The sequence below is a fragment of the Desulfacinum hydrothermale DSM 13146 genome (assembly GCF_900176285.1).
Lineage (GTDB): Bacteria > Desulfobacterota > Syntrophobacteria > Syntrophobacterales > DSM-9756 > Desulfacinum > Desulfacinum hydrothermale.
In genome coordinates this window covers 1-56640 of record NZ_FWXF01000011.1, presented here as the reverse complement: position 1 = coordinate 56640, position 56640 = coordinate 1, and the positions used below count along the sequence as shown (strand labels likewise).

Genomic DNA, 56640 nt, shown 5'->3' with positions numbered 1-56640 from the left:
GGGCCAACGCCTCCTGCCTCCATGGAAAGCCGAAGACGACCGTTACATCGATTCCCCCCTCGTCCATGGCCTCCACCAGGGTCTCCGCACTGACCAGCCGTGCCTTGGGAGACTGGTAAAGAGTCTGGAAGGCCGGCTCTCCCTGGAAGAACCTCTCCCTTTCTTGGATCATCTCCGGCGGAAAGATGTGGGCATGCACGTCCATCTTCATGTAATCTGCCTCCCGGCACAAATCCTGTTACGAAACATTCCCGCGGCGGCCCGGCTTCCCCAGCCTTCGCACTGTGCAACCGCGTCCATGATGACCCGCCCCCCCGGGATTGTCAACGCGGCCCGGATCACCGCGGCGCCGGGAAGATGGCCAATGGGAAGACCGGAAGCTGGTGCACCGGACTTTCACCAGGTAAGGAGGATGGCATGACGGAAAGAGACAGCACGGCGCCCGCCGTTTCCCTGAGCCGAGAGGAAATAGAGTTCATCGTCAAGGTGGGGCGAATGACGGTGCTGGAGGCGGGGTCTTTGATCCGGAAACGAGCGGAGGGCTCAGGGCCCGAAACGGTCAAGAACAAGGCCGCCTTCGACTTCGTCACCGATGTGGACCGGCTTTGCGAAGAACTCATCGTCGGGCGACTCCAAAGCGCCTTTCCCCACCATGACGTCCTTTCCGAAGAGATGGACAAGACCTCGGCCCCAACCCCTGTCCAGTGGCTCGTGGATCCCTTGGACGGCACCACCAATTTCATTCATGGCTTTCCCATGATCGCCGTCTCCATGGCGCTTGTCGTGGAAGGAGTTCCCGTGTGCGGCTGGGTACTGGACCCGCTCCGGCGGGAACTCTTCGAGGCGGTCCGGGGTGAGGGATCCACCCTCAACGGCCGCCCGATCGGCGTTCGTCAGCCCGGATCCCTGGCGGAAGCCCTGGTGGGCACCGGTTTTCCTTTCCGCCGCAAAGAGCTGCTGGACCCCTACCTCCAGGTTTTCCAAAAGGTCTTCAGGGAGGTGAGCGGTGTCCGGCGGGCCGGTTCCGCCGCCCTGGACCTGGCCTATACGGCGGCCGGTCGCCTGGACGGATTTTGGGAGATGGGACTGAAGCCCTGGGATGTGGCCGCCGGGACCCTTCTCGTGGAGGAAGCCGGAGGACGGGTGTCCGACTTTTGGGGAGGATCGACCCATGTGGAAACAGGCCACATTGTGGCCGGGTCCCCGCCCATCCACACCTTTCTTCTGGAAGCGGTCCGATCCGGACTGGCGCCCCTGTTGCGCGACCAATAGCCTTGAGCCATGCCAACGCCCCTCAAGGGGGGGCCTGCGCCCGACAACGCCAGCTCGGCATGCCACCTCTCCTTGGTCCCAGGAGCTTGTCTGACAATGGCCTCTCGCCCTTTTGGGGCTTTCTGAGCCGTTGCAATGGCAACGGCCCCGTGGTGCTTTTTGAATTCTCAGACCGCCTTGGTGGGGCGGGTTTGGAACCCACTCCTACGGCTGAAACGCCGGGCCGGCACCACGGCCCCGGACGGTAGCCCCAAGCTTCCGTCCGTACAACAAGGGACCAACCTGGGCGTTTCCGGGCCATTTGCTGGAGACGGGCCCGCCGATGGCATTCCTGCTTTTGCCGGAAAATCAAAAGAGCCTCCCGGAATCGGGAGGCTCTTGGCAAAGGCGAGGGCTTCGCAGCCGGCTAATGGGCAGCCGGCGGCTGAACGTTCATGGCCATGAGTTTCTTGGTGGTGTCATAGACCACTTCCATCTTCTTGGCGGTGATCACCTTGCTCACCACCCCCAGGCCGAACACGGGGTGGAGGATCAGGTCCCCCTCCTTGTAGGTGTCTTCCATGCGGTATTCGGGCACGCCGTCCGCACTGGCCTCCAATAAGAGCTGGCGCCAGTCGTCTTCCGTCTTGGGTTTGGTGATCCCTTTATAGAGAACGGAAGGGATGAGATCCTCCTCGTCATCGAGGATCAGATCCTCCTCTCCGTCCTCGAAATTCAGGTCCTCCCCGCCGTCCAGATCCACGCTGTCGTCCTCGAAATCGTCCATCAATCCGTCTTTGTCTACGTCCTTGACCATCGAATCCACTCCGTACGCATTCTAAAATTGCTTTATTTCTCAGTGTCTGGAGACTATTAAAACCCGGTTAAGGAAAGGTCAAGGCTTTTCGCCGTTCCCTTTTCGCCGCGTCTTTTCGCGGTTGGAGGCCTGCCATGCTCTCCGTCTTCGTCAACAACATCGTCCCGGTCTTTTCCCTCATCCTCTTGGGTTATCTGCTCACCCGGCGCGCCTTCATCGGGCCGTCTTTCATCCAACCGGCCAACCGCCTGGTATTCTATGTGGCCGTGCCGGCCATGCTGTTCCACAAGGTGGCCCGTTCGTCCTTTTCCCAGAACTTCGATCCCCAAGCCGTGCTAAGCATCCTGGGAGCCCTGGCGATCCATTTCGCCGTCTCCCTGGCGGCGGCCCACCCTTTGGCCCTGACCTCTCCGTCGCGAAAAACCTTCCTGCACAGCTCCTTCCACGGCAATCTCGGCTACATGGCCTACGCCATCGCCTACTACGCGCTGGGCGAAAGGGCCTTTGCCCAGACGGCGCTGCTCAGCAGTTTTCTCATTGTAGCCCAGAACCTGCTGGCTATCGGCGTATATGCCTTCCAGCCCTTGAAACAGGCCGGGTCCACAGGGGCTCCCCCGCTCCAACGGAAAAACCTGGTGCGCCAAATGGCGACCAATCCCATCATCCTATCGGTCCTGGCGGGCGTTGTCTGTTCTTTTCTTCGCATCCCTCTTCACGGGGCCCTTTCCCGATCCTTGGAGATCCTTTCCGGCATGGCTCTTCCCATGGCCCTGCTGCTCATCGGAGCCTCCCTTTCTTTCAGAACGGCCCGGAAATGGATGGGAGCGGTCCTGGGCATCGGCCTTCTCAAGCTCTTGGCTCTGCCTCTTGTGGGCCTGGTGCTGATGGGCTGGATGGACGTTTCCGCCGAATTCCGTCTTCCCGCCCTGATCCTTCTCGCCGCCCCTCCCGCCACCGTCACCTACATCATGTCCTGTGAGGGAGGTGGTGACCCGGAATTGGCTGCCACGGCCATTTCCGTGCTCACGCTCCTTTCGGGATTGACCTACGCTTGCTTCTTGACCATGGGCTGGTGAAGGCAGAAGGCGGTTTGCGTCCTCATTCCGCTTCTTCACCGGAGGACAGGCTGTACTTGGCGAGACGATAACGGAAGGAACGAAAGCTCAAGCCCAGAAGCTGCGCCGCCTTTTGCTTCACCCCCCCGCTTCTTTCCAGGGCCTGGACGAGGAGCTCCTTTTCCACATCGGCCAGGTACGCGTCCAGGTCCAGGCCCTCGGGCGGCAGAACGGGCCCGTGCGGTTCCGCCCGGTCTTGCTGCGCCCTTTTGTGGGCGGCCAACGTGAGGCTTTCCGGCAAGATGATGCTGGACGATTCCAGGGCCACCCCGCGCTCGATGATGTTTTCCAGCTCCCTCACGTTTCCCGGAAAGTCATAACGCTTCAGGATATCCATGGCATACGAGGAGACCTTCCGGATGTCCTTTCCGAATTCCCGGCAGAACTTGGCCAGAAAGTAATCGGCAAGCAGGGGAATGTCTTCCCGTCGTTCCCGCAGGGGCGGCAAGCGAATCTGGATGACGTTCATCCGGTAGTAGAGATCCTCCCGGAACCGACCGTCAATGACCATCTGTTCCAGGTCCCTGTTGGTGGCGGCAATGATGCGCACATCCACCGGGATGTCCGTGGTATCCCCAACCATGCGAATGGTCTTTTCCTGAACCACGCGCAGGAGCTTCACCTGCAGGGTGGGAGACAGTTCTCCGATCTCGTCCAAAAAGAGCGTACCCCCTTCGGCGGCCTCCACCAGGCCCTTACGGTCCGCTCCCGCCCCGGTGAAGGCCCCCCGGCGGTAGCCGAACAGCTCGCTCTCGATGAGCGATTCCGGCACGCCGGCACAGTTGACCGGGATGAAGGGCTTTTTCGCCCGGTCGCTCTGTCCGTGGATGGCTTTGGCCACCAGCTCCTTTCCCGTGCCGCTTTCGCCCGTGATGAGGACGTTGCTGTTGGTGGCCGAAACCTTTTGGATCAGCTCGTAGACCCTTTTCATGGCGGGGCTTTCGCCGATGAGACATCCGAAGTAGAGCGGCCCCTGGCGGGGGCGTGGCGGAGCGTCCTGACCGCGGCTCATCAAGGCGCTTCGGATGACATGGCGCATCTCGTCGATCTTGAAGGGCTTGGGCAGGTAGTCGTAGGCGCCCTCTTTCATGGCGGCCACGGCCGTTTCCGTGCTGGCATAGGCAGAGATGATGATGACCACGGTGGCGGGAGACAGGCTCTTGGTCTGTTTGAGGACCTCCAGGCCGTCCACGGGCTTCATGCGGATGTCGGTGATAACCAGATCGAAGGACCGCTCCTTGAGCAACTCCACGGCCTCCACGCCGTTTCCGGCGCAGTGGACCTCGTAGCCGTCCTTTTGGAGCATGATCTCCAAAAACTCGCGCATGCTCCGCTCATCATCCACCACCAGGATCCGAGATCCCGTCAAATCCGTCATGTTCTCCTCGTCAGAAGGGATAGCGCACCACACCGTCCACGATGGTCAAGATCGCCCGCCCTTTGACAGGCCACCCGTGAAAGGGACAATTGCGAGCCTTGGAATGGAACGTCCCCGCGTCGATCACATACTCCTGTTCCGGATCGATCAGGGTCAGGTGCGCCGGCGTCCCGGCCCGAAGGCTTCCCATGGGGATCCCCAGAATCCTGGCCGGGTTGCAGGTGACCTTGGCAAGGATCTCCAACGGCCCACCGATGCCGTCCCGGATCAGTTGCAGCACCAACGGCAGGGCGGACTCCAGGCCGATCATCCCGTTGGCCGCGTATTCGAATTCCGTATCCTTTTCCAAGGAACTGTGGGGGGCATGGTCCGTGGCCACCACATCGATGGTGCCATCGGCCAGCCCTTGGCGCACCGCCTCCAGGTCCCGTTGGGAACGCAACGGCGGATTCACCTTGAAGACGGGGTCGAACCCCTCCAGGGAGGCATCGGTCAGGGTGAAGTAGTGAGGCGCCGTCTCGCAGGTGACCCGAACGCCCCGGCTCTTGGCGTCCCGAATCAGACGCACCGAGGCCTCGGTGCTCACATGAGCGATGTGCAGGGTCCCACCCGTCAGTTCCGCCAACAAAAGATCCCGAGCCACCATGACCGCTTCCGAGGCCGCTGGAATCCCACGAAGTCCCAGCCGGGTGGAGACGGCTCCCTCGTTCATGAGGCCCCCTTGGGCCAAATGGAGGTCTTCCGCATGGCTGATCACCACCAGATCGAAGGCCTGGGCGTACTCCAGTGCCCGGCGCATCAACAGGGAATCCATCACCGGCCGACCGTCGTCGCTCACGGCCACGGCTCCCGCTTGGCGAAGTTCTCCGAATTCCGCCAGCTCCTTGCCCTCCAGGCCCTTGCTGATAGCTCCCACGGGATAGACCCGGCAATACCCCTCTTGGCGCGCCCGGCGCCGAATAAAGTCCGTGACGGCCGCCGTATCGTTCACCGGGCGGGTGTTGGGCATGCAAGCCACCGCGCCGTAACCGCCGGCCACCGCCGCCGCAGTCCCGGTCTCGATCGTCTCCTTATATTCCTCTCCCGGCTCACGAAGGTGCACGTGCATGTCCACCCAAGCCGGCACCACCCATTTGCCGCCGGCATCCATCACTTCCAGATCCGGACACTCCTCGGGCGACGGTGCCCGGGATCCCACCGTCTCCAGGATGCCATGGCGAATCACCACATCACCCACCGTATCGAGACCACGCTCCGGATCCAAAATGCGCGCGTTTTGCAAGATCAAGTCTGCCTGTTTCACGTGTTCGCCCTCGCGTTGATCTTTTCTTAGCTCCGACCGGCCCCCGTCCGGCCCATGGGCCCTCCTTCCCACCGGGGCCACGTCCAAGCGCTGACAAAGCTCTCCTTGCTCGCTCTGAGACGGGCCGCCGGAAGCCCACACTCCCCCTATCGCCCGTGTTCAGCCCCGCACGGGGGGCACCTCCCTGTGGACCAGAAGATAGAGCAGCGCCATGCGCACCGCCACGCCGTTGGCCACCTGATCCAGGATCACCGAATGGGGCCCGTCCGCCACGTCGGGGCTGATTTCCACGCCGCGGTTCATGGGGCCGGGATGCATGATGAGCACATCGTCTCTGGCCTTTTCCAACTTCTTTCGGTCCAACCCGTAAAAGACGGCATATTCGCGCAAAGAGGGCAACAGCCCCTGGCCCTGGCGTTCCTTTTGCAACCGCAGCACCATGATCACATCCGCCGCGCCCAGGACCGTGTCCAGCTGGTGGGAGACCCTTACCGGCAGGGACGCCGCCTCCGCGGGCAGAAGGGTGGGCGGAGCGCACAGCGTGACATGAGCCCCCATCTTGGTGAGGCCCCAGATGTTGGAGCGGGCCACGCGGCTATGGGCGATATCGCCCACGATCAACACGTTGAGCCCTTCCAATCTGCCCCTTTTCTGACGTATGGTGAGCATGTCCAGCAGGGCCTGGGACGGGTGTTCGTGCATGCCGTCCCCGGCATTGATGACCGAGGCAGAGGTGCGAGCGGCGATCCGGTGCGGGGTTCCCGATGCCGAATGGCGGATCACGAAGACGTCCGGCCCCATGGCCTCCAGATTCTTGATGGTGTCGAGAAAGGTCTCCCCTTTGACCATGGAACTGGTGGAGGTGGCGATGCTGTAAGTGTCCGCGCTCAACCGCTTGGCCGCCACATCGAAGGACGTTCGGGTGCGCGTGCTGGGCTCGTAAAAGAGATGCACCACCGTCTTGCCCCGCAGGGTCGGCACCTTTTTGATCTCGCGCAGGTTGATCTCCCGAAGGGATTCGGCCGTATCGAGGATCGTCTGGATCTCCTCCGAGCTCAAATCCCGGATTCCCAGCAAGTCTTTTCTTACGAATGCCATAATGCTCCTCGAAATCGGTGGGCACACAAAGGGCTCGACTTCATCCTTGTCTATTTAGCACGATTCAGGGGCGACAGGGAGTCCAAATCCAATTCATCTTGACACCCCCCGTCAATGACTATAAACGGAGGGACACTTTGAAGATCTTGGAGGCAAGAAATGCAGAGAGTTCCCATTACGCGGGAAGGTTACGAGCGATTGCGCCAGGAGTTACAGCGACTCCAAAAAGAGGAACGCCCGAAGGTCATCCGAGCCATCGAGGAGGCACGGGGACACGGTGATCTGAGCGAAAACGCCGAATATGAAGCGGCCAAAGAGAAGCAAGCCCTCATCGAGGGGCGGATCGCCGACCTTCAGACCAAATTGTCGCAATGTGAAGTGGTGGAACCGGGTCGCAACGGCGGCAAGGCCATGTTCGGGCTCACCGTGGTGGTGGAAGACCTGGACACGGGCGAAGAGGTGGCCTACAAGCTCGTGGGTCCCTACGAAGCGGACATTCAAGCGGGGACCCTTTCTGTGACCTCGCCCCTGGGCAAAGCGCTCATCGGCAAGGAAGAAGGCGATGAGGTGAAGGTTCAGACCCCCAAGGGTGTTCGGAATCTTGAGGTGATCGAGGTTCGTCCCTGAGGGGCGGCCTGGGAGATATTTTGCCGCACGATCCAAGTGGAGAGGGCTTGACAATTTGGAAGGCAACCGCTACAAGACCGTGTTCCCTGTGCGAAGATTCGGGGACGAAAAACGGGCACTGACACGAAGAGGGTGAGCAGCTTAAGGAGGTAGGGGTTTTGGCTAACCACAAATCGGCACTCAAACGCGCAAAGCAAAACGAGGTTCGGCGGATGCGGAATCGTTCCCGCAAGACCCGCATGAAGACGGCCATCAAGGCCCTGGAAGAAGCGCTGAAGACTCAAAGCCTGGAACTGGCCGAACAGCGGTTTCGGGAAGCCAGCTCCATCATCGCCAAGACGGCATCCAAAGGCACGATCCATAGAAACACGGCTGCCAGGAAGATTTCCCGCCTGGCTCGCAGGGTCAACGCTCTCAAGGCGGCTCAAAGCGCTTAGGCTTTCGCGAACCGCGTGGGATGCGAACCCACTGAATATGGAACGGGCGGCGCCCGATGGGCGCGTCCGTTTTTCTTTTTCCGGCCGATCCCTGGGTGGGACCCATGGCGCCGGCGGCTGAGCCAGGAGTCGGTCCGACCATGGCTCTTCGGTCTTTTGGGGGATTTCCAACTCGTTGAAATTCCACGGCGCCTTGCGATCTTTCGGAGCTGGCAGACAGCCTGACAAGGGCGGGTTCGGAACCCGATCCCACAAGACTGTCTGAGAATTCCAAAAGCACCACGAAGCCGGTGAAATTTCAACTGGCCAGAAGCCACAAAAGACCGAGAGGCTATTGTCAGACAGCTTCTTGGCGCCCATCACTCCCCCGTTAAGGACGGGAAACTTTTAGGCCCCCAGAAATCCCGCCCACCGGGCGGAGCCACGTTCCAACCCACAAATCCCTCCCCCTCGATGGAGGTTAGGAGGGGGTGTTCCAATCTGCCCATCTCCATCCCCCCTGCTCAAAAAGGGCAAAAGATGGCCCCTTCCTACCATCCGACCCCCTCCCCTAACCCCTCCCACCAGGAAAGGGGAACTTTTAGGCACCCATCATGCCCCCAGGAGTCTGTCCGAAAATGCCGATTTTAGAACTTTTGGCTATGCTAAGTGTTCGAAATGGCGTTGGCCCAAATGGATGATTTGGCGTTCTCAGGCAGTCTCTTAAGTGCAGAACCGGTAAATGAGGCTTTCCAGAGCCTTTTCCGGGTCCAGGGCGGTGGTCTTCAGCCGCAGGTCCACATGAAGAAGGGCGCTGTGCAAGGCTCCGAGGGCCTGGTGAGAAAACCGCTGGGCCTGGCGAGCGTGCTTTTCCACCACGAAGGGGGGAAGGCGCAAGGTTTTTGCCAGCTGCGCCACGGTCTGCCCGCGTTCCAAGCCGTCTTTGACCTGCCAGGCCAGACGGACCTGCCGTGCCAGCAGGGCCAGGATGCTCAAGGGGGCGTCGCCCGCCTGCAGCAGGCCGCGCAGGCACAGAAAGGCTTCGGCCGGACGTTTTTCACCCACGTAGTCCATCAGCTTGAAGATGTTGTCACTGTGCCGGTGGGCAACGGCCGCATCCACATCCCCGTCCAAGATTTCCGGACGATCCCCCACATAGAGGCTCAGCTTTTCCAGCTCCCTTTCCAGGGCCTGGAGATCTGTCCCCACTTTGGCCGCCAGAAGACCGGCGGTGGTCAAAGAGATCCGTTTGCCCTGGGACGCCGCCCGGTCCCGCACCCAGGAAGGGATTTGTCTTTCGTTCAGCCCCTTGAAATCCACCACCGCGCCGTGTGCTTGCACCAGCCGCTCCAATTCCTTCCACGCCTTCTTGGGAGCCACGCTGAGGACCAGGCAGGACCGGGGGTTTGGCTTGCGCAGGTACCCGTGGAGGATCTCACGCTGGTCTTTGGTCCACGCCTCCACATCGCGCACAAGCACCACCCGCAAGGGGGTAAAGACCGACAAGGTGCGGAGGCGTTCCGCCACATCCGCTGCCGACACATCCTTGGCCGAAAAGCGCTCGCCCTTGATCCGCCCGGTCTTGACCGAACGGCCCAAGGCCTCCACAAGCGCTTGCCACGCCTGATCCATCAGAAACGGTTCGGCGCCCTTGAAGAGATAGACCGGCCGGGTGGGTGGCTGTTGGAGGCTTTCGATGAAGGCTCGGCTGTCCATTGGAAGGTTCAGAAGCGGCTCAAGAATCGGTCGTGAATCCGCACGGCCAGGTCCCTGGCTGCGGTCTTCAGCGCTTCCTGCCGGTTTTGGAAGCTCACCATCGGATCCGAATCCTGAAGATAGTCTTGGAAGTAGGTGAGCGAACGGGCCTGCCACAGCACGGTTTGGGTTCGTTCGTCCACGCAGCGCACATCCACTGTGACGGCAAGGCGGGTGAGGGTCGTGTCCTGGGATTGGCGGTGCGCCACCGATGAGGTGGACAGCCGGGTGATGCGCCCCAGAAAGACGGCGTCGGCCTGCCGGCGGGGAACCAGCTTGATCCGGCTCCTGAGAAGGAATTCCCGACGAAGCGCCCCCGTGAAAATGGGCTCCAGGCCCGGCTCGGCCGTCAGATTTTCGAAAACGGGTATGGCCACCGAGGTGATCCCCGGCTCCGGGCCCCTTCCTTCTCCGGCAAAATGGTAGCCGCATCCACCGCACAGGAGGAGAAGAACACTCACGAAGAGGACTCGACCAAACGTTGTCACGGCTTTCCTCCCCAACCGCCCGTCCAGCGGCCGGTCGATCCCCCGGCACGAGCCGGCTTTACCAACCTCCGGACCGCGGCCGCTCCCACCGGCGTCTGACCCCCCTTCCAGATGCCTCGGAGGCTGTCTTCCATCTCAAGCCGCAGGGACCCGGGCTTCCCGTTTCTTGGCAGATGGCGCCAAAGGCCACGGGACCCCGAGGAAAGGACGAACGCCCTCATTGCAGCGCAAGCCGACTAGACCACGATGTTCACGAGCTTTTTGGGTACCACGATGACCTTCCGGACCGTTTTCCCCTCGATGAAGCTCTGCACCTTGGGATCGGCCAGCGCCGCCTTTTCCAGGTCTTCGTTGGTGACGTCGGCGGGAACCGTCAGACGCCCGCGGAGTTTTCCATTCACCTGCACGACGATCAGGATCTCCTCGGCCTTGAGGGACTCCTCCCGCCAGGTGGGCCAGGGAACCTTGGCGATACTGGGCCGGCGGCCCAGGCGCTCCCAGAGCTCTTCGGCGATGTGCGGCGCCATGGGAGACAGCAGCACCACCACGGTTTCCACGGCTTCACGCATCACCGGCCAATAGGCGGGATCCTGGGACGCCTTGTCCTGGACGGCATAGATCTGGTTGACCAATTCCATGATGGCCGCAATGGCCGTATTGAAGTGGAAGCGCTGCTCGATGTCTTCCGTCACCTTCTTGATGGTCTGGTGGGTCTTGCGGTGCAGGGCCTGCAAGGTCGACCCCACTTCCGCCCGGCCATCGTAGGGCGCTGCGGCCTGGAGGCCTTCCAGGTTGTCGTGGACCAGGCGCCAGACGCGCCCCAGGAACCGGGACGCTCCTTCCACACCCTGATCGCTCCACTCCAGTTCCTTTTCGGGAGGGGCGGCAAACAGGCAAAACAGACGGACGGTGTCGGCTCCGTAGGCCCGGATCATGTCGTCCGGATCGACCACGTTGCCCTTGGATTTGCTCATCTTGGCGCCGTCTTTGATCACCATGCCCTGGGTCAGCAGGTTGGTGAAAGGTTCGTCCACCTGCAGGTAGCCCATGTCTCGAAGCACCTTGGTAAAGAAGCGCGAGTAGAGCAGGTGCAACACGGCGTGTTCGATCCCGCCGATATATTGGTCCACGGGCATCCAATAGCCCACCCTCTGGGGATCCAGAGGCCCCTGGTCGTAGTCCGAACAGGCGAAGCGGGCAAAATACCAGGACGATTCCACAAAGGTGTCCATGGTATCCGTCTCCCGGCGGGCCGCCTTCCCGCACTGGGGACACGTGGTGCGGACGAACTCCTCACTCAGGGGCAGCGGAGATGCACCGCTTTCGGGCATGTCCAGGTCCAGAGGCAGCACGACCGGAAGATCCTCTTCGGGCACGGGCACCGTGCCGCACTCATCGCAGTAGATGATCGGGATGGGCGCCCCCCAATAGCGCTGGCGGGAAATGCCCCAGTCGCGCAACCGATACTGCACCGTGAGTTCCCCCTGACCTCTGGCTTCCAGGGCCTGGGTGATGGCCTCCCGCGCCTGAGCCGAGGTCATGCCGGTAAAATCCCCGGAATCCACCAGGATGCCGTCCTCTTCAAAGGCCTGGTCCAGGGCGGCCGGCTCCGGCACCGGAGCGTCTTCGCTTGCTTTGATCACCACCTTGATGGGAAGGTCATATTTTCTGGCGAACTCGAAGTCCCTCTGATCGTGGGCGGGAACGGCCATCACGGCCCCCGTGCCGTACTCCATGACGACGAAGTTGGCCACAAAGATGGGCATCTTGGCCCCCGTCATGGGATTGATGCAGTGGGCTCCGGTGAAGACCCCTTCCTTTTCCAACAGGTCCGCGGCCCTTTCTCCGCGCTTGGCTTGCTTGGAGCGCTCCACAAAGGCCCGCACCGTCTCTTCCTGTTCCGTACCCCGGCACAACTCGTCCACCAGGGGGTGTTCCGGCGCCAGGCTCATGAAGGTGGCTCCAAAAAGGGTGTCCGCCCGGGTGGTGAAGACCTGGATACTCCCCTTTCCCGATTCCAGCGGGAAGTGGATGGTGCTCCCGAAGCTTTTGCCGATCCAGTTCCGTTGCATGGTCAGGACCCGTTCGGGCCAGCCAGGCAGCTTGTCCAGATACTCGAGCAGTTCCTCCACGTAGTCGGTGATCTTGAAGAACCACTGCTCCATTTCCTTTTGAACGACGGGCTGGTCGCAGCGCCAGCAGGCTCCGTCTTCCACCTGCTCGTTGGCCAGCACCGTCTGACAGGTTCCGCACCAGTTCACGTAGGACTTCTTCTTGTAGGCCAGTCCCTTCTTGAACATCTTGACGAAAAAGAGCTGCTCCCATCGGTAGTAGGACGGGTCGCAGGTGGCCAATTCCCGAGTCCAATCGTAGGAGAGGCCGAGCTTTTTGAGCTGACGGCGCATGTAGTCGATATTTTCATAGGTCCACTTGGCCGGGTGGGTCTTGGCCTTGATGGCGGCGTTTTCCGCGGGCATTCCGAAGGCGTCCCAGCCCATGGGATGGAGCACGTTGTAACCGCGCATGGAGAGGAACCGGGCCACCACGTCTCCGATGGAGTAGTTGCGAACGTGGCCCATGTGGATCCGGCCCGACGGATAAGGGAACATCTCCAGCAGGTAGAATTTCTTCTTATCGGGATCTTCCTGCACGGAAAAGAGCTGTTCGCGCTCCCAGTAGCCCTGCCACTTTTCTTCCACTGCCTTCGGGTTGTATCGCATCTCCATGATCTGTTTCCCCTATCATCCAATCCATCGGCGGGCAGCCGCCCCAGTTGTCTTTTCCGGATTCCAAAAGGTGGCTGACTTGTAGCACATGACCTGGGCTTTCGCAACACGACCCGGAAGGCCGCACCCGACAAATTTTCTTAAAGAAATGGCATGAAAGATCCGAAGTTAGTCAGTGGAAGGGCTAATGGCTCCAGGACCCCATCGTCACAACCTTGGCCGCTCCAACGGCCGATTCCTTGAAGGAAAGCGCACATGGACGACAAGGCACAAACCAAACGAACGGAAGGCACGGGCGTGGAATCCATTCTGTCCGAACTGGAGGAATTGGAAGAGATCCTCACGTTGAAAGGCGTCACGCCGGAAGAAGGTCTCGTCAGGGAAACCTTCAGGGTTCCTGTGGGAGAGGACATCGAGGTGCGTGCCGTTATCGGTGATTCACCCTTTTCCGTCGCCAACATCAGCGAACACGGCCTGGGCCTCTTCAGCGCGCAAGACGGCCCCTTCAGTCCGGGAGACCGACTCACCGATCTCCAGATCCACTACGGCCAGCAACGGATCCGAGCGGCTGCCGTGGTGCGGCACGTGACCCCGCTGGAGGAAGGGGGCGTGCTGTGCGGGCTGGCCCTGGAGTTTGAATCGGAAGAAGACCGACTGTTCGTCGAGACCTTTGTGCGGGAAGCCCGGGAGCGCTTTTTTGCCAAGCGCTAAACCCGCTGACGGCAGGCCCCGCGGGCCATTTGGATCGGGGCGTGCTCCGGATCGAACGAAGAGGAAAACGGCCATGGGCTTGGAATTGCTCCCTTTGGAACAGATAGGCTACCATCAGAGCGGAGGGAACCTGGTGTCGGAACCCAAAGACCACAAGCCGGATATCATGACCGAGCTCCTGCAGGGAAACGCCCCCCAGGTCACGACCCGGGAAAACGACCTCATCGAACGGCTTGCCTTCTATTTGAAGCGCCTGGAACAGCGTGCCGCCTCTCCCGATCCGGCCAAGAAGGCCCCCAAGGCTCGCCCCCCGCGGGCTCCACGCCCCAAGAAGAAGGCCACCTACTATCTGACCAAGGTGCTGCTGCGCAGACTGGACGAGGCCCAGCAGACCTTGAAAGAGCTCTCGGGAGAATCGGGCCGCCCCATCGTATCCAAATCGCTGATCGTGGAATTGGCTCTCAAGACAGCCATCCAGGATCTGGAGCGTTCAGGCCGCGCCAGCCGACTCGTTAAACTCATCGGCTCCCTCCAGGCACAGCACGCCCGGGCCCAGGAAAAGGCCGGCAGAAAGAAACACGGCGAGGGTCAAAAATGATTATCGTTTGCCCAAGTTGTAAGAGACAGCACAAGATCGACGAAGCGCGCCTGTCCGACAAGGTCAAGGCCGCCAAGTGCATCTACTGTGGCCACAAGTTTCCCCTTCCCCGCCCGCAGGACGCCCAGACACAGGATCCCAAGGGAGGAGACAGGGGCGGCCCAAAGATGCGGCGCATCGCGGTTTCCCTCAGCAAGGGGGGCGTCGGCAAGACCACCACGGCCGTCAACCTGGCCGCGGGTCTGGCCCTGGCGGGCCACAAGGTCCTGCTGGTGGATACGGACACTCAGGGCCAGGCCGCCTACATGCTCGGCGTGAAGCCCAAAGCAGGCCTGACCGAGCTCATGACCGGGGAAGTCGTTCCCGAGGACTGCATGCTGGAAGCACGGGAAAGGCTGTGGCTTCTGGCCGGAGGGAAATCACTGGCGGGCGTCAAGCGGCTCATTGCGAGGAAGGACTTCCGCAGCGAAATGATGCTCAGCGAGGCCCTCTCGCCCTACGACGACCGGTTCGACTACGTCATCATCGACACCTCCCCCGGCTGGGACGTCCTCACCATCAACGTGCTCTTCTACGCCAACGAGGTCCTGATTCCCGTGAGCCTGGAGGCCATGGCCATCCAGGGGCTGCTGGAATTCTGCCGCAGCTTGGCCTCGGTGCAGGCCTATCACAAGGAATTGAGCCTCAAGTACGTGGTCCCCACCTTCATGGACAAACGGGTCAAGCAGTCCGAAGAGATCTATTCCCAGTTGGAAGCCCATTTCAACAGCAAGCTCTGCCCGCCCGTGCGCTACAACGTGCGGCTCAGCGAAGCCCCCGGTCACGGGCAGACCATCTACGAATACGCCCCGGGGTCGCCCGGAGCCAAGGATTATCGGGAACTGGTCCGAAAGGTGAGCGGAAACGAAAAGCTGTGGCAATGATCCAACGCCACCGCCGAGTCCCCAGCGCTTCTCCTGAGCAAAACCCACCCGTCGCGGTGGGTTTTGCTTTTTTCCAGGGGCCTGGCCGCATGCAGATGCCGCCGGACCCGGGCCGGCGAGGGGGCGTCGGTTGAAAAGGAGGGGGCAAGTGTTTATATGGAAATGGGCGTGCTGGCGAGTCACGAGCGGACGCCCTTTCATGCATTGCTTTGGACTCAGACGGGGATTCAGGTGAATCATGAGCGACAAGCTCCAAAAACTTCCCGATCAGGAAGAGCTGGAAAAAGAGCTGAGTGAGTACCTGTCCAAGAAGTACGGTCGGCCGGTCAAAGTCATCTCTCCCATGATGATGCCCTCTGCCAAAGAAGCCAAGCCCAAGCCATCGCGGCCGCGGGGGGCGGAAAAGATCCAGTTCGATATGAAGCCCGAAGAGCTGCAGGCCTACCTGGACCAATACGTGGTCAAGCAGGATCAGGCCAAGGCCATTCTGGCCACCAAGATCTGCACCCACTACAACCGAATCAAGTGGCAGATGGAACACCGGCGCCGCACGCCGGACAGCGCCGTGGGCCGCATCAAAAACAACATCATCCTCATCGGCCCCACCGGCGTGGGCAAGACCTATCTGATCAAGCTCATCGCCCAAAAACTGGGGGTGCCCTTCGTCAAGGGCGATGCCACCAAGTTCAGCGAGACCGGATACGTGGGCGGCGATGTGGAGGATCTGGTGCGCGATCTGGTCCGGGCGGCGGACGACGACCTGGAGCTGGCCCAGTACGGCATCATTTACCTGGACGAGATCGACAAGATCGCCTCTTCGTCCGCCCTCATCGGGCCCGACGTTTCCCGAACCGGGGTGCAGCGAGCCCTCTTGAAGCCCATGGAAGAGACGGAGGTGGATCTGCGGGTTCCCCACGACCCCATCTCCCAGCTGCAGGCCATCGAACAGTACCGCAAGTCGGGCAAGCGGGAAAAGCAGACGATCAACACCCGCAACATCCTGTTCATTGTGAGCGGCGCCTTCAACGGGCTGGCCGAGAAGGTCAAAAAGCGCCTCCACCAGCAGGGCCTGGGTTTCCGCGCCTCGGTCCAAAGCCGCTCGGACGATTTCAAATATCTGCAGCACGTCAAGGCGGAAGATCTCATCGAGTACGGCTTTGAGAGCGAATTCGTGGGGCGCCTTCCCGTGATCGCCGTCCTGGAGCCTCTGGAGGTGGAAGACCTCTACCAGATCCTGAAGAATCCCAACAACCCCGTCATTCAAGGCAAGAAAGAGGACTTCCGCTGCTACGGCATCGATCTCAAATTCGAAGATGAGGCCCTGCGGGTTCTGGCGGAAAAGGCCTACCAGGAAAAGACCGGGGCCCGGGGCCTGGTGAGCGTCATCGAGCGAGCCTTGCTGGGATTCGAAAAGAAGTTGCCTTCCACTTCCATCCGCTACCTGGTGGTGAGCAAGGAGATGGTCCTCAACCCGGACCAGGAGCTGGAAAAGATCCTCAAAGACCCGGACAGGACCGAACGCCGCCGGATCTACGAAAAGATTTTACGGGAAGAAAAGGAAGCCGTCCGGGAGCAGGTGTTCAAGAAGAAGAAACATTATGTCCAAAATTATCCTTTCGTTTTCACCCAAAGCCGTTTAGATCTTCTGGTCGAGCAGCACCTGAGGACGGGCGAACCGCTGGAGGACCTTTTCGACGAGATGATCACCTTCTACAACCAGGTGAAGGTCTTCGAAGACGAGTTTCATGATCGCCACGGCTATCGTATCCATTTCGATGACCGGGCCATCACGGCCATCGTCGCCCGCGCCTTGGAAGAAAACAAATCGGCCGGCGCCGTGTGCCGGGAAATATCGCGGGATTATGATTACGGGTTCAAGCTGGTGGCGGAGCGCAGCGGCCAGACCCAGTTCATCCTTCCCCGGGAGGCGGTGGACGAGCCCGGAACGTACCTGGACAATCTGATCCGAGACACGTATCGCAAGTATCCCTTGCAAGAAGAGCAAGACTAGAAAGGACACCCGTTCATGATCGGCATCTCCAAACTCTATTGCGCCACGGTGGAACCTTCCGACGCCCTCCGTTACGGTCGTAAGAGCGGCGATCTGCCGTCCCATCTCCTGCAGTTTTCCGAAGACAAGAAGCCCGTGGTGGTCTGGAACATGACCCGGCGGTGCAATCTCAAGTGCGTCCATTGCTACGCCCAGGCCAAGAATCGCGATTTTCCGGACGAACTCACCACGGCGGAAGGAAAGGCGCTCCTGGACGATCTGGCCTCCTTCGGTTGCCCGGTGGTGCTCTTTTCCGGGGGAGAACCCTTGATGCGGCCCGATCTGGTGGAATTGGCCGACTATGCCGTACAAAAGGGCATGCGGGCGGTGATTTCCACCAACGGAACCCTCATCACCCCCCAGGTGGCCGATGAACTCAAGCGGGTGGGCCTGTCCTATGTGGGCATCAGCCTGGACGGCATGGAGGAAGTCAATGACCGGTTCCGGGGCGTGAAGGGAGCTTTCCAGAAGGCCCTGGAGGGCATCGCCGCGTGCCAACAGGCGGGCATCAAGGTGGGATTGCGCTTCACCATGAACCGGAGAAACGCCTCAGAGATTCCCGCCATCTTCGACCTACTGGAAGAACGGGACATCCCCAGGGTGTGCTTTTATCACCTGGTCTATGCCGGCCGCGGCTCAGCCCTCATGGACGAAGACCTTTCCCACGAGGAGACCCGCCGGGCCGTGGACCTGATCATCGACCGTACCGCAGACCTGCACCGGCGCGGCAAGCCCAAGGAAGTGCTCACCGTGGACAACCACGCCGACGGCCCTTACGTCTACCTTCGTCTGCTGCGGGAAGGCTCGCCCCGGGCCCAGGACGTGCTGAAGCTGCTTGAAATGAACGAGGGCAACAGCTCCGGCCGTGGCATCGGGTGTGTGAGCTGGGATGGCCGGGTTCATGCCGACCAGTTCTGGCGCCACTACAGCTTCGGCAACGTGCGGGAACGGCCCTTCAGTGAGATCTGGTCGGATCTTTCCAATCCCCTCATGGCCAAACTGAAGGACAAAAAGCCCCACGTGAAGGGACGTTGTTCCCGGTGCCGCTGGCTCCCGATCTGCGCCGGAAACTTTCGTGTGCGGGCGGAAGCCGCCACGGGGGACCTGTGGGCACCGGACCCGGCCTGCTATCTGACCGATTCGGAAATCGGCATTGCCTGAAAGGGGCATGGACACCAGCTGTGATGGGCGGGTTCGAAGTTCGCCCTTTGCCGTGATCCGGGCCACGGTTACGGATCACGGCCAGCGACTGTCCCCCAAACCGCTACGATCCTAGCCAGGGAGGAGCAACCCCATGTGGTTTCCAGACTACCGGCCGCGCCGGCTTCGGCGAACGGAAAATCTGCGGCGCATGATCCGGGAAACGCGCCTGTCTCCGGACATGTTCATCTATCCCCTCTTCGTCCGGAAAGGAAAAGGAATCCGAAATCCCATCCCTTCCATGCCGGGCGTCTTCCATCTGTCGCCGGACACGGCCGTCCAGGAAGCGGAGGAACTGCAGCGCCTCCAGATTCCCGCCGTCATCCTGTTCGGCCTTCCCGAGGTCAAGGACGAGAAGGGATCGGAAGCCCACGCCCCAGACGCGGCGGTGCAAAGTACCATCCGGGCCCTCAAGGACCGCTTTCCCCAGCTGGTGGTCATCACCGACGTGTGCCTGTGCGAATACACCAGCCACGGCCACTGCGGCATCCTGGACGGCCAGGAGGTCCACAACGACGCCACCCTGGAGGTGCTGGCCCGGATTGCTCTCTCCCACGCCGAAGCGGGGGCCGACGTGGTGGCCCCGTCGGACATGATGGACGGGCGCGTGGGGGCCATCCGCCAGGCACTGGACGAAAACGGCTTCGACCGGGTGGCCATCATGGCCTATTCGGCCAAGTATTGTTCCTCCTTCTATGGCCCCTTCCGGGACGCGGCCGACTCGGCTCCCCAATTTGGAGACCGCCGCGCCTATCAGATGGATCCGGCCAATGCCCTGGAGGCCCTCCGGGAAGTGAATCTGGACATCGAAGAAGGGGCGGACATGGTGATGGTCAAGCCCGCCTTGGCCTACCTGGACATCATCCGCCGGGTGAAGGAAGAATATGATTATCCGGTGGCCGCCTACAATGTGAGCGGGGAATATTCCATGATCAAAGCGGCGGCGATCCACGGCTGGTTGGACGAAGAGCGGGTCATGATGGAAACCCTCACGGCCATCCACCGCGCCGGCGCTGATTGTATCATCACCTACTTCGCCAAGGATGCCGCCCGCATCCTGGGCGCCGCCTGAGGAAGTCCCATGGATCGCCAAGAACACCGGCCCCCGGCCCATCCCAACGGTTCGGCAAAGAACAGCTCCCCAGGCTCCGAAGGGGCGTCCTCCCTTCGACTGGTGGCCTGGGAGGTGACCCGCACGTGCAATCTTTCGTGCATCCATTGCCGGGCCGCCGCGTTGGACAAGCCTTACGACAATGAGCTGAGCTCCCAGGAATGCCGGCGCGTGTTGGACGAGATCGCCTCCTTCGCCAAGCCCATCATCATCCTGACGGGCGGAGAACCCCTGATGCGGCCGGACATCTTCGAGCTGGCCGCCTACGGCAACGAGCTGGGTCTTCGTATGACCATGGCACCCAACGGGACGCTGGTCACCCAGAAGGCCGTCCGAAAGATGGTGGAGTCCGGCATCCAAAGGATCAGTATCAGCCTGGACGGGGCCACGGCGGAAAGCCACGACGCCTTCCGCCGCGTGCCCGGCGCTTTCGAAGGCGCTTTGCGGGGAATCCGAAACGCCCGGGAGGTCGGTCTGCCCTTCCAGATCAACACGACCATCACCGCCCACAATCTTCATGAACTGGAGGCCATCCAGAAGCTGGCGGTGGATCTGGGGGCCGTGGCCCACCACATCTTCCTGCTCGTCCCCACCGGCCGAGGCAAGAACCTGGAAGAGCAGGCCATCAACGCCGTGCAATACGAAGAAACCCTGCACTGGTTCTACGAACAAAGGGACCGGGTTCCCTTGCAGCTCAAGGCCACTTGCGCCCCGCACTACTACCGCATCCTGCGCCAGAGGGCCCGAAAGGAGGGCAAGAAGGTGGACATGGCCACCTTCGGCCTGGACGCCATGACCCGGGGGTGTCTGGGGGGAACGGGGTTCTGCTTTCTTTCCCACGTGGGACAGGTCCAGCCCTGCGGATACCTGGAAGTGGAGGCGGGAAACGTTCGCACGCAGTCCTTCCGGGAGATCTGGGAAACCTCACCGGTCTTTTTGCGGCTGCGAAACTTCAAGGCTTTGGAAGGAAAATGCGGCCGGTGCGAATACGTCCGGGTGTGCGGCGGGTGCCGGGCGCGCGCCTTCGAGGCCACCGGAAACTACATGGCCGAAGAACCCTTGTGTCTCTATGAACCCCGGCAAGCGGACTCAGGCAGGTCGTAGGGGCGCCCGGTCTTATCCAGGCCGCCAGCACAAGCCCGCTTGGAAGTCCCAACCTCCCGTCTGCATAAGAAAGGAGCAACCTGGGCGTTCTCCGCCAGGCTCCTAGCGGTTCACCACGAAGACGTTCACCACGTGATGGTCCCCGGATTCGGCGTCCGTTTTGATGGTGAGCGTGGTATGTTTTTGCGTTCCTCGGTCCACGGACGCCAGTAAGGGCCGCAACTCCAGGCGGTAGCCCGGACGGTCGGGAAGCGGGCTCTGGACGACCTCCAGAAGGCTTCGGTCGTAGTCCAGCCCAGTGATGGCAAAGGGACTGTTCAGATTGCTCACCACCAGCAGACGGCCCGGACGCACCGGCAGGCCGGCCCTGAGCCGTCCCACCACCACGCTGGTGGGACGCACCCCCACCGCTCCTTCGATGATGCCCCGAACGCGAATGGGGATCTGGGGTCGTTGGGGATGGTCCGTCCGGCAGATGATCACGCCCGAATACTCTCCCTGTTCAGCCACGTTGGTGACCACCAGCCGGTAGGCACGCCCCTCTTCCACCGTTTGGACCGCCGCGTCTACCTTTCCCTGCAGGCCGTTGTCGATGCCGGTGATACGCCACTGCCGTTTTCGGGATTCCAGCTCCACCACGACCGGTTTCAAGGTCTTGGCAGGTCCCCGGAAAAAGACGGAATCGGTGGGTCGCACCGTCACATACGGCACCACTCTTGCCGAGACACTGAGCCGGAGCCGGGGGGTCTGAGGATCGTCGCAATAGACGGTGGCGCCCTTGGCAATCTTGCCTTGGTAGCCGGCCACATTCACCTTCAGGGTGATCTTGCCCTCGCCGCCTGGCGGGATGACCCGGTCGAAACGGGCCACACTGCAGCCTCAGCCGGGGCGAACGCGCTCGATGTGCAAGGGGGCCTTTCCCACGTTTTTCACCACGAAGTCATGGACCAGCGCCCTGCCTTCGTCCACCTCCCCCAAGTCCACATGGGTCCGGTCCACCTGGATAACCGGTCGGGGCTCTTCGGTCGCCTTCTTGGCGGCCTTTGGGGCTGCTCCCGCCGTTTGCACACCCACGGCCGGAAGTCCCGCACCCATCAGCAGCACCAGGCACCCCGCAAGGATCCACTTCCCCAGGCTCTTAGCGGTTGTCAAGGGTTCCTCCCTTCTTTCCCAGCCCGACCGTTCCGCAGCCGGAACCGCCGGTCACCAAACGGCACAGCGGAACCACTTCGATCCCTTCCTTTTCCAGCGTCGCCCATTCCTCGCCAAGCACCTTCAAGGTCACCGGGTGGGGATGGCCGATGGCCACCGCACGTCCCTTGATCTTGGCCATCTTGATGAGTTCCTTGAGCTGCTTTCGTACGAAGGACTCCGTCTGCTCATGATCCAGGAAGATATCCCGCTTGATGGTGGGAACGCCCAAACGCCGCGCCACCTGTTCTCCCACACTGCGGGCGATGGTATAGCTGTCCATGAAATAGAATCCCCGGCTTTGCAGATAGCGTAAGGTCCACTCCATCTGCTTTTCGGACGACGTGAAGCGGGAACCCATATGGTTGTTCATGCCGCGGGCGTACGGATTTTGGCGAATGGCATCGCTCAAGCGCTGCTCGATCCGGTCGCGGGACATGGAGACCAAAAGCGCCATGGGACCCGGATTTACCTTGGGATACCCTTCAGGCTCCATGGGCATGTGAATGATCACTTCATGCCCATGGACGGTGGCGAGTTCGGCGATCTCCCGCGAATGCTTCAAGCCGGGAAGGATGGAAAAAGTGATGGGTATGGGGAGATTCAGAAACCGCTTGGCCACGGTCAGGTCCTGGCCGAAGTCGTCGATGACCAGGGCCACTTGAGCCACCGGGGGCTTGGAGGGAGGTGGGATTTGGGGAGGAGGCGAAGGTTTGGGAACCGTCCCAGGGCCGATCGAGGCCAACTTTTGTGCGCCATCCGGGGCGGTTTTTGGAGCCGGAGTCGAAGCGCCTTGCTTCGGCGCGCTAGTGAGCGTTCGCTCCGCCTTCGGCACCGCAACGGGAGTCCCATTCCCTTTGACGGTCACCTCTTGCCCGGCTGGTCTCGCCGGTCGGCTTTCCTTCCACAGCCCCCCATAGGGACCGCGTCCCCAATAGAGCAGACTGGCCAACACCACCAGGGCTATGAACCAAACGGCCAGGAGCGGGAGGAAAAGAGAGCTTTGCGGCGCGTTTTTGGAAACTCGCTTGCCCGCACTCCTTGCCGCCCGGCTCCCGCTCCGCTGGGACCTGCTCCCTCCCGCGGGGCCACGGCCCCGTGAGGCTCTTTTTTTCTCAGCTTTCGCCATGTTTTCCGGTCCCGCCCCTTTGAGGACCTGGGGCACTGTCCAGAGAACAAAAGATCCGGCTCATCGCCCCTACGAACGCATGGCTTGTTCACTCCCAGGCCGGCGGGGCAGGCTGTCATGGCCGTCACAAATGGACCGCTTTCCACAAAAACGAACCAACTGGTCCCTTTTGGGACAGGCTCGTCGGAGCGGATTCAGAACCCGCCCCTACTGCTGAAAGGCCAAGCCGGCAGCACAGGACCGCCTGGCAGTCCCAAACCTTCCGTCCACACAGGAAGAGCAAGCTGGGCCTTCTCAAACAGCCTCCTAAAAGCTCATTTGAGCCATGATCTTGTAGCTTTTGAGAAGCTCCAGGGCGTGACGCACCTGGTTGTCCGCCTTCAGCCACCGTTGCGTTTCCTCTGAGACGGAGTCGGTCTTCTCCCTCTTCTTGGTCTCAGCTCCCGGCACCTCCATGTGGCGGGGCAGATCCTTTTCCCGGATACGACGCATCCGTTCTCCATTCTCGTCGTCCTGAGGGGCCGGCTGCACGTCTCTTGGGACCAGGATGTCCGGCTGGATGCCTTTGGCCTGAATGGACCGACCGCTGGGGGTGTAATAGAGCGAAGTGGTCAGGCGCACCGCCGAGCCGTCCTTCAACGGGATGACCGTCTGCACCGAGCCTTTCCCGAAGGTGGGTTCTCCCACGATGACGGCCCGCTTGTGGTCTTGTAGGGCTCCCGCCACGATTTCGGACGCGCTGGCACTGCCACCGTTGACCAGGACCACGATGGGATAGCTATGGGACGTGGCCCCTTTATGGGCCTCGAACTTCATCTGCTGGCTCTCTCGACGCCCTCCGGTGTAGACGATCAGTCCCTGGTCAATGAACTCGTCCGCCACGGCCACGGCCTGATCCAGCAGTCCTCCGGGATTGTTCCTCAGATCCAAAATAAGGCCCTGGAGCGGCCCTTCTTCTTTTTCCAGCTCTGTGAGGGCCTTTCGAAGATCCCTCCCCGTCCCGCTCTGGAAACTGGAGATACGCACATAGCCGTAGCCCTTTTCGAGAGGCCGAGTGCGAACGCTTCGAATGGAAATGATGTCCCGCACCAGTTCGAACTCCAGGGGCTTCCTGACTCCCTCCCGCAAGATGGTCAGCCGCACCTTGGTTCCCTTCCGTCCCCGCATCTTGTGAACGGCTTCCATCAGGCTCATGTCCTGGGTGGGGGTATCGTCAATCTTGATGATCTGGTCATTGGCCTGAATGCCCGCCCGATCCGCCGGAGTGTCTTCCAGGGGGGCCACCACCGTCAGCACCCCGTTGCGGATGGTGATTTCGATGCCGATCCCGCCGAACTTGCCCTTGGTCTCAATTTCCAGCTCTTTGTAATCTTCCGGCCGGAGAAAGGAGGAGTGGGGATCCAGTTCGTGCAGCATGCCGCTGATGGCCCCATAGATCAGGGTCTGGGTATCCACCTCCTCCACGTAGTGTTCCTGGACCAGGTTCATCACATCGCTGAAGAGCTTGAGCTGTTCGTAGATGCTCTTTTCGGACCCGCCGGCCACGGCCCGCAAGGAGACCCAACCGGTCAACACAAAGACGATACTCAGGGTGAAGATGATAATCTTGCGGTTGTTTTTTCGCATTGGCCTTTCCTTTAACTGTCCTTGGATTTTTCAGCCCCCAGCCAATCTTCGACCCGCACCGGGCGACCTTTATGCCTCAGTTCAAAATACAGTATTGATCCGGAACTGTCAGCCCCTTGCGCCAAGGTGGCCACGGGCTCCCCGGCGCGCACCCGATCACCCGTCCTTTTGAGAAAACCTCCCAGCCGGGCCATCAGGCTCAGGTAATGGTTGCCGTGGTCGATGATCATCATACGACCGTAGCCGCGGAACGTGTCCGCAAAAACCACCACCCCGTCATGGACAGCCCGAACGGCCTCCCCGGGATTTCCTCGAACCAGCACACCGTCATTATAGAGAATTGACGAAAGAGGCGAACGTTTTTTTGCCGTCTTCCTTTCGATGGGACCGGAAACGGGCAGGGGCAACCGTCCTTTGAGATCTTGAAAGGGGGGACCCGGGACGGGAACCCGGCCCATCTTCTTGCGACGACTTTCTCCCCCTGCTTTGGGCCCTCGGGCCCCTTTCCGCCGATCTTGGAAGCGGATGAGAGCGAGGATCTTTTGTTCCTTGAGTTCTCCCAAATGCTCACGCTGGCGAGCCATTTCCGCCAGAACCTCCTCCGTGGCCTCCCGACTCTTGGCTAGGGTGCGTTGCGTCGCCTCCAGGGATTCCCGTTCCGAGGCCAATTGATCCAGAAGCCTCCCGTCCTGCTGCAAAAGCCGCTTGAGTGCATAGGCGCCGTGAAAAAGGGTGTAGTCCCCGCGCATTTGGAGGCCCTGTGCCGCCACAAGACGCAGCCAATCCACTTGCGCCAGGGCGTGGAGTCTTCGGAGGGCTCGACGTTTCGTGCGCGCGTAGGCATCCTTTTGGGCCGCCAGACGCCGTTGCAACCGGGCCTGCTCGCGCCCCAGCCGGTTTCTTTCGCGCGTGAGGTGTTTCACCCGGTCGGCCACCTTTTCCAGCCGGGCCTCCAGGGCGTCGATCTCCCGCAGAAGGGCCTTGGGATCGGAGGTGGCCTCTGCAGCCCAAGCGGTTTCGGGGGCGCCGACAAGGGTGAAAAACCATGAGGCCGCCGAGCTTGTGGCCACGGCGCCCACTCCCGCCAAGTGAGCCCCATGGGCCGAGGGCTTGGGGCCGGGAAGAAGCCCCGTTCCCATGCCCACCAGCCCTAAAGCCAAGCCAAGGCAGAGGCACGCCCGCCACACTAACCGCATCCAGTCCCCTCAAATCCGTCGGTGCCTCAGTAGGAAGCCAGGCGGCGAAGGGCCAACCGGGCTCCCAGCCAACTCAACCCCGCCCCCGCCAGAGGCAGTATCCCCCAGAGCCACGCTCCAGCGCCAAGCGGCCAAATACCGGCAGCCAGGCTCGGGGGCAACACCGCTCCGACCATCCGCCCCGTGAGCCACAAGAGCGAAGCGGCCAAGGCGGCACCGAGAACACCTTGCAAAATTCCTTCCAAGTAAAAGGGCATCTTGATAAAGGACGGCGACGCCCCCACCACCCTCAGCACTTCCACCTCGTCCCTGCGCCCATAAAAGGCCAGGCGCACGGTATTGGCGACGATGAGAATGGAACAGGCGATCCAGACCACCAGCAGGGCCAGCCCCATTCCCAGCACGGTCCGCATCCGCCGGAGGGTTTCACCGGACCAGCTGCGCGCGGTGAGCACATCCTGGACCGGCTCCAGCGCCTTGGCCTTGTCTTCGAAGGCGCGCATGGCCCCTTCCATGTCCTCGCGCACCTGCAAGCGCACTTCCAAGGCAGGCGGCAGTGGGTTTTCGCCCAGGCCTTGGAACAGATCCTCCCAGCCCCCGTAACGATCCCGCAGTTCCTCCAGCACCTCTTGGGGGCTCTTGTAATGGCATGCTGCCACCAGAGGCCAGCCGGCGACCGTTTTTTGAACCCCACGGGCCTCCTGGACCGAGACGCCCTCTTTGAGATAGATAACGGCCTTGGATGGAACCAGAAGATGGGGCGCGATCCGGTAGATCCCCCAGAATCCCAGGGAGCAGAGGCCGGTCATAAACAGACACAACCCCACCACCAGCACGCTCACAGCGGCTGGCAGAGGATTCTTCCTGAACCCGCCGAGAGCCCGCGCCATGTAGTATCTCCAATGGCTCATTCCCATACGGGCCCTCCCATGGCGGATGGGAACCTGGGGGCGGCCGCTTCCGCCTCCTCGTAGAATATCCCCCCTTGGATGTGCACCCGGCGGGCTTCGGGAAGGTGTTCCAGAAGGGAGGCATCGTGGGTGGCCACCACCACCGTGGTTCCCCGGGCATGGACCGCCTTCAGGAGCTCCATGATCACGGCGGAGGCGCACGCATCCAGATTGCCCGTGGGCTCATCGGCCAACAGAACCCAGGGATCATTGGCCACCGCCCGAGCCAGGGCCACCCGCTGCTGCTCCCCGCCCGAAAGCCGGCAACAGGGCACGTGGGTCTTTCCATCCAGGCCCACAAACTGCAAAAGGCTCTTGACCTTGCTGCGGATCCATCGACGGGAGCGGCCCGCCGCCACCAGGGGCAGCGCCACATTGTGGAAGACCGAGTCCTGATTCAGAAGACGGAAGTCCTGAAAGACCATGCCCACCTTGCGCCGGTAGGCGGGAATCTCCTTACGGGAAAGCCGGTGGATGTTGCGCCCGTCCACCAGGATGTGTCCCCGAGTGGGGGCTTCCAGCCCCAAAAGCAGCTTCAAAAAGGTGCTTTTGCCCGCCCCGCTGGGGCCCATGAGAAACAGAAATTCCCCCTTGAACACCTGCAGGTTGGCGTCCCGAAGAACCTCCTCCCCGGCCACATAGCTCTTGGCCACGTGAAAACATTGAATGAAAGGGACTGACGTCATGACGAACGGTTATCCTTATGAAATATTTACGATAAGCTTTTGCTTTTAGGGGATTGCCCCACCGCTGTCAAGGCGATATATTCTGGCCCTGGAAGGCTCAGTTCTCCGTTTCCCACAATCGGCAGGAGAAGAAAGATCATGGCGGAAATCAAGAGCACCATCGACTTGGTCATGGAAAAGACCCGGCACATGATCATGAGCGACGAAGAGCGCCGGGGCGCCCAGCGGGCCGAGCACATGGAAAAGGTTCCCGGCTATGCGCACAAGGTTTTGGAAGGCATCTGGAAGCCGGAGCAGGTGGGGGAGGCCCTGGAACAAGTGCCCGAGCCGTTTTTCCAGGAGGTCCGTAAGGCGCTGATCCGGGAGATCCTGCGCCGGCTGATGGAAGACGAACCGGTCTCGACCGCTGTACCCGCCCTTGAAGCGGTGATCCGGAATGAAGAACGAGGTCTTTTGGACGAACTGAACCAAGCCTTGGAAGCGTACCGTTCGGAGGCGGAACAGCTGGAAAACGGGCACCATGAGGCCCTGCTTTCGGAACTGGAAAAGCTGGGCATTCGGGGCGACGCCATCCACTTGGGCTCGGCCGATGACGCTTCCCGCCGGGAGGCCGCACGCCAAGCGTTGCGCCGGCGGATCCAGGCCATCGAGGCGGCCTGGCTGGCCGGCACCACGCCTTGACCCGCGGAAAGCTCCGCCAACATCGGGACCTCGGGCCGCGCATGGTTCAGCGGCCCATCCCGAAGATAGCCTGCCGGATGAAATAGAAATTTTCCTTCACAGCCCCCCTGCCCTCGATCCAGGGCCCATGTCCGGGACAGAGCAGGTCCACATCCAGGCCCATGAGCCGCTCCAGGCTTTCCATCAACTGGGCCGCATCACCGCCCGGAAGATCCACGCGGCCAATGCTTTGGGCAAAGACCACATCGCCGGGAAAGAGGACGCCCTGCCCTTCCCAGAGCAGACAGACGGACCCCGGGGCGTGGCCCGGCGTTTCCAGTACCTTCAGCTTTTCCGTACCCAGCTCCAGGGTGCCTTCCTTGAGATGGAAATCCATGTGGAACGCGGGCATCTCCTGGCCGGTCATCTGCCGCCACTGATCGCTGAAACTGCGGATGAAGGCGTCCGCATCCACGTGCATGGTCGTCTTGACCCCCAGTTTCTGAAGAGCGAGCAACCCCTCGCAGTGATCCGGATGGGGGTGGGTGGCCACGGCCAGCTGCACGTCTTCGAAGGTGAAGCCGTCCTGAGCCATCTTGGCTTCCAGGTGGTGCAGAAGATGGGCGTGTCCCGGATCGATGAGGGTGCGCACCGGCCCGTCGATCAGATACGCGTTGCAGTTGTTTTCCGTCATGCTTTCCCAGGGGTACGCGTAGAGTCCTTCACGAAGCTTCATCGGAGATTCTCTCCTCTGTCCCGTCTGAGGTCCTCACCATGCCAGATCATTTGTCCCGGCCCAGGGCCGCCGGAAGGCGGCACCGGAAAAAATCCCGCAAGCACGTGCGGATATTACTGTAGATTCCCTTGCGGCTGTTGATAAGGTAGATCCCATGACGGATGTGGAAAAGCTCCCGCACCAGGCGTTCAACCGGCCAGGAGGCTTGCGGATCTCCCTTGGAACCCAGGGCCTCCACAAAGAGGGAAACGATCTTATCTTTCATGCGCAGTTCCGTGTCCACCAGGAAGATGGCCACGTGGGGCTGCAGGTCTTGCAGGCGGTTCAGAAAGGAGCGCACCGCAGGCATTTCCACGCCCCGGGGCGGAGACGATTTGACTTCCACATAGACCAGACGATGGTTGACCAGGGCGATCACGTCGTAGTCTCCGCCGTGCCGGGTCCGGTTGAGCCGCACGTTGAAAAGGGCTGGAGCCAGGAACTCCCTTTGAAAAAGTTGCCACACATACCACTCCAGGGTAGGCCCGAAACTGGCCACCCGCGGGCTCAACAACTCGTAAGCCCCACGGCGGGAGATCCGAACCATGTTCAATTCCGCCAGGATGTTCAGGTAGCGGCGAACGGTGCGCGGGGCACAGTAGCGGGTCAGGTGGTCCACCCCGTCCGCCCGGGGCGTATGGATCAGATCGCGCAAAAAGAGGCGGAAGGAATAACGGCGCATCAGGGCATAGAAGGTTTCCACGTGCTCTTCCGGCGCGTTGGCGGGCAGGAACACTTGGGAATGATCGCCGTGAGCGATGAGGGGAAGCCCGCGCTGCCACAGGGCGCTTTCCACCGGATGGACCCATCGCCGGTGGGAGGCTTTCAGCAGGTCCAGCTCCTTGTGCAGCCTTTCGACGCGGGCCCGCAGCGCATCCACCTGCCCGGCCAGATCCGCACCGGATATCCGCTCTCGATGTCCCGGCTCCTCTTCCATCACTCAGATCTTTCCGTCAGACAGGCATCGGCCGTTCGACCGAAGTGGACTCGAATCTCATAGAGACCGTCCGTGAAGGAACTTTCCATGAAATAGCCCAGCTTTTGGAACACACCGAAAACCCGCTCGTTTCCGGCGCTGATGTAGGCCCGGAACTGCTGCACGCCGCTCTTTTTGGCGATTTCGGAAAGATATTGGATCATGAAGGAGGCGATGCCCTTGCGCCCGTAGTCGGGATGAACCGCGAAATCCACCTCCGCGATGAAGGTCTCCTCGTCCACCACATAGCGGCCCACCGCCACCACCCGTTCCACGTCCATGTCCCCGACCAATCCCACCAGGGTCATCTCCTTTTCATAGTCGATATTGATCAGCCGGTGCACGTCCACCTGGGGATAGACCTTCATGGTGGAAAGAAAGCGGATGTAGGACTCGTCCTTGGGCAGGGAATAGAAAAATTCGCGTATGATCCGCTCATCGGTGGGCTTGGCGGGCCGGAAGAACACACGGGTCTCATCGTCGAAGACCTGGGAGACCTCCAGTTCTTCCGGATAGACCGCCTTGGCCGATCTGATGGCGAACAACTCCCGGCGCAGCAGCTTCGTCCGGTAGGCGTGGCGGGTGAGCTCTTCCCGAAAATCGGGATGGGCAATGCCGATCAAGGCCAGGGCCCTCTCCCGAAGGCTTCGCCCCTGGAGCTGGGCGATTCCGTATTCGGTCACCACGTATTGCACCCCGCCCCGGGTGGTGACCACTCCGCCGCCTTCGGTCAATTCGGGTACGATCCGCGAGTGTCCGTCGGCAGTGGTGGAAGGGAGCACCACGATGGTCTTGCCTCCCTTGGAATTCCTGGCCCCCCGAAGGAAGTCCACCGATCCTCCCACGCCACTGTAGATCTGATGGCCCACGGAATCGGAACAGACCTGCCCGGTCAGATCCACCTCCAAGGCCGAGTTGAGGGTCACCATCTTGGCGTTCTGGGAGATGACCAGGTAATGGTTGGTGTACTCCACGGGATGCAAGGCCACCATGGGGTTGTTGTTCACAAAGTCGTAAAGCCTTCGGGTCCCGAGGCAGAAGCTGGCCACGATTTTTCCCGGATGCAATGTCTTCCGGGCGTTGGTGATGACCCCCTTTTCCACCAGATCCAGATAGGGGTCGGTGAGCATGTCCGTGTGAACTCCCAGATCCTTTTTGCTTTCCAGGGCATGGAGCACGGCGCTGGGCACGGAACCCACGCCCACGCGCAGGGTGGAGCCGTCTTCGATGAGCTTGGCCACCTGGGCTCCGATGGCCTGAGCCACCTCATCTATCGGCGGTGAGGGCATTTCCAGCAGGGGCTCGTCCCAGGGAATGAGGGCGTCCAGAGCGCTCACGTGGATAAAGGAATCCCCAAGGGTCCTGGGCATCTGGGAATTGATCTGGGCGATCACGTACCGGGCGCTTTCCGCCGCCGCCTTGACGGTATCCACCGAGATCCCCAGAGAACAGAACCCGTGTCGATCGGGTTCCGACACCTGGATCAGCGCCACGTCGATGGGCAGCACGCCGCTTCGAAACAGCTGGGGCACATCGGCCAGGTTCACCGGCGTATAGTCGGCCCGCCCTTCGGCCACCGCCTTTCGGGAAGCGGCCGCCACGAAGAAGGACTTCAAGCGGCATTTGTCGTGGTAACTCTCTTCCAGGTAGGAATGCTTGCCCAGGCTGAGAATGTGGAGGATCTCCAGGTCCGCCAATTGAGGCAGGTGCTCTTCCAGGGCCCGCACCAGATACTGGGGCTCTCCACAGGCGGATCCAATGAAGATGCGCTGCCCGCGTTTCAGCTTCCGAAAGGCCCGCCGCGTGTCCGTGATCTTATTCTGGACCAGATCCTGGCCTTGCCCAGACGAACCATCTTCCACCCTGGGGGTTCCGCCACTCATCATCCCACGCTCCATCGTCTCGGTGCGCCGCTGCCGCAACGGGCCTGGGCCCCTCACGTCTTCCGGCGCTTTCTGGACAAATATCCGTACAGGGCCACGGCCGCCGCCATCATGGCGACACACAGAAGCTGCCCCATGGTCAGGGGCCCCATCACAAAGCCCAGTTGCGGATCCGGCTCCCTGAAATACTCCAGGAAGAATCGAAACAGCCCGTAAAAAAAGAGAAAGGCCACCACCAGCAAGCCATCCCGCCGGTCCTTCCGGGACAGGACCCAAAGGATGGTAAAGAGCACCAGCCCTTCGAAGAATGCTTCGTAAAGCTGGGAAGGGTGCCGGGCAACCGGCCCCCCGTCGGGAAAGACCATGGCCCACGGGACCTGCGCGGGGCGCCCGAAGAGTTCACCATTGATGAAGTTGCCAAGGCGCCCCAGCCCCAGTCCCACGGGGGCCGCCACGATGACGCAGTCAGCCGTGGCCCAAAACGGCAGGTCCCGCCTGCGGCAAAAGATCCAGCCCGCCAGCACAGCCCCCACCAGCCCGCCGTGGAAGGACATTCCCCCGTGCCAGGTGGCGATGATTTCCAAGGGATGCTTCAGGTAAAAGCCCCAGTTGGGGACCTGATAGAAGAGAAGGTAGCCGAACCGGGCACCCACCACCAGGCCCACGGCCAGGTACAAGATGAGATCCTGAACCACCTCCCGGCTCAAACCGATCCGTCGCGCCTTGATCTGGCGAGGAACGAGGCCGTACGCCGCCAGGAATCCGAGCACGTACATGAGCCCATACCAGCGGATGCGAAAGGGACCCACGGCCACGATGTCTGGATCAATATGGGGATAAGGTATCACGCCTTTTGACTCCTCCGCTCGAGCATATAATCACAGCCCCGTTGGGGCGTCAACGTCGGCCCGGCAGGGGGGCGTGTCCAGAAACCCTTGCCGAGCCATGGCAAGAGCCTGGCGTTGTGGATTCACATAAGCCTGCATCAGGGCGATGGGAAGATCGATGACAAGGGTTTGAAGGAAGTGCGTCACAACACACCCAGAACGCGGCCCATGGCGCCCTGGGAGGCGTGATGGAAGGATGGGGGGCAACCGTAGGCGGTGGGGACCCGGCTGGACCGGCACCCAATGGACGGATGCATTCCCGCCGCGCATGTCATGGGCTCGGCTCGACGCCAAGAACCTGGCACCCGGCCTCGGCGGTACGCATGGCCGTGGGGACGGCGTTCTGCGCCGTGACGGCCCCCCGCGTCTCCGGTTGCAATGATCGTCGTGTTGATGCCCGTGTCTCTCGGCGGTCTCGTCAAACGTTGTTGAAGTGTTGCTCCCGGTATTCCCGGACGACCGCCTCGTCCACCAATTCCCGCATGCGATCGAGGCACGAATCGTCAACACAAACTTGCGGCCATATCTCCGGAACCAGCTCGAGAATCACACGTTTCTGGTCTTCCGGGCTCATTTCCAGAACGGCTTCCTTGATGCGATCGAATGTCATGGCTCGCCCTCCCTCTTCAAGGTAATACGGTGCCCACGAGGGTCCTTTTTTAGAATAACCCGGCGGATGCCCGGCCTCAAGGAAGGCTGAAGGATAAAGGAGGGACGGTGGGCGAACGCCGGCCAAAAAAAATCGGGGGCCGGGAGCGGGAATGCAGGTGCCCGGAGCGGCCCGCTCCCTTCATTGACAGCCCCATGGCCCTATGCCATAGTCTTGGGTCTTTCAACCCTTTGGACATCGGGGAGAGGAAAACGTTGAACAGGGTGGAATCACAGATTCCGGAAATCGGCTGCCGGATCGGCGGCCGCGAAGTTCGCACCGGCCCATGGATGCCGGTGCTCGATCCCGCCACCGGACAGCCCATCGCCCGCGTGCCCGCCTGTGACGAAGGGGTGGTTGCCGACGCCGTGTCCCAGGCCCTTCGATCCCAGCCCGCCTGGGCGGATCTCCCCGTGGGGGAGCGAGCCGCGCTTTTGGGAAAATGGGCGGAGGCGATCTCCCGCCATCTGGACCATCTGGCCCTTTTGACCTGCCGCGAGACGGGCAAGCCATTGCGAGCCGCCCGGGCGGAAGTAGACAACGCGGTCCATCTTATCCACTATTTTGCCGAAGAGGCCCGTCGTCTCACCGGCCACCTGCCCCTCACCGGAAAGCCGGGGAGCCAAACCCTGGTCTTGCGGGAACCCGTGGGCGTGGTGGCGGCCATCACCCCCTTCAACTACCCCATCAGCACTCTGGTGACCAAGGCGGCACCCGCCCTGGCCGTGGGGTGCTCCGTGGTGGCCAAACCGGATGAACACACGCCGCTGGCTACTTTGGAGATGGCCCGGCTGGCCGAGGAGGTGGGATGCCCTTCCGGGGTCTTCCAGGTGGTCACTGGGCCGGGCCCTGAAACGGGCAAGGCCCTGGTGAGCCACCCGCAGGTGGCCTTGGTCACCTTCACGGGAAGCACGGAGGTGGGAAAGCTGGTCCAAAGACTGGCTGCCGACCATGTGAAACGCGTCCTCTTGGAACTGGGCGGCCACTGCCCGGCCATCGTATGCCGAGACGCCGATTGGCAAGGCCTTCTGCCGTCCGTCCTTTCCCAGGCCTTCAAGAACTCGGGACAATACTGCTACCGGATCACCCGCATCTATGTGGCCCGAGAGATCTGGGACCCCTTCCTGACCCGGCTCACTTCCGCCGCGGCGGCCTTGAAGGTGGGCGACCCTCGGGAACCGGAAACGGATCTGGGACCTCTCAACAACCGCCACATCTTGGAGCGGGTCCACCGGCAGGTGCAAGAGGCCGTGGACCAGGGGGCCCGAGTGGTCCTGGGTGGTCCGCCGCTACCGGAGGACGCGGGACTCTATTTCCCCCCGACCGTCCTCACGGATCTGCATCCCGGGATGGATATCTTGCACCAAGAGATCTTCGGTCCCGTGCTGCTGGTGCTTCCCTTCGCCCAGGAGCAGGAGGCCGTGGAAGGGGCCAACGATTCGCCCTTTGGACTGGCCGCCTATGTCTTTTCCGGGGATCTGGCCCGGGCGCTGCGTTTGAGCCACCGGATTCGGGCCGGCAGCATCTGGATCAACCAGATCCATCAGGCACGGCCGGAAGCCCCGTTCGGAGGCATGAAGCAAAGCGGACTGGGCCGGGAAAAGTCGCGGTTCGGCCTGGAAGCCTTTACGGAGCTGAAGACCGTTTATCTATCCTATTGAACCCCGTGCTCGATGGAGCGCGGGGACAGCCAGCAGGAGGTTGTCCATGGTCCCCGTGGTCTGTTTTGTGGGCAAATCCAACGTGGGAAAAACCACCTTTCTGGAACGGCTTCTCCCCGAACTGGTGCGGCGGGGCTATCGGGTGGGCACCATCAAGCACGACGCCCACGGTTTCTCCATGGACCGGGAAGGCAAGGACACCTGGCGCCATGCGCAGGCGGGAGCCGCCACCATCGCCATCGCCTCACCCCAGCGGGTGGCCTCCATCCGCACCATCGACGCGGAGTGGCCCCTGGAGGAGGTGGTCTCGCGCTTTTTCTGGGATGAGGATATCGTGCTCGGCGAAGGCTACAAGCGCTCCCATTTTCCAAAGATCGAAGTCTTCCGCTCGGACCTGGCCGATGCACCTTTGTGCAACGATAAGGACAATGTGATCGCCCTGGTGACCGACACCGACACGGGCCTCCAGGTTCCCCATTTTGGCTTCCATCAAGTGAACGACGTGGCGTCGTTTCTGGAGGAACGCTACCTGCGGGACCGAAAACGGCCTCGGGTCCTGGTCCAGCTGGACGGCAAAAAACTTCCCATGAAGGACTTCGTCCAGGATTTCGTGGCGGGCGGTGTTGTGGGAATGCTCTCACAACTTCGGGGATGGAAAAAGGCGCGCCAGGTGCGCGTGACCATCACCATGGGGGAGGAGGAGTGATCACGGGAGCCGTTCTGGCAGGGGGCCAAAGCCGCCGTTTCGGCCGGGACAAAGCTTTGGAGATCTTCCAGGGAAACCGGCTGGTGGATCGTGCCGTCCAGGGGCTTTGCGCCCTGTGCGACCCGGTTCTGGTGGTGGCCAACGACCTGGGGCCCCTCCTGGATGTGGACGCTGCGCTGGTGCGCGACGTGCTCCCCCGCCGCGGCCCGCTGGGAGGCATCTACACCGCACTCTACTTTTCCCCCCACCCGTGGGTCCTGGTCAAGGCCACGGACATGCCTTTTCTGGAGCCGGCCCTGGGGGAGCAGTTGGTCCGGGAGGCCGCGCGGACCAGGGCCGACGTGATCGTTGCCCGCATGGGCCCCTACTACGAACCCCTTCTGGCCGCCTACCACGTCCGGTGTCTGCCCCATGTGGCCCGATGTCTTCGGGAGGACAGGCGCCAGATCATCAGCTTCTACGGCAAGGTGCGCCTACGGGTGTTGGAAGAAGAACAGTGGCGGCCCTTGGACCCGGAGGGGAAGAGCTTTTGGAACGTGAACACCCCCGAAGACCTCCGGCGCATCTTGGCCCATGAAGACGGCCGCGAGCTGTGAAGTGGACTGGGAGCTCGTACGCCGATCCTTCAAGCCGCCGTGCTTGGATACCCGCTTTTTCGGACGGTGACGGCCCTGTTGCGGCGGAGCGCCCACACGGCGCCCCGAATCACCAACATCAAGGATGTCCGAAACGAAGAAAGGGCAAGATCCATGCCCCTGGTCACCCTGCATGAAGCCGTGGAGAGGGCACGGGAGGTTCTGCCGCCCGGCCCCGTGGAATGGCTCCCCACCGAGGCCTGTCTGGGGCGCGTTCTGGCCCGCGACCTGGCGGCCCCCTTTGCTCTCCCCCGCGCTTCCCAGTCCCTCATGGACGGATACGCCGTTCGTAGCGAGGACACCCGGGACGCCGCATCCCCCGATGGCCTTTCCCTCATCCTCACAGGCCCCCCCTCGGCCGCGGGCCACCCGGCCGAAGCGCCCCTTTCTGCCGGCACGTGCCGGAGAATCCTCACGGGAGCCCCCCTGCCCCCGGGAGCCGACGCGGTGGTCCCCCAGGAAGAGGTGCGCCTGGACGGAGACCGGATCGTGGTGGGGCGGCCCGTCCCAAAGGGACAATGGGTGACCGTTCCGGGCGAAGAGATAGCGGCAGGGGAAAGGACCTTGCACGCCGGCGACCTTCTCACGCCCGCACGCCTTTCGTTGGCCGTGGCGCTCGGATGCGCCGTTCTGCCCGTGGTGAGAAGATGCCGCGTGGCCGTTCTTGGAACAGGCGATGAACTCTGCGAACTGGGCGAGCCCCTGGGCGCCCAATCCCGTTACGCGGACAGCCGATACCTGATCGCCGCCCTGGTGCGCCAGGCGGGAGCCCAACCGATCCATCTGGGTCGGGTGGCGGATGATGCCGGCCGGATCGCACACGCCTTGCAGGAAGCGAACGCCGAGCTGGTGATCTCCACGGGCGGCGCCGGTCAAGGAGACAAAGACTTCCTGGTGCGGGCCTGGGCCCGTTTGGGGCTGCGCCCCCTCTTTACGGAAATCGCCCTTCGGCCGGGCCACGGCACGGCCTGTGCCGCCGCCTCCACCACCCTGTACTTCGCCCTTCCCGGAGGTCCCCTGGCAGCGGAAATCGTCTTCCACGAGCTGATCGTGCCCGTCCTTCAAAAGTGGTCCCAAGGCTCCGAAGGGGCACCGCCAAGGCTTTCCGCCCAGCTGCTTGCCCCCGTAAAGAACAAGAGTCCCCTGTGGAGGGCCGTGACCGGTACCGCCTCGTTTCGTGACAATTCCTTATGGTTTCAGCCCTTTGACAAGCGCCAGGGACGTCACTTTTCCCGAAGAAGACAGAAAAACGCCTACGCCCTCATACCACCCAAGAGCCCCATACTGAAACGCGGACAAAGGGTTACCCTCGGTTTCTTCCTGGGTCATCTTCCCCTTGTCCAGGAAGCTCCATGAACCCAAAGGGTGTTCAAAGGGAACGCAAAGGTGTATAGTGCTTTCCCACACCCGACGAGGAGAGGGGACAAGCTGATGCTCAAAGGCACCATCCTTGAGACGGAATACTACCGGTTATTGGAAAGATACCTGGTCCCGATACTGGTCAAGCTCAAGCTCAGGCCGAACCATGTGTCCCTGATCGGGCTCGCGCTCAGCCTGGCGGCTGGAGTCGCCTTTGCCTTCCGGCCCTTCTGGGGCGGCGTTTTCACGCTGCTTTCCGGGCTGGTGGATACCCTGGATGGAAGCCTGGCCCGATCCACGGGCCAAGTGAAAAAATACGGCGCCTTCCTGGACTCGGTCTTGGACCGCTACGCCGAACTGGTCATCTATCTGGGGATCTACTTCTACTTCTACCGGCAGGGAAGCCTGGGGCACGGCCTGACCCTGGTCCTTCTCCTCATCCTGTTCGGATCCCTCATGGTCAGCTACACGCGAGCCCGGGCGGAAGGGCTGGGGCAAAAGTGCCTGGTGGGACTGCTGCAGCGCGGCGAAAGGGTGATCCTGCTGGGGATCGGAGGCATGGCCAACCCCTTTTTCAACCGGCTCATGGAGCTGCCCTTCAGCCGATCCGCACCAGACGCCGTCCTCATGGTGGTGTTGGTGATCTTGGCCGTTGGAACAAACCTCACCGCCCTCTGGCGATTCTGGCACGTTCTCAACAACCTGAAGCAGGAAGGTTCCAGTTACTGAACGGGGAAATCGGAATCCCGCTGGGACGGCCCCCGACCTATTGATCCGCTTCGTCCAGTTTTTTCAGGATGATCCGGTCGTCTTCCCGATAGATCTCGAAGGAATCACCCACGGAAAACCCCAACTGGTCGATGAGCAGGGCCTTGTTCAAGGTGATACTCCCGCTCTGGCCGATGGTCCGGTGATTGGGGGTCTTGATGAGAATCGTCGGTGCCTGGGCCGGGGCGGACGCCCGGTTCCGGCGGCGCACAACGGGCTTGGTCCGCGCCGGCTGTTTGTATTCCACTTCCGGCTCCACCTGGCGGGCTCTGGAGGAAGCGGGAGGACGACGAACGGGGGTCGGGGCCGGGGGTTCCTCCGCCCGTGCACTGGAATCCCTCTTGGAAGCGAAGCCCACATTGGGAATTTCTCCCAATTCCATCAGGCCCTTGAGGTACAGATCCTGAACCTCGCTCTTGAACCGGAGCCCGAAGAGCTTCTGCACCGCCTCCAATGAACGACCGTTACGGATCTCGTTGACGATCAGTTTGGGATCGATGTTTTTGTATTGCACATCCATGACGCTTTCCTTTCCTCGCACAAACATCCTCTCGCGGCCAGTCCCACACCACCTCTTGCGCTACCCTGGCCTATACCCATCCGGGAAGGATCCCGATCGGCGATCTGTCAGCGATCCAACCCGTCTTTCGCCCTTGGAGTTCAAAGGGAAAACGCGAAGTCGCGCACACTCCGGTGCGTTCGGACCACGCCGCCCTGGGCTCGAAGAGGCTATGGTTTGCAGCTGTTGAGAATTGGGATGCACCCGAAAGTGAAGTGCTTACAACTAGGGCATTTTCAAATTAACAAAAACCGCTCGTCCGATCAAGCGTCTCATTGTGAGAATTAAAATGGACGCAGCCCGGTCTCATCCCCGACGAGCCAAGCAGCTCGCCCCCGGAGGGGCGCCCCATCCCTTTGCCATCGGCCGGGAAAACGGACTTCTGAAAAACCCGGCGCGCCCTTATAGGGAAACGGGCCCCATCCTGTCAAGCCTTTTGGCACCGATCCCCCGGCTCAGTCCAACCCAACGCCCCGCCGCAGCCGGTCGGCCAGCGCCCGCGTCAGGAACGCCACTCGCTCCGCCTGGGATTCACTCAACGTTCCGCAACCGCAACTCGGCGTGACGAGGCTCTGGGCCAGGATCGTACTCAGGTCCAGATCCTCGTGGGCAAGGCTCTGGATCTGGCGGCTCAGACGGTCCGCCAGGGCTTCAGCCGTTTCTTCTTCGATGGCCCGGGAATCCATGGTGGGCACCATCCCCCAAGCCACGATCCCCCCCCGGCGGACAAAATCCAAAAACTCACGGCGATACAAGGCGAAACGGTCAAAGTATTGGTAGGCATCGAAATTGATAATATCCACCCCGGCCCCATACACCAGAGCCCAGTCGGTGTTGGCGCACACATGAATCCCCACCAGGGCTCCCGTCTCCCGGACCGGTTCCACCACCTGGCGCAAGATTTGCCCCACGTCGTCGGCCGAAACGGTGATGTAGGCGGACGTGCCGAACCCGGCCAAAGCCGGTTCATCCAAAAACAGCACCACCGGCTTTCCCAGCGCCTGCAGTCGGGCCACCTGCCAGCGGGCCTTCATGGCCAGGTGTTTCAAAACCACGTCCTTCAAGCGCTCGTCGTAGAGGATCGCCTTGCGGTCCTGGTCCGTGAGCCCCGTCAGCAAAGTGAAGGGCCCCACGATTTGCCCCTTGACGGCGGCACACTCGGCCGACCGGGGTGCCACCCGCTCCAGGAAGGCCCGGAAGGTCCTTCCGGTCTCTTCGCCCATGGCGAAGCGGGAATCGTCCAGAAGGGACGGATCGGCCTCCACGGCCAGGTAGTCTTCAAAGAAGCTCAGAATTTCTCCATCCAGATCGGCATGGTCGGTCTGGATCCAGACCCGGCCCTCGTGCCGGCGCACCCCCGGCAAGCCCTCCAGATACTGCTCCATCATCTGCTCGGCCGGATAGACCGCCAACTGGGGCCATACCGGAATCTCCGGAACCTGCTCCAGGATCACGTCAAGGGCCTTCTGCCTGTCTTTATGGGGCATGCTGCCCACCAGGGTGGGGCGGCATCGAGGCTGCCAATCGCTCATTGCCAAAACGCTCCTCTTTGAATATAGTTTTATCTACTGTAGATGCTTACAAGAATCGGAAAAGAGAATCCCCTTTGTTCCCGAAAGATCGTCTTTCACTAACACAGCCCCGCCGCCCCGTCAAATGGGGCCGGACAGCGGGGTTGAAGGGACCTTGAGACATCTTCGTCTCCCATGCGAAGGCCGACGGCGCTTTCGGTGGGGGAGAATCCCGGCGGTCACGGCAACGCCCATATCCCAGAACAGATCCGCAACACAAAGGAGCCCGCTGGATGGACATGAGACAAAGACCGGAAAATCGCACAGGCCCCTCCCGTAAAGGGGGACTTGCGGGGCTGGTGCTCTTGCTCCTTCTCGTGATCGCTGGTCTGGGATTCTGGTATTGGCACCAGATGCACGCCCTCCCCACGAAACCCACGCCTCCCATGGAGGCCGCCCCCGAGAAGACACCTTCGCCCGGTCCCACGGCCCGTTTGGATCAAGGCCGCCCCACCGCGGCGGGAAAGGAATCGCTGGCCCGACCGGTATCGCCCACCGGCGTGGCACCCGGCCCGGCCGCCACGGAGCCTGGTGCCGTGCCGAGCGCCCAAGGCCCGGCGACCACCCCGGACACCTACCCCCACGTCCCCGCCAGCCTGGGACAGGAAGAGCGCAAGGAGGCCTTCGGGCTTCATGACAGCGTGGATCACGTGGTCCAAGCCCAGGAGCCCTTCCAGGTCCAGGGCGAAGCGTGGACCGTGGACAAGATTCGCCGGCACCTGGGGGCCAACGCCCCGGAAGATTTACAAAATGAAGCATCGGAACCCATTCTCCACCCCGTGCAGGAAGAGCCCGTGGGACGCTTTGTCAAACGGGCCATCAAGGCAGCCCCGTCCGCGCCTTCCCACATGCCACCCAGCTACTACGGGGTTCGGCTGGTGCGCCCCGGGGAGAACCTATGGAACATCCATTATCAGATTCTTCGAGAATACTTTGCCAGAAGGGACGTCCATCTGCCGCCCTGGGCCGATGAGCCCGCTCCCAACGGCCGGAGCAGCGGCGTGGGCAGGATCTTGAAATTTCTCGAAAAGATCGTCTATGTGTACGACGTTCGCCGCAACAGGCTGGTGACGGACCTGAACCGGCTCTATCCCAACGACCTGGTGGTCTTCTTCAAGATAAGCGACGTGTTCGCCGCCCTGGAACAGGTTTCCCCCCGGGAACTGAAGGCCGTACGCCTTGTGGCCGGGACGCTGCGTTTGGAACGGGATAGCGAGCATCGGGTGCTTCTCGACACACAAAACTTCCAGCAGGAACCCCCGCCCATGCCTCCACCCGTGCCAGGGAACTGAGATTCGACCACCTGACCAAAAAGCGGCGGCGCAGGTAACACCCCTGCGTCTTCCTGTCTGGTCACGGTCCCATCGACCCGGCCGCATCCCCATGAGGTTGAACCCGCACAGGCCCAGTTGCCATGCCTTCCAAGCCGTGCCGTGAGCCTCCCGGTTCCGGTGGCCGTCCCCTCGGCTGTTTTGGAGCACGTGGAGAGGAAGGGGTGTGTTTCTTTGGCTTGCCACGTTGTTCCCTTGTGGGCTCTGTGGTTTTGAAATAACCTATGGCTCTGGAAAAGATCCGTCAAACCGGGAGCCGGAAGCGCGGCCGACCTCCGAGCCCCCGTCCCAGGAAGAACGTCCCACCCGGACCCACCCGACGAGGAGGAACACCATGGCCGAGGATTTGAAAAAGATGTACCGCACCGTCATGGACGATCATTTTCCGGAAAGCCTGTCCATCCGTTTCGGCGACCAGGAACTGGTCTACCGGAAACGCACCTGGAAGATCCCCGATGCCAAGACAGGAGAGGTCATTGAAAAGGGCCTTCGCTACGGGGAAAACCCAGGCCAGGAAGCCGCGCTCTACGAACTGGTGGGGGGCCACCTGCAACTGGGCGATTGCCGATTCATCGACCCCGGCAAGGGGCTCGTGAGCGCCATCACGGAAGCAGACATGCTCCAGGCCGGAAAACATCCCGGCAAGACCAACCTGACGGATCTGGACAACGGGCTCAACATCCTCAAGTACCTCATGAAGCAACCCGCGGCGGTGATCCTGAAACACAACAACCCCTGCGGGGCCGCCCACGGGGACTCCCTGGCCTCCGCGTACCACCGCGCCAACCGGGCCGATCGCATCGCCGCCTTCGGCGGATGCTTGGTGGTCAATCGGCCGCTGGACAAGGAGACGGCGGAACAGGTGGCCCGCAATTACCTGGAGGTGGTGGCCGCACCGGATTTTGAAGAAGGAACCCTGGACCTTCTGAAAAAGCGCACCAACCTGCGCATCGTCCAGATCCGCCGCATGGATCGCCTGGAAGAATACCGGGATCTCAGGTTCGTGGACTTCAAGTCGCTCATGGACGGAGGCCTCATCGCGCAACAATCCCCCGTGTGCCGCGTTCACGGCCCCGAGGATCTCAAGCTGGCCGAAGCCGTCCACGACGGCACGACCTACCGCATCCAACGGCCCCCCACGGCAAAGGAGATGGAGGATCTTCTCTTCGGTTGGTACGTGGAACAAGGAGTCACTTCCAACTCCGTCCTCTACGTCAAGGACCAGTGCACCGTGGCCATCGGCACGGGCGAGCAGGACCGGGTGGGTGTGGCGGAACTGGCCGTTTACAAGGCCTATCGAAATTACGGAGACGCCCTGTGTTTCGACCAATACGGCATCTCCTACAAGGAGCTGGAACTGGCCGTGGAGCGGGGCGAGCGGCCCCGGGAGGACCGGGACGTCATCGACGCGGCCACCCGCGAGGCCAAAGCAGGTCTGCTGGGATCCACCATGGTCTCCGACGCCTTCTTCCCCTTCCGAGACGGGGTGGATGTGGGTATCCGCCAGGGAATCACGGCCGTGGTCCAACCCGGCGGATCCCTTCGGGATTGGGAAGTGATCGAGGCCTGCAACGAAGCCGGAGTCACCATGGTCTTTACCGGCCAGCGGGCCTTCAAGCACTGAAAGCTCCGAGATGTCTTCCCCTCGGAGGCCCCGTGAAACGCAGGGGCCTCGCAAGGATCGCCTACTCGAGGCCCTGCCAGCGCGCGCCCAGGGAGTGTTCCACCCCCAGGTGATCCAGGATTCGGGCCACCACGAAATCCACCAGGTCCTGAACCGTTTCCGGGCGGTGATAAAAGCCGGGCATGGGCGGCAAGATGAGCGCCCCGGCCTGGCACAGGGTGAGCATGTTTTTGAGATGCACGGCGTTGAGGGGCGTCTCGCGCGGCACCACGATGAGGGGACGCCGCTCCTTGAGGCACACATCGGCGGCCCGTTGGATCAGGTTGTTGGCCAGGCCCTGGGCCACGGCCGCCAGGGTGGCCATGGTGCAGGGAACGATGACCATCCCCCGGGTCTGGAAGGAACCACTGGCCATGGGCGCGGTGAACTGGTCTTCGCCGAAAAGGCGCACGCCGGCAGGAAGGTCCTCTTCCAGGGATCGGCCCGTCTCCAGCTTGTAGACCAGGCGCCCGGCGGAGGACGCCACCAGGTGCACGGGAAGCCCCGCATCGGCCAGTACTTGGAGCAGCCGTCGGGCGTAAGGAGCTCCGCTGGCCCCCGTCACGCCTACGACGATGGGTTTGGAAGCCATCATGTCCCCGCCTCCCGGGCAGCCCTCTCTCCATGGACCAGGCCCACGATGGTCCTGAGAAAGCCTTCCGGATCGCGATGCTGAAAGACGTTGCGGCCCACGGCCACACCGGCCAGACCGGCCCGCAGCCCCGCCTGGATGCGTTCCAGAAAAGCCGCTTCGTCACGCTCCTTGGCGCCGCCGGCCATGACCACGGGGACCGGCACACACCGGGCGATCCGATCCATGACCTCCGGGTCCTTGGGCGCAGGGATCTTGATCACATCGGCTCCCAGTTCCCCGGCCACCCGCGCTGCATGGGCAATGGCTTCGTCGGTAACGGGCTTGGGGGCATGGGCACCCCGCACGTAGATCATCACCAGCAGGGGAAGGCCCCAGCGGAAACAGGCTTCCCCCACCTTGCCCAGGTCCCGCAGCATCTCGGGCTCCGCATCGTCGCCCAGATTCACGTGAACCGACACGCCGTCCGCTCCCCGTTGCAACGCTTCGTTCACCGATCCCACCAGCACCTTGCCGTGAAAAGAGGGGCCCAGCTGTGTGCTGGCGGAAAGGTGCAGGAAGATCCCCGGCAGCCGGCCTTCCACCTCCCCCAGGCAAGCCAGCATCCCCTTGTGCAGCACCACTCCGTCCGCCCCGGACCGAACGCCGTAGGACACAACCCGGGAAAGCTCCACCAACCCGGACACCGGACCGCAGCTCACCCCGTGATCCAAGGGAAACAGGACCAGGCGGTTATCCCCCCTCCAAAAGAAACGACGCAATCTCAGGCGTTTCCCACCCATTCTCGGCCTCCTTCCCGGGCGATTTCCACGCGCGACTCTTCCGTGCCGGGCCCCGCCTGCACAAAATCCAGGGGCGGCAGCTGCCCGATGTCGCCGATCCTCACCATGTGGCGAAAAAAGAGCTCCAGGCCCGCCAGGGTCTGGCCGTTGAGACCGAAGCTGAAGGTGCGGTAGTAGCGCTCCAGGCCCGCGTGGTCCAGGATTCCGGTTCGGGCCGCCTGGGCGCAGATCACGTCCAGGTGCTCGAGCCCCCAACGCTTGGCGGCCCACAAAGCCTCCACCGCCCGCCCCACAGCCTGGGTGTGCACCGGGCGCCGGCCGCGTCGAACCACCCACAGGGCGAAGACGAACGGAAGGCCGGTCCAGCGCTTCCACACTTCGGCCAGATCCCAAACATACGGATAATCCGGATGGTTCCGATAGACGAGGGCTTCATCGCCAATGGCCAGAAAGGCGGTGGGGGGAGCGCCGTTTTCCAGACCTTCCCGCAGTCCCCCCCGGCGGTAGCGCACGCGGCGAAACCCGAGCAGTTCCTGCATGAGCACCTTGAGCAGTACCACCGAGGTGTCCGACTGGCGGGTGAGGAGAATCTCCTGGCCGTCCAGATCCTCCACCGGTCGCCGGCTGAGCAGCAGCACGCTTTGAACCGGCCCGTCGCAGGCGATGGCAATCCCCGGCAGGAGCTGCATCCGGTCGGGGTGACGCGCATAGGCCACCGAGGACACCGGGCTGAGATCCAACTCCCCCCGGCGCATCTTCTCGTTCAGCTGCGCGGGGCTTCCGGCCACGATCTCAAAATCGTGATCGACTCTCCCCGTTTCCAGTGCATAGTAAATGGGCCACACATTGAGAAAAGCAAACTTTCCCAGTTTCAAGCCCCGCATCCGCCCTTCACCCATTGGACATGTCCTTCGGCACCCCTGTGCACCACGGCTTCCGCCACATCCCGCTGCCGGGACACCGCCCCTTCCAGTCCCACCCGAAGAAAGGCAGCGGCCGCTCCGGGACCCAACCGTCCCCAGCGTCCCTCCACCCCCAGGGCCCTGGCCCCGTTCAGGGTGATCATGGAAAGGAGCCGCTCCGGGCCCGGATCGCCCATGTGGCTCAGCACGTACACCGCTTCCTTAAACAGGTTCAGGTCCTCGTTGCTGGCACGACTGTCCGTGGCCAGGCACGCCCGAACCCCTCGCGACCATGCCTGCTGGATCGCCGGCTGCCCGCCGCTGATGAAACGATTGCTCCTGGGACAAAAACAGACCACCACCCCCGCCTTGGCCAGGCGGTCCCAATCGTCGTCGTCCACAAACACCGCATGGACCAGGATGGAAGCCCCATCCAGCACCCCCAAGGATTCCAAGGCCTTCACGGGGCTTGTCCCAAAGGGACGCCACCGGGAATTCCAGCGCCCGAGGGACTCCAACAAGGTGCGGCAAAATCCGCTGCCCCGGTCCACGAATTCCAGCTCTTCCGGGTGTTCCGCCACATGGATCGAGAAGGGAAGACCACGGCGCCGGGTCCATTCCTTGGCCTCCCGAATGAGCGGAGGGGACGCCGCGTAGAGGGAATGGGCCGCCAAGGTTTCCCGCCGGGAAAGACCCCATGAGGATACCTCGTCCCGGATCGTCGCGCCCTCTTCCATCCCCGTCCTGTCCGCCTCTTCCAGCCCGGCCAGGTGAAATCCCAGCACTTCCACGAAGCGCACCTCCACCGGGAAGGCATCCCCGGGCGTTCCGGTTCCGTCCAGGGGGGGATTGAGCACATCGGCGTAAACCGCCGTTCCCGTCGCCTCCAGTTCCCTTCTTCCCAGGTCCCGGGCCCGCTGGCGCATTTCGGGCTCGAGCCCTTGCCTTTCCGCCAACAGCCCCTGCACCCAGGCCGGGAACCCCAGGGGCTCATCGGGCATGCGCCGTTGCAGAAAGCTCCAGTCCAGATGCGTATGAACGTTGACAAGCCCGGGTAAAAGCGCCGCCCGGCCGTGGTCCACCTGCCGGCAGGACGTGGAAGCCCTTCGGCGGAGCACCTCCCGCCACGGCCCCACGTCCTGAATGCGGTCGTTTGCCACCGCCACGGCCCCGTCTTGAATCGCCGGGCCCGTCATGGGAAAGACCCAGGCCGCCCGGTGGATCGTGGTGGTTTGGACTGGGTTCATGCTCCGACGCCTTCCACATACCGGTAATCCATGGTGCGCTGGCGCGGCTCGAATCCCGCCTGTCGGATCAACCGGTGGATCTCCTCCACGGACAGGCGGAAATGGACCCCGGCGGCGGCCACCACGTTTTCTTCGATCATGGTGGATCCGAAGTCGTTGGCCCCGAAAAAGAGGGCCGTCTGGGCCACCTTGGGTCCCATGGTCACCCAGGAAGCCTGGATGTTGTCGAAGTTGTCCAGCACCAGCCTTGAAAGGGCCAGCAGCCGCAGGTAGCTCACCGCCGTTTCCGGATCCCTGTCAATGGCCGTATTCCTCGGTTGAAACGCCCAGGGGATGAAGGCCGTAAAGCCCCCGGTACGGTCCTGCAGATCGCGCAGGGCAAAAAGATGCGTCAGCCGGTCCTCGGGCTCCTCCTCGTGGCCGAACATCATGGTGGCGGTGGTGCGAAGCCCCTGCCCATGGGCCTCTTCCATCACCGCCAGCCACTGGGCGGCCGAACACTTGTTGGGCGACACCTTGCGACGCACCGAATCCACCAGGATCTCCGCCCCGCCGCCCGGGATGGAATCCAAGCCCGCGGCGCGCAGGCGGCGGATGACGTCGGCCGGATCCGTTCCCTCCAAGTGCGCGAAGTAGGCGATTTCCGGCGGGGAAAAGGCATGCACGTGGATGGGGTAGCGCTCCTTGATGAAGCGAACCATCTCCTCGTAAAAGGAGAGCGGCAGGTCCGGATGGTGGCCTCCCTGCATGAGGATCTGCGTGCCGCCGAGAGCCAAGGTCTCCTCGATCTTCTGCGCCAACTCCTGGCGGCTCAGCACGTAGCCCTCCGGGTGGCCCGGTGGCCGATAGAAGGCGCAAAAACGGCACCCGCACGCGCAGATGTTGGAATAATTGATGTTTCGGTCCACCACGTAGGTGACCACACCTTCCGGATGCTTGCGACGACGCATCCGGTTCGCTGCATGGCCCAGCCAGTGCAACTCCGCCCTTTCGTACAGCAGCCGAGCCTCTTGGAAAGAAAGCCTCTCTCCCCGCTCGGCACGTTCCTTCACCGCATCCAGATTCATGGGAACACCCTCAAAGGCTTTCAGCACACGAGCACCTCACGCCGCCCCCCGTTCCTTGGCCGTGTCAGCGTTTGCTCCGCCCCTTTCTCCGGACACCTTCTCGAAGAAGGAATCCCGCTCCACCGGTTCGAAGCCGGCCTCTGCAATGAGCCGCTCCAGCTCCCATCGGGTCAGAGCCTGTTCCGAGTCCGCGCCGGCCATGTGGCCGATCTTTTCCTCCACCACGGTGCCGTCCAGATCGTCGGCCCCGAAGTGCAGGGCCACCTGGGCCAGCTTGACCGTGAGCATGACCCAGTAGGCCTTGAGGTGGGGGATGTTGTCGAGCATCAGGCGGCTGACGGCGATGGTCTTGAGCTCCTCCACCCCCGTGGTGCCCCGGGCATCGTCCACCTTGGTGTTGTGGGGTTGGAACGGGAGGGGAATGAAGCAGACGAATCCGGCCGTCTCATCCTGGAGCCGCCGGAGCGCGTCCAGATGTTCCAAGCGCTCCTGGAGCGTCTCCTTGTGTCCGAAAAGCATGGTGGCGTTGGTCTTGATCCCCAGCTCGTGGGCTTCGCGCACCACCTGCAGCCAGCCTTCACCGGACAGCTTTTCCGGGCAGAGCAGGCCTCGGATGCGCGGGCTGAAGACCTCCGCTCCGCCACCGGGCAGCATGTCCAGGCCCGCGGCCCGCAGCCGCTCCAGAACCTGCCGGGTGGAAAGGCCTTCCAGGCGGGCGAAGTGGGCGATCTCCACGGCCGTAAAGGCCTTGAGGCGCACATCGGGGCGGATCCTTCGGATTGCGCTCAAGAGCCTCTCGAAGGTTTCCAGGCGAAGGTCCGGGTGGCAGCCGCCCACGATGTGGATCTCCGTGATGGGATCGTGAAGGCGCTCGCGCACCTTTTCCAGGATCTGGTCCACCGTCAGCTCGAAGGCGCCGGGCTGGCCCTTTCGGCGGCTGAAGGCGCAGAAGCGGCAGCCGTTGACGCAGATATTGGAATAGTTGATGTGCTGGTTGACCACGTAGTAGGTGGTCCAGCCGTGAAGCCGCGTCCGCACGTGATGGGCCAGGGCTCCCACAGCCAGAAGGTCCGGGCATTCAAAGAGCCGCAGCCCCTCCTCCAGGCTCAGCCGTTCCCCGGCCAGAACCTTTTCCCGGATCGAGCCCAGACCAAGTTCTTCATAGACGGACGAAGGAAGCATGAATCGTTTCTCCTTTCACTCATTCATGGCCAAGCGGGTGCCGCCCGATCGGGCCCCCAGGCCGCTGCGCAGCAACTCCACCAAGTCCCCCACCTGCTTTTCCACCCGCTGCGGGGGCGCCTGGAAGACGGCGGCGTTGCCGTCCAGAAACGGCACGCAGTAGGCTTGCAGAAACCGGTCCATCACGGCATCCAGGGTAAAGACCACCAGATCCACGTCCAGGTCCGGCCTCAGGTCCCCCTCGGCCATGCCTTTTTCCACCAGGGGTGTGAGGTATTCGGCCGAAAAGAGGTGGATCTTCTCCAAGAATTCCTCGCGGAAGGGAAAGTCCTCCTGAAAGAGCATCTTGAGGTAGATCTGGTAGATGTGAGGGTGTTGGCGGATGAAGGCCACGCCGGCCAGCAGGCTCGAGCGGATCCGTTCGAAAAAGTCCTGATCGGCCGTTTCCGCCTTGACCCGGCGCAGGTTGTGGCGGATGAGTTCCACGGCGTGGTCGAAGATGAAGCGAAAGAGCCCCTCCTTGGTGCCGAAGTACTGGAAAAGGGAGCCCTTGGCGATGCCGCTCATGCGGGCCATGCGATTGAGGCTCGCCTGCCGAAAGCCGTGGCGGGCGAATTCATGGATGGCCGTGGCCAGGATCTTTTCCCTTTTTGGGGGCTTGAGCCGCTGGAAGGTTTGGGTGACCGCCATGGGCATACACCTCGGGGGGTTGGAGCCTTCGCCCAATAATGACCAGGTGGTCATTTTAGGCCAAACCCCGCGCCCCTGTCAACGTCGGACAGCCCCTTCCCAGACCGTTCCCCCACGGGGCCGCGCTGGGGCCTCGGCCGCCCTCTTCGCACTTTTTTTCACACATCGACCCCAACCCTTGGAAAACGCTTGACCGGAAAATCATCCCGTCTCTATAATCGCCCCGATTTTGAGGTCGCGCCCGCCGGGTCGGGTAGCGGCGTGGCACCACCAAGGGCCCCCAGGGTCGGCGGCGCTTGACATGGTTTTTCTGTCCGTCTATAGTGCGATAGTTCACAAAATGAGTGCTGCCCCGTCGTTCCCGACGGGGAGGCTTGCACCGAATCCAACGGCCTCTGGCGCGGGTGAACCCAGCATGAACCTCACCGACTACCTTCGACAAAACCAAAAGGCCATCCTGAAGGACTGGTTCCAGACCGTGGTGGATGCCTACCCGGCCGAAACCGCCGCCTTTCTCCGTAAAGAAAAGGATCCGTTCGCCAACCCTGTGGGCAGCTCCATCCTGGAAGGGCTCCAGGGGGTCTATGCCCAAGTGGTGGAGGGTGTTCAGGAGGAACAGGTAGCTCCCTTTCTCGATCGCGTCATCCGCATCCGCGCCGTCCAGGATTTCACACCGGCCCAGGCGCTCTCCTTCGTTTTTTCCCTGAAAGAGGTGGTACAGTCCCGTTTGGAAGAGGAGGGGCGATTGCCGGAATGGGCCGAGGATCTCCGGGCCATGGAAGCCGCCGTGGACCAGGTGGCTCTCATGGCCTTCAACATTTACATGGAATGCAGGGAAAAGGTCTATGAACTGCGCGTGGAAGAGGTGAAGAACCGGACCGCGCGCCTTTTGGAACGGGCCAATGCCATTTGGGCGAGCCAGCGCGAAGGCGAGGGCTCCCAGGAGGAATCATAAACCATAATTATTAACCAACAGTGAGGTAGGGTGGTTATGAATGCGTCTCGATCCATCATTTTCTCCCTCGTCGCCGTCGGGATCCTTGTATGCCTCCCACTGATCGGAGTGGCGGCCGGGATGACCTCCTTTTTCGGGGTGATCATCCCGTATCTGGCCGTGGCACTCTTTTTCATCGGTGTGGTGGCGCGAGTGGTTCGCTGGGCCCGCTCTCCGGTGCCCTTTCGCATCCCGACAACCTGTGGCCAGCAAAAGAGCTTGCCCTGGATCCAGTCGGACAACCTGGAAAACCCCTCGGACACCAAGGGGGTGGTGTTGCGGATGATCCTGGAAGTGCTTTTGTTCCGATCTCTTTTCCGCAATGCCCGGATGGAGTTCTATGAAGGGCCCAAGATCCGCTACGCCTCCGCCAAATGGCTCTGGCTGGGCGCCATCGTCTTCCACTACTCCTTCCTGGTGGTGTTGCTGCGCCACCTGCGCTTTTTCTCCACGCCCATTAACCCGCTGGTGCATCTGTTGGAGGGGGTGGACGGTTTTCTTGAGGTTGGAGTCCCACGGCTCTATCTTTCCGGCCTGCTGCTTCTGGCCGGGGTGGCTTTCCTCTTTTTGCGCCGGGTGACCATTCCGCAGCTCAAGTACATCTCGCTGCCCTCCGACTACTTTCCGCTCTTTCTCATCTTCACCATCGCCTCCACCGGCGTGCTCATGCGCTACATCTACAAGGTGGACGTTGTGAGCGTGAAAGAGCTCACCATGGGTCTGGCCACGTTCCATCCCGTGACTCCGGAAGGCATCGGCAGTCTCTTTTACATTCATCTCTTCCTGGTGAGCGTGCTCTTCGCCTACTTCCCCTTCAGTAAGCTGGTGCACATGGCCGGTGTCTTCTTGAGCCCCACGCGGAACCTGGCCAACACCAACCGCATGGTCCGCCACATCAACCCGTGGAACTACCCTGTCAAGGTTCACACATACGAAGAGTATGAGGACGAATTCAGGGAAAAGATGATCGAAGCTGGTCTCCCAGTTGAGAAGAAGGAGTAGACATGGCTAAGGTCCCCAAAGCAGACGAACTGGCCAAGGTCAACCATAGGCCGCCGCAGACGCCGTGGACCGAGACTCCGGTGGAGTTTCGCCCGGGCACCTTCTGTTACGGCGCCAAGCCCAAAAACCTGGAAGTGGTGGGCCTCCCCAATCCCAGGGATTGGAATCCCACCGATGAGGACTGGAAGCTGCCCGACGATTGGAAGGACATCACGATCAAGGGCATGAAGGACCGCCTGGACAAATTCCGAACCTTCAAGCTCTTCATGGACATCTGCGTCCGTTGCGGCGCCTGCGCCGACAAGTGCCACTTTTTCATCGGCTCGGGCGATCCCAAGAACATGCCGGTGTTGCGTGCCGAGCTCATCCGCTCCATTTACCGCAAGTACTTCACCGGCAGCGGCAAGATCCTCAGCAAGTACGCCGGGGCCCGGGCGCTCACCGAGCAAGTCATCAAGGAGTGGTTCTACTACTTCTACCAGTGCAGCGAATGCCGCCGCTGTTCGGTCTTTTGCCCCTACGGCATCGACACGGCCGAAGTGACCATTATGGCCCGCGAGCTCCTCAACGAGCTGGGCTGCACCATCGACTGGACCGCCGGTCCGGTGGCCAACTGCTACATGACCGGCAACCACCTGGGCATCCAGCCCCATGCCTTCAAGGATATGATCGAGTTCTTCGTGGACGAGATCGAGGAGGTGACGGGGGTCCGCGTGGAGCCCACCTTCAACCGCAAGGGCGCCGAGGTGCTCTTCATCACGCCGTCCGGCGACGTCTTCGCCGACCCGGGCACCTACACCCTCATGGGCTACATGATGCTCTTCCACGAGATCGGCCTGGACTACACCTGGAGCACCTACGCCTCGGAAGGCGGCAACTTCGGGTTCTTCACCTCCCACGAGGTGATGAAGCGACTCAACGCCAAGATGTACGCCGAGGCCAAGCGTCTGGGCGTCAAGTGGATCCTGGGCGGCGAGTGCGGCCACATGTGGCGCGTCGTCAACCAGTACATGGACACCATGAACGGCCCGGCCGACTTTTTGGAAGTGCCCAAATCGCCCATCACCGGGACGGTCTTCGAAAACGCCAAGTCCACCAAGATGGTGCACATCGCGGAATTTACGGCGGACCTCATCCGCCACGGCAAGCTCAAGCTGGATCCCAGCCGAAACGACAACAAGATCGTCACCTTCCACGACTCGTGCAACCCCGCGCGGGGCATGGGCCTTTTCGAAGAACCTCGCTATGTTCTGAAGCATGTGTGCAACCATTTCCACGAGATGCCCGAGGGCACGATCCGCGAAAAGACCTTCTGCTGCGGAGCGGGCTCGGGTCTCAATACAGACGAATACATGGAGATGCGTATGCGGGGCGGCCTGCCCCGGGCCAACGCGGTCCGCTACGTGCACGAAAAGCATGGCGTCAACATGCTGACCACCATCTGCGCCATCGACCGCGCCGTCTTCCCAGCCCTCATGGACTACTGGGTGCCGGGGGTGGACGTGACGGGCCTCCACGAACTGGTGGCCAACGCGCTGGTCATGAAGGGCGAAAAGAAGCGGACCACGGATCTACGCTACGAACCGCTGCCCGGCATGGAGGATGAGGAGGACGACGATGTATGATTCGGGCAAGATCATTCCAGGTATCATCCTGTTTGTAGGCCTATTCACCTTCCCCTTCTGGTCCAACATGGGCAAGGCGGCGCCGGCTCCCAAGCCCGAGCTGCCCAAGACGGCAAAGGTGTGTGTCATGGACACCGCCTTCATGAAAACCGAGCACATGGTGCTTCTCAACCATTGGCGGGACAAGGTGGTGCGTGAGGCCAACCGCGTCTGGCTGGGACCTGACGGCAAGGAATACAAGATGAGCATCCAGAACGGCTGCATGCAGTGCCATACCAGCAAGGCCAAGTTCTGCGACCAGTGCCACAACTACGCCGGTGTCAGCCCGTACTGCTGGCAGTGCCACCTCGAGCCCAAGGAGAATTTGTGATGGAAAAGGATCGTCGCGATTTCTTGAAGATAGGCGGAATATCCGTCCTGGGCCTGAGCGCTCTGCCTGTCTTCGAGGCGCTCGCCCAAGGAAAGGACCCCAAGGCCATGCCCGATCCCCGGGCCCTGCAGGCCACCCAGTGGGCCATAGTGGTCGATATGAAGAAGTGCTGGGAAGAGCAGGAAAAACGCCAGTGTAAAGACTGCATCCTGGCCTGCCACAAGGTCCACAACGTGCCCAGCATCCCCGATGCTAAGCGGGAGATCAAGTGGATCTGGCAAGAGGAGTACAAGCACGCCTTCCCGGACCAGGCCAATGAATACGCCCCGGAGCAGGTGAAGGATCATCCTTTCATCCTCCTTTGCAACCACTGCTCCAACCCGCCCTGCGTTCGGGTCTGTCCCACCAAGGCCACCTGGAAGCGTGCCGAGGACGGCGTGGTGATGATGGACTTCCACCGCTGCATCGGCTGCCGCTACTGCATGGCGGGCTGTCCCTTCGGCGCTCGCAGCTTCAACTGGGGTGACCCGCGCGAGTACCTGGATCCGCAGCAGGAAAACCCCGAGTTTCCCACCCGACGCAAGGGCGTGGTGGAAAAATGCCAGTTCTGCGCGGAGCGCCTGGCCGTGGGGCTGCAACCGGCCTGTGTGGAGGCCTGTAAGGCCAAGGCCCTGGTCTTCGGCGACATCAACGACCCGGAATCCGAGGTCCGGAAGATCCTGGCCGAAAACTACTCCCTGCGCCGCAAGATCGAGCTGGGCACCGGACCCAACGTCTACTACATCATCTGATGAGGGGTTGACATGCTTGAAAAAGCGCTGAAAGGAAGTCAAAAGTACTGGAGCTTGTTGGCCGCCTTGGCCGTCCTTGCGGGGATCGGTTTCGCCTGCTTCCTGCTCCAGTTGAATCAAGGGTTGAAGATCACCGGCATGAGCCGCGATGTGTCCTGGGGCTTCTACATCGCCCAGTTCACCTTCCTGGTCGGCGTGGCCGCCTCCGCCGTCATGGTGGTGCTCCCCTACTACCTGCACCACGTGAAGGACTTCGGGCGCATCACCATCATGGGTGAATTTCTGGCGGTGAGCGCGGTGACCATGTGTCTGCTGTTCATCGTGGTGGATTTGGGCCAGCCCATGCGTCTGCTGAACGTGTTGCTGCATCCCACGCCCAACTCCATCCTCTTTTGGGACATGATTGTCCTGAACGGTTACCTCTTTTTGAATATCGTCATCGGCTGGACGGTGCTGGGCGCCGAGCGCAAGGAAATGCCGCCCCCCAAGTGGGTGAAGCCGCTCATCTACCTCTCCATTCCCTGGGCCGTTTCCATCCACACCGTGACCGCGTTCCTCTATGCGGGCCTTCCCGGCCGCCATTTCTGGCTGAGCGCCATCATGGCCGCCCGCTTTCTGGCCTCGGCCTTCGCCTCCGGACCGGCGCTTCTCATCCTCTTGTGCTACCTGCTCAGGAAGCGCACCAACTTCGATCCGGGGGACAGCGCCATCAACAAGCTTTCCCAGATCGTCACCTACGCCGCAATCACCAGTGTCTTCTTCCTCATTCTGGAAGTCTTCACGGCCTTCTACAGCCGGATCCCGGGCCACATGCACGGATTCATCTACCAGTTCACCGGCTATGAAGGCCACGGGGAGCTGGTGCCCTTCATGTGGCTGTCCGTGATCCTTTCCGCCACGGCGCTGGTGCTCCTGGTGCCGCCCAAGTTCCGCCACAACGAAAAGCTTCTCAAACTGGCCTGTGTGGCCGTCTTCTTCGGACTGTGGCTGGAAAAGGGCGTGGGCCTGGTGGTGACCGGCTTCATCCCCAACGTGTTCGACAAGGTGACCCCCTACGTGCCCACGCTTCCCGAGCTGGGGATCACCATCGGTGTCTGGGCCACCGGCTTTCTCGTTCTCACCATCCTGTACAAGGTGGCCGTGGGCGTCAAAGAGGAAATCGGCGCCTAGGTTCCGGCACCTCACCGTTCACGAAACCCACCGGGGGCGGCCACGGCCGCCCCTTTTCTTTCCCGCCCGCGCCGTTTCACCATTGCCGCCAAGTCCATACCGGTTCTCGTGGAGCATCGGCCGCCCCCGCCTGCCAACGCCCATCGTGCACCTGAACCTCCCTCACCCCGATGGGAGCCTCCCGACAAGGGGTAGGCCGCCTTTGCGGGAGGTGTCGAACTGGTTGAAATTCCGCTGTGTTCTGTGGCTCTTTCTGCGTTCTCAAATTATCAGGGACTTGCCCGAAGATGCCGATTTTACAGCTTTTGGCAATGCTAAGTGTTCGCAATAGCGCTGGCCCAAAGGGATGATTTGGCGTTCTCAGACAGCCTCCTAGGAGCTTGTCCGACAATGCGGATTAAAATTTGAGTCCTGCATCGTTCATGAGCAAACATCGCGGGTGAAAGTGCTGTGACTGCAGAGACGTTGCTCGTCGACGCAAGATATCGGGCATCAGCAGGTATCAAAGAGCCATTCAAAAAGGAGCAAGCTGCCCCTTTAGGCAGCCTGTGCCCTGATCGCTCTTTGATCTATATTGATGATGCCCTCAGCTACGGCCTTTACAATCTTAAGAAGGTTATGGGCAGCGCACATCAGGGCAAATTCGCCCCTGACCTTTTCCAGCCCCCGCAGGCGAAAACCTCGAAACCCAAGA

The 56640-nt window shown here is 61.8% G+C and carries 55 protein-coding genes (1 of these 55 only partly in view); 25 read left to right on the top strand and 30 right to left on the bottom strand.

Features of this window, described 5'->3' with window-relative positions; all coding sequences use genetic code 11:
- Positions 1 to 211, bottom strand: partial view of an amidohydrolase family protein gene (locus tag B9A12_RS10605; protein WP_084057873.1) — the beginning only. 638 nt of this gene lie to the left of the window's left edge; 211 of the gene's 849 nt are visible here — the first part of the coding sequence; its start codon is at positions 209 to 211; the stop codon falls past the left edge of the window.
- Between the two features lie 206 nt (positions 212 to 417).
- Between B9A12_RS10605 and B9A12_RS10600 the strand changes: the two genes are divergently transcribed.
- Positions 418 to 1272: an inositol monophosphatase family protein gene (locus B9A12_RS10600; protein ID WP_212636908.1), complete on the top strand. Its 855-nt coding sequence runs from the start codon at positions 418 to 420 to the stop codon at positions 1270 to 1272.
- A gap of 406 nt (positions 1273 to 1678) precedes the next feature.
- Here the strand turns inward: B9A12_RS10600 and B9A12_RS10595 are convergent, their stop codons facing one another.
- A complete protein-coding gene (locus B9A12_RS10595) occupies positions 1679 to 2068 on the bottom strand; it encodes a hypothetical protein (RefSeq protein ID WP_084057872.1) in 390 nt (129 codons plus the stop codon).
- Positions 2069 to 2202: 134 nt separating this feature from the next.
- Between B9A12_RS10595 and B9A12_RS10590 the strand changes: the two genes are divergently transcribed.
- Positions 2203 to 3144, top strand: a complete 942-nt coding sequence (locus B9A12_RS10590) for an AEC family transporter (protein WP_084057871.1) — start codon at positions 2203 to 2205, stop codon at positions 3142 to 3144.
- Positions 3145 to 3166: 22 nt separating this feature from the next.
- Here the strand turns inward: B9A12_RS10590 and B9A12_RS10585 are convergent, their stop codons facing one another.
- The 3 genes from B9A12_RS10585 to B9A12_RS10575 all read right to left on the bottom strand — a co-directional run bounded on the left by B9A12_RS10585 (position 3167) and on the right by B9A12_RS10575 (position 6962).
- Positions 3167 to 4561 (bottom strand): sigma-54-dependent transcriptional regulator, encoded by a 1395-nt coding sequence (locus tag B9A12_RS10585; RefSeq protein ID WP_084057870.1) that lies wholly within the window; start codon positions 4559 to 4561, stop codon positions 3167 to 3169.
- Between the two features lie 10 nt (positions 4562 to 4571).
- The gene (locus B9A12_RS10580; RefSeq protein ID WP_084057929.1) at positions 4572 to 5864 is read right to left on the bottom strand and encodes a dihydroorotase; all 1293 of its coding nucleotides are present in this window, start codon (positions 5862 to 5864) and stop codon (positions 4572 to 4574) included.
- 159 nt (positions 5865 to 6023) lie between these two features.
- The gene (locus B9A12_RS10575; protein WP_084057869.1) at positions 6024 to 6962 is read right to left on the bottom strand and encodes an aspartate carbamoyltransferase catalytic subunit; all 939 of its coding nucleotides are present in this window, start codon (positions 6960 to 6962) and stop codon (positions 6024 to 6026) included.
- A 159-nt stretch (positions 6963 to 7121) separates the two neighbouring features.
- On the opposite strand from B9A12_RS10575, the gene greA reads away from it, so the two are divergent.
- Positions 7122 to 7589 (top strand): transcription elongation factor GreA, encoded by a 468-nt coding sequence (gene greA, locus B9A12_RS10570; RefSeq protein WP_084057868.1) that lies wholly within the window; start codon positions 7122 to 7124, stop codon positions 7587 to 7589.
- 158 nt (positions 7590 to 7747) lie between these two features.
- Positions 7748 to 8026: a 30S ribosomal protein S20 gene (rpsT, locus tag B9A12_RS10565; protein WP_084057867.1), complete on the top strand. Its 279-nt coding sequence runs from the start codon at positions 7748 to 7750 to the stop codon at positions 8024 to 8026.
- Between the two features lie 702 nt (positions 8027 to 8728).
- On the opposite strand, the gene holA is transcribed toward rpsT, so the two are convergent.
- The 3 genes from holA to leuS all read right to left on the bottom strand — a co-directional run bounded on the left by holA (position 8729) and on the right by leuS (position 12974).
- Positions 8729 to 9721 (bottom strand): DNA polymerase III subunit delta, encoded by a 993-nt coding sequence (gene holA / locus B9A12_RS10560; protein WP_084057866.1) that lies wholly within the window; start codon positions 9719 to 9721, stop codon positions 8729 to 8731.
- Positions 9722 to 9729: 8 nt separating this feature from the next.
- Positions 9730 to 10248: an LPS assembly lipoprotein LptE gene (gene lptE, locus B9A12_RS10555; RefSeq protein ID WP_170920536.1), complete on the bottom strand. Its 519-nt coding sequence runs from the start codon at positions 10246 to 10248 to the stop codon at positions 9730 to 9732.
- Between the two features lie 236 nt (positions 10249 to 10484).
- Entirely contained in the window at positions 10485 to 12974 is a 2490-nt protein-coding gene (gene leuS, locus B9A12_RS10550) for a leucine--tRNA ligase (protein ID WP_084057864.1), read from the bottom strand.
- Between the two features lie 255 nt (positions 12975 to 13229).
- Between leuS and B9A12_RS10545 the strand changes: the two genes are divergently transcribed.
- From B9A12_RS10545 to ahbD, 7 genes are all read left to right on the top strand, one after another.
- Complete coding sequence (locus B9A12_RS10545; RefSeq protein ID WP_084057863.1) at positions 13230 to 13685, top strand: PilZ domain-containing protein; 456 nt, start codon at positions 13230 to 13232, stop codon at positions 13683 to 13685.
- 73 nt (positions 13686 to 13758) lie between these two features.
- Positions 13759 to 14283 carry a hypothetical protein gene (locus tag B9A12_RS10540; RefSeq protein ID WP_084057862.1) on the top strand — a complete coding sequence of 175 codons (525 nt, stop codon included), beginning with the start codon at positions 13759 to 13761 and terminating at the stop codon, positions 14281 to 14283.
- Complete coding sequence (locus B9A12_RS10535; protein WP_084057861.1) at positions 14280 to 15206, top strand: AAA family ATPase; 927 nt, start codon at positions 14280 to 14282, stop codon at positions 15204 to 15206. The genes B9A12_RS10540 and B9A12_RS10535 overlap by 4 nt, the downstream gene beginning before the upstream one ends.
- 238 nt (positions 15207 to 15444) lie before the next feature.
- Positions 15445 to 17217: an AAA family ATPase gene (locus tag B9A12_RS10530; protein WP_084057860.1), complete on the top strand. Its 1773-nt coding sequence runs from the start codon at positions 15445 to 15447 to the stop codon at positions 17215 to 17217.
- 15 nt (positions 17218 to 17232) lie between these two features.
- On the top strand, positions 17233 to 18417 hold the full coding sequence (gene ahbC / locus B9A12_RS10525) for a 12,18-didecarboxysiroheme deacetylase (protein ID WP_084057859.1): 1185 nt from the start codon (positions 17233 to 17235) through the stop codon (positions 18415 to 18417).
- 133 nt (positions 18418 to 18550) lie between these two features.
- Entirely contained in the window at positions 18551 to 19528 is a 978-nt protein-coding gene (hemB, locus tag B9A12_RS10520; RefSeq protein ID WP_084057858.1) for a porphobilinogen synthase, read from the top strand.
- A gap of 9 nt (positions 19529 to 19537) precedes the next feature.
- Positions 19538 to 20671 (top strand): heme b synthase, encoded by a 1134-nt coding sequence (gene ahbD / locus B9A12_RS10515; RefSeq protein ID WP_084057857.1) that lies wholly within the window; start codon positions 19538 to 19540, stop codon positions 20669 to 20671.
- A gap of 102 nt (positions 20672 to 20773) precedes the next feature.
- Here ahbD and B9A12_RS10510 read toward each other — a convergent pair whose 3' ends face one another.
- The 7 genes from B9A12_RS10510 to B9A12_RS10480 form a co-directional block, all read right to left on the bottom strand.
- On the bottom strand, positions 20774 to 21541 hold the full coding sequence (locus tag B9A12_RS10510; protein ID WP_084057856.1) for a hypothetical protein: 768 nt from the start codon (positions 21539 to 21541) through the stop codon (positions 20774 to 20776).
- 9 nt (positions 21542 to 21550) lie between these two features.
- Complete coding sequence (locus tag B9A12_RS10505; protein WP_084057855.1) at positions 21551 to 21823, bottom strand: DUF1573 domain-containing protein; 273 nt, start codon at positions 21821 to 21823, stop codon at positions 21551 to 21553.
- Positions 21810 to 22523, bottom strand: a complete 714-nt coding sequence (locus B9A12_RS17005; RefSeq protein ID WP_170920535.1) for a divergent polysaccharide deacetylase family protein — start codon at positions 22521 to 22523, stop codon at positions 21810 to 21812. Before B9A12_RS17005 ends, B9A12_RS10505 begins: the two co-directional genes overlap by 14 nt.
- Before the next feature lie 774 nt (positions 22524 to 23297).
- The gene (locus B9A12_RS10495) at positions 23298 to 24617 is read right to left on the bottom strand and encodes a S41 family peptidase (protein WP_084057853.1); all 1320 of its coding nucleotides are present in this window, start codon (positions 24615 to 24617) and stop codon (positions 23298 to 23300) included.
- An 11-nt stretch (positions 24618 to 24628) separates the two neighbouring features.
- Positions 24629 to 25813, bottom strand: a complete 1185-nt coding sequence (locus B9A12_RS10490) for a murein hydrolase activator EnvC family protein (RefSeq protein WP_139796592.1) — start codon at positions 25811 to 25813, stop codon at positions 24629 to 24631.
- 26 nt (positions 25814 to 25839) lie between these two features.
- A complete protein-coding gene (locus B9A12_RS10485; protein ID WP_170920534.1) occupies positions 25840 to 26724 on the bottom strand; it encodes a cell division protein FtsX in 885 nt (294 codons plus the stop codon).
- Positions 26721 to 27449, bottom strand: coding sequence for a cell division ATP-binding protein FtsE (locus B9A12_RS10480; protein ID WP_084057850.1), 729 nt, complete (start codon positions 27447 to 27449; stop codon positions 26721 to 26723). Before B9A12_RS10480 ends, B9A12_RS10485 begins: the two co-directional genes overlap by 4 nt.
- 138 nt (positions 27450 to 27587) lie before the next feature.
- Here B9A12_RS10480 and B9A12_RS10475 point away from each other — a divergent pair, with 138 nt between their 5' ends.
- The gene (locus B9A12_RS10475; protein ID WP_084057849.1) at positions 27588 to 28130 is read left to right on the top strand and encodes a hypothetical protein; all 543 of its coding nucleotides are present in this window, start codon (positions 27588 to 27590) and stop codon (positions 28128 to 28130) included.
- A 46-nt stretch (positions 28131 to 28176) separates the two neighbouring features.
- On the opposite strand, the gene B9A12_RS10470 is transcribed toward B9A12_RS10475, so the two are convergent.
- The 5 genes from B9A12_RS10470 to B9A12_RS10450 all read right to left on the bottom strand — a co-directional run bounded on the left by B9A12_RS10470 (position 28177) and on the right by B9A12_RS10450 (position 33240).
- Entirely contained in the window at positions 28177 to 28845 is a 669-nt protein-coding gene (locus B9A12_RS10470; RefSeq protein WP_084057848.1) for an MBL fold metallo-hydrolase, read from the bottom strand.
- Positions 28846 to 28891: 46 nt separating this feature from the next.
- Positions 28892 to 29824, bottom strand: a complete 933-nt coding sequence (locus tag B9A12_RS10465; RefSeq protein WP_139796591.1) for a hypothetical protein — start codon at positions 29822 to 29824, stop codon at positions 28892 to 28894.
- Complete coding sequence (locus tag B9A12_RS10460; RefSeq protein ID WP_245802417.1) at positions 29821 to 31746, bottom strand: bifunctional acetyl-CoA hydrolase/transferase family protein/GNAT family N-acetyltransferase; 1926 nt, start codon at positions 31744 to 31746, stop codon at positions 29821 to 29823. The genes B9A12_RS10465 and B9A12_RS10460 overlap by 4 nt, the downstream gene beginning before the upstream one ends.
- Before the next feature lie 50 nt (positions 31747 to 31796).
- The gene (gene lgt / locus B9A12_RS10455; RefSeq protein WP_084057846.1) at positions 31797 to 32591 is read right to left on the bottom strand and encodes a prolipoprotein diacylglyceryl transferase; all 795 of its coding nucleotides are present in this window, start codon (positions 32589 to 32591) and stop codon (positions 31797 to 31799) included.
- Positions 32592 to 33048: 457 nt separating this feature from the next.
- Positions 33049 to 33240, bottom strand: a complete 192-nt coding sequence (locus B9A12_RS10450; protein WP_084057845.1) for a hypothetical protein — start codon at positions 33238 to 33240, stop codon at positions 33049 to 33051.
- Positions 33241 to 33503: 263 nt separating this feature from the next.
- Here B9A12_RS10450 and B9A12_RS10445 point away from each other — a divergent pair, with 263 nt between their 5' ends.
- The 5 genes from B9A12_RS10445 (at position 33504) to B9A12_RS10425 (ending at position 38369) form a co-directional block, all read left to right on the top strand.
- Positions 33504 to 34940 (top strand): aldehyde dehydrogenase family protein, encoded by a 1437-nt coding sequence (locus tag B9A12_RS10445; protein ID WP_170920533.1) that lies wholly within the window; start codon positions 33504 to 33506, stop codon positions 34938 to 34940.
- A 46-nt stretch (positions 34941 to 34986) separates the two neighbouring features.
- Positions 34987 to 35646, top strand: coding sequence for a molybdopterin-guanine dinucleotide biosynthesis protein B (gene mobB, locus B9A12_RS10440; RefSeq protein WP_084057843.1), 660 nt, complete (start codon positions 34987 to 34989; stop codon positions 35644 to 35646).
- Positions 35643 to 36242: a molybdenum cofactor guanylyltransferase gene (gene mobA / locus B9A12_RS10435; protein WP_170920532.1), complete on the top strand. Its 600-nt coding sequence runs from the start codon at positions 35643 to 35645 to the stop codon at positions 36240 to 36242. Before mobB ends, mobA begins: the two co-directional genes overlap by 4 nt.
- A gap of 153 nt (positions 36243 to 36395) precedes the next feature.
- Positions 36396 to 37637 (top strand): molybdopterin molybdotransferase MoeA, encoded by a 1242-nt coding sequence (locus B9A12_RS10430; protein ID WP_139796590.1) that lies wholly within the window; start codon positions 36396 to 36398, stop codon positions 37635 to 37637.
- Positions 37638 to 37712: 75 nt separating this feature from the next.
- The gene (locus B9A12_RS10425) at positions 37713 to 38369 is read left to right on the top strand and encodes a CDP-alcohol phosphatidyltransferase family protein (RefSeq protein ID WP_084057840.1); all 657 of its coding nucleotides are present in this window, start codon (positions 37713 to 37715) and stop codon (positions 38367 to 38369) included.
- A 37-nt stretch (positions 38370 to 38406) separates the two neighbouring features.
- Here the strand turns inward: B9A12_RS10425 and B9A12_RS10420 are convergent, their stop codons facing one another.
- Both B9A12_RS10420 and B9A12_RS10415 read right to left on the bottom strand, forming a co-directional pair.
- The gene (locus tag B9A12_RS10420) at positions 38407 to 38928 is read right to left on the bottom strand and encodes an AbrB/MazE/SpoVT family DNA-binding domain-containing protein (protein ID WP_084057839.1); all 522 of its coding nucleotides are present in this window, start codon (positions 38926 to 38928) and stop codon (positions 38407 to 38409) included.
- Between the two features lie 494 nt (positions 38929 to 39422).
- Positions 39423 to 40499, bottom strand: a complete 1077-nt coding sequence (locus B9A12_RS10415; protein ID WP_084057838.1) for a uroporphyrinogen decarboxylase/cobalamine-independent methonine synthase family protein — start codon at positions 40497 to 40499, stop codon at positions 39423 to 39425.
- A gap of 272 nt (positions 40500 to 40771) precedes the next feature.
- On the opposite strand from B9A12_RS10415, the gene B9A12_RS10410 reads away from it, so the two are divergent.
- Positions 40772 to 41830: a hypothetical protein gene (locus tag B9A12_RS10410; RefSeq protein ID WP_084057837.1), complete on the top strand. Its 1059-nt coding sequence runs from the start codon at positions 40772 to 40774 to the stop codon at positions 41828 to 41830.
- A gap of 373 nt (positions 41831 to 42203) precedes the next feature.
- Complete coding sequence (locus B9A12_RS10405; RefSeq protein WP_084057836.1) at positions 42204 to 43493, top strand: IMP cyclohydrolase; 1290 nt, start codon at positions 42204 to 42206, stop codon at positions 43491 to 43493.
- A gap of 61 nt (positions 43494 to 43554) precedes the next feature.
- Here B9A12_RS10405 and B9A12_RS10400 read toward each other — a convergent pair whose 3' ends face one another.
- Genes B9A12_RS10400 through B9A12_RS10370 form a run of 7 tightly spaced genes read right to left on the bottom strand, consistent with a single transcriptional unit; the run spans position 43555 to position 49994 of the window.
- Entirely contained in the window at positions 43555 to 44127 is a 573-nt protein-coding gene (locus tag B9A12_RS10400) for a UbiX family flavin prenyltransferase (protein ID WP_084057835.1), read from the bottom strand.
- Positions 44124 to 44906, bottom strand: a complete 783-nt coding sequence (locus B9A12_RS10395) for a class I fructose-bisphosphate aldolase (protein ID WP_084057834.1) — start codon at positions 44904 to 44906, stop codon at positions 44124 to 44126. Before B9A12_RS10395 ends, B9A12_RS10400 begins: the two co-directional genes overlap by 4 nt.
- Positions 44888 to 45781, bottom strand: a complete 894-nt coding sequence (locus B9A12_RS10390) for a menaquinone biosynthetic enzyme MqnA/MqnD family protein (protein WP_170920531.1) — start codon at positions 45779 to 45781, stop codon at positions 44888 to 44890. The genes B9A12_RS10395 and B9A12_RS10390 overlap by 19 nt, the downstream gene beginning before the upstream one ends.
- Positions 45778 to 47055, bottom strand: coding sequence for an amidohydrolase family protein (locus B9A12_RS10385; protein ID WP_084057832.1), 1278 nt, complete (start codon positions 47053 to 47055; stop codon positions 45778 to 45780). The genes B9A12_RS10390 and B9A12_RS10385 overlap by 4 nt, the downstream gene beginning before the upstream one ends.
- A complete protein-coding gene (gene mqnC / locus B9A12_RS10380) occupies positions 47052 to 48122 on the bottom strand; it encodes a cyclic dehypoxanthinyl futalosine synthase (protein ID WP_084057927.1) in 1071 nt (356 codons plus the stop codon). The genes B9A12_RS10385 and mqnC overlap by 4 nt, the downstream gene beginning before the upstream one ends.
- Before the next feature lie 36 nt (positions 48123 to 48158).
- The gene (mqnE, locus tag B9A12_RS10375; protein WP_084057831.1) at positions 48159 to 49304 is read right to left on the bottom strand and encodes an aminofutalosine synthase MqnE; all 1146 of its coding nucleotides are present in this window, start codon (positions 49302 to 49304) and stop codon (positions 48159 to 48161) included.
- 15 nt (positions 49305 to 49319) lie between these two features.
- Entirely contained in the window at positions 49320 to 49994 is a 675-nt protein-coding gene (locus B9A12_RS10370) for a TetR/AcrR family transcriptional regulator (protein ID WP_084057830.1), read from the bottom strand.
- Between the two features lie 415 nt (positions 49995 to 50409).
- Here B9A12_RS10370 and B9A12_RS10365 point away from each other — a divergent pair, with 415 nt between their 5' ends.
- The 6 genes from B9A12_RS10365 to dsrP are packed head-to-tail and all read left to right on the top strand — an operon-like array spanning position 50410 to position 55946.
- Positions 50410 to 50949: an RsbRD N-terminal domain-containing protein gene (locus tag B9A12_RS10365; RefSeq protein ID WP_170920530.1), complete on the top strand. Its 540-nt coding sequence runs from the start codon at positions 50410 to 50412 to the stop codon at positions 50947 to 50949.
- A 36-nt stretch (positions 50950 to 50985) separates the two neighbouring features.
- Entirely contained in the window at positions 50986 to 51990 is a 1005-nt protein-coding gene (gene dsrM / locus B9A12_RS10360) for a sulfate reduction electron transfer complex DsrMKJOP subunit DsrM (protein ID WP_084057828.1), read from the top strand.
- 2 nt (positions 51991 to 51992) lie between these two features.
- Positions 51993 to 53615, top strand: coding sequence for a sulfate reduction electron transfer complex DsrMKJOP subunit DsrK (gene dsrK / locus B9A12_RS10355; protein WP_084057827.1), 1623 nt, complete (start codon positions 51993 to 51995; stop codon positions 53613 to 53615).
- Positions 53608 to 53985, top strand: coding sequence for a sulfate reduction electron transfer complex DsrMKJOP subunit DsrJ (gene dsrJ / locus B9A12_RS10350; protein ID WP_084057826.1), 378 nt, complete (start codon positions 53608 to 53610; stop codon positions 53983 to 53985). Before dsrK ends, dsrJ begins: the two co-directional genes overlap by 8 nt.
- Positions 53985 to 54776, top strand: a complete 792-nt coding sequence (dsrO, locus tag B9A12_RS10345; RefSeq protein ID WP_084057825.1) for a sulfate reduction electron transfer complex DsrMKJOP subunit DsrO — start codon at positions 53985 to 53987, stop codon at positions 54774 to 54776. Before dsrJ ends, dsrO begins: the two co-directional genes overlap by 1 nt.
- Positions 54777 to 54788: 12 nt before the next feature.
- Entirely contained in the window at positions 54789 to 55946 is a 1158-nt protein-coding gene (dsrP, locus tag B9A12_RS10340; RefSeq protein WP_084057824.1) for a sulfate reduction electron transfer complex DsrMKJOP subunit DsrP, read from the top strand.
- A gap of 537 nt (positions 55947 to 56483) precedes the next feature.
- Here dsrP and B9A12_RS17000 read toward each other — a convergent pair.
- Positions 56484 to 56609 (bottom strand): hypothetical protein, encoded by a 126-nt coding sequence (locus B9A12_RS17000; protein WP_425430181.1) that lies wholly within the window; start codon positions 56607 to 56609, stop codon positions 56484 to 56486.
- Positions 56610 to 56640: the final 31 nt, after the last annotated feature.

Excerpts from the sequence above, each read along its gene's own strand:
- leuS (WP_084057864.1), bottom strand. The coding sequence starts at position 12,974 with ATGGAGATGCGATACAACCCGAAGGCAGTGGAAGAAAAGTGGCAGGGC.
- hemB (WP_084057858.1), top strand. The coding sequence starts at position 18,551 with ATGTGGTTTCCAGACTACCGGCCGCGCCGGCTTCGGCGAACGGAAAAT.
- B9A12_RS10365 (WP_170920530.1), top strand. The coding sequence starts at position 50,410 with ATGAACCTCACCGACTACCTTCGACAAAACCAAAAGGCCATCCTGAAG.
- dsrP (WP_084057824.1), top strand. The coding sequence starts at position 54,789 with ATGCTTGAAAAAGCGCTGAAAGGAAGTCAAAAGTACTGGAGCTTGTTG.
- B9A12_RS10385 (WP_084057832.1), bottom strand. The coding sequence starts at position 47,055 with ATGAACCCAGTCCAAACCACCACGATCCACCGGGCGGCCTGGGTCTTT.
- B9A12_RS10585 (WP_084057870.1), bottom strand. The coding sequence starts at position 4,561 with ATGACGGATTTGACGGGATCTCGGATCCTGGTGGTGGATGATGAGCGG.
- mqnE (WP_084057831.1), bottom strand. The coding sequence starts at position 49,304 with ATGCTTCCTTCGTCCGTCTATGAAGAACTTGGTCTGGGCTCGATCCGG.
- ahbD (WP_084057857.1), top strand. The coding sequence starts at position 19,538 with ATGGATCGCCAAGAACACCGGCCCCCGGCCCATCCCAACGGTTCGGCA.
- B9A12_RS10535 (WP_084057861.1), top strand. The coding sequence starts at position 14,280 with ATGATTATCGTTTGCCCAAGTTGTAAGAGACAGCACAAGATCGACGAA.
- B9A12_RS10590 (WP_084057871.1), top strand. The coding sequence starts at position 2,203 with ATGCTCTCCGTCTTCGTCAACAACATCGTCCCGGTCTTTTCCCTCATC.
- greA (WP_084057868.1), top strand. The coding sequence starts at position 7,122 with ATGCAGAGAGTTCCCATTACGCGGGAAGGTTACGAGCGATTGCGCCAG.
- B9A12_RS10400 (WP_084057835.1), bottom strand. The coding sequence starts at position 44,127 with ATGATGGCTTCCAAACCCATCGTCGTAGGCGTGACGGGGGCCAGCGGA.
- ahbC (WP_084057859.1), top strand. The coding sequence starts at position 17,233 with ATGATCGGCATCTCCAAACTCTATTGCGCCACGGTGGAACCTTCCGAC.
- mqnC (WP_084057927.1), bottom strand. The coding sequence starts at position 48,122 with ATGAATCTGGATGCGGTGAAGGAACGTGCCGAGCGGGGAGAGAGGCTT.
- B9A12_RS10540 (WP_084057862.1), top strand. The coding sequence starts at position 13,759 with ATGGGCTTGGAATTGCTCCCTTTGGAACAGATAGGCTACCATCAGAGC.
- B9A12_RS10420 (WP_084057839.1), bottom strand. The coding sequence starts at position 38,928 with ATGGATGTGCAATACAAAAACATCGATCCCAAACTGATCGTCAACGAG.
- B9A12_RS10475 (WP_084057849.1), top strand. The coding sequence starts at position 27,588 with ATGGCGGAAATCAAGAGCACCATCGACTTGGTCATGGAAAAGACCCGG.
- B9A12_RS10410 (WP_084057837.1), top strand. The coding sequence starts at position 40,772 with ATGGACATGAGACAAAGACCGGAAAATCGCACAGGCCCCTCCCGTAAA.
- B9A12_RS10370 (WP_084057830.1), bottom strand. The coding sequence starts at position 49,994 with ATGGCGGTCACCCAAACCTTCCAGCGGCTCAAGCCCCCAAAAAGGGAA.
- B9A12_RS10495 (WP_084057853.1), bottom strand. The coding sequence starts at position 24,617 with ATGCGAAAAAACAACCGCAAGATTATCATCTTCACCCTGAGTATCGTC.
- B9A12_RS10490 (WP_139796592.1), bottom strand. The coding sequence starts at position 25,813 with ATGCGGTTAGTGTGGCGGGCGTGCCTCTGCCTTGGCTTGGCTTTAGGG.
- B9A12_RS10595 (WP_084057872.1), bottom strand. The coding sequence starts at position 2,068 with ATGGTCAAGGACGTAGACAAAGACGGATTGATGGACGATTTCGAGGAC.
- B9A12_RS10450 (WP_084057845.1), bottom strand. The coding sequence starts at position 33,240 with ATGACATTCGATCGCATCAAGGAAGCCGTTCTGGAAATGAGCCCGGAA.
- dsrK (WP_084057827.1), top strand. The coding sequence starts at position 51,993 with ATGGCTAAGGTCCCCAAAGCAGACGAACTGGCCAAGGTCAACCATAGG.
- B9A12_RS10395 (WP_084057834.1), bottom strand. The coding sequence starts at position 44,906 with ATGGGTGGGAAACGCCTGAGATTGCGTCGTTTCTTTTGGAGGGGGGAT.
- B9A12_RS10430 (WP_139796590.1), top strand. The coding sequence starts at position 36,396 with ATGCCCCTGGTCACCCTGCATGAAGCCGTGGAGAGGGCACGGGAGGTT.
- B9A12_RS10575 (WP_084057869.1), bottom strand. The coding sequence starts at position 6,962 with ATGGCATTCGTAAGAAAAGACTTGCTGGGAATCCGGGATTTGAGCTCG.
- mobB (WP_084057843.1), top strand. The coding sequence starts at position 34,987 with ATGGTCCCCGTGGTCTGTTTTGTGGGCAAATCCAACGTGGGAAAAACC.
- B9A12_RS10530 (WP_084057860.1), top strand. The coding sequence starts at position 15,445 with ATGAGCGACAAGCTCCAAAAACTTCCCGATCAGGAAGAGCTGGAAAAA.
- dsrO (WP_084057825.1), top strand. The coding sequence starts at position 53,985 with ATGGAAAAGGATCGTCGCGATTTCTTGAAGATAGGCGGAATATCCGTC.
- B9A12_RS10425 (WP_084057840.1), top strand. The coding sequence starts at position 37,713 with ATGCTCAAAGGCACCATCCTTGAGACGGAATACTACCGGTTATTGGAA.
- B9A12_RS10600 (WP_212636908.1), top strand. The coding sequence starts at position 418 with ATGACGGAAAGAGACAGCACGGCGCCCGCCGTTTCCCTGAGCCGAGAG.
- B9A12_RS10485 (WP_170920534.1), bottom strand. The coding sequence starts at position 26,724 with ATGAGCCATTGGAGATACTACATGGCGCGGGCTCTCGGCGGGTTCAGG.
- B9A12_RS10480 (WP_084057850.1), bottom strand. The coding sequence starts at position 27,449 with ATGACGTCAGTCCCTTTCATTCAATGTTTTCACGTGGCCAAGAGCTAT.
- B9A12_RS10415 (WP_084057838.1), bottom strand. The coding sequence starts at position 40,499 with ATGAGCGATTGGCAGCCTCGATGCCGCCCCACCCTGGTGGGCAGCATG.
- B9A12_RS10545 (WP_084057863.1), top strand. The coding sequence starts at position 13,230 with ATGGACGACAAGGCACAAACCAAACGAACGGAAGGCACGGGCGTGGAA.
- holA (WP_084057866.1), bottom strand. The coding sequence starts at position 9,721 with ATGGACAGCCGAGCCTTCATCGAAAGCCTCCAACAGCCACCCACCCGG.
- dsrM (WP_084057828.1), top strand. The coding sequence starts at position 50,986 with ATGAATGCGTCTCGATCCATCATTTTCTCCCTCGTCGCCGTCGGGATC.
- B9A12_RS10460 (WP_245802417.1), bottom strand. The coding sequence starts at position 31,746 with ATGATGAGTGGCGGAACCCCCAGGGTGGAAGATGGTTCGTCTGGGCAA.
- B9A12_RS10405 (WP_084057836.1), top strand. The coding sequence starts at position 42,204 with ATGGCCGAGGATTTGAAAAAGATGTACCGCACCGTCATGGACGATCAT.
- B9A12_RS10470 (WP_084057848.1), bottom strand. The coding sequence starts at position 28,845 with ATGAAGCTTCGTGAAGGACTCTACGCGTACCCCTGGGAAAGCATGACG.
- dsrJ (WP_084057826.1), top strand. The coding sequence starts at position 53,608 with ATGTATGATTCGGGCAAGATCATTCCAGGTATCATCCTGTTTGTAGGC.